Source organism: Rhodanobacter aciditrophus (assembly GCF_050026795.1).
GTDB lineage: Bacteria > Pseudomonadota > Gammaproteobacteria > Xanthomonadales > Rhodanobacteraceae > Rhodanobacter_A.
The window spans coordinates 55,003-109,905 of sequence record NZ_JALBWP010000011.1 but is presented as its reverse complement, the minus strand read 5'-3'; the positions used below and the strand labels follow the sequence as shown (position 1 = coordinate 109,905).

Annotated in this window: 53 protein-coding genes (1 of these 53 only partly in view); 11 read left to right on the top strand and 42 right to left on the bottom strand. The window is 69.4% G+C overall.

Annotation, left to right across the window (positions count from 1 at the left end):
• Nucleotides 1–160 carry the 3' portion of a DUF4377 domain-containing protein gene (locus ACQGNW_RS09240; RefSeq protein WP_426662853.1) on the top strand. The gene continues 713 nt to the left of window position 1, outside the view, so the window shows 160 of its 873 coding nt (coding positions 714–873); its start codon lies beyond the left edge, outside the window; the stop codon is at nucleotides 158–160.
• A gap of 12 nt (nucleotides 161–172) precedes the next feature.
• Here ACQGNW_RS09240 and ACQGNW_RS09235 read toward each other — a convergent pair whose 3' ends face one another.
• The 6 genes from ACQGNW_RS09235 to ACQGNW_RS09210 all read right to left on the bottom strand — a co-directional run bounded on the left by ACQGNW_RS09235 (nucleotide 173) and on the right by ACQGNW_RS09210 (nucleotide 4,699).
• Nucleotides 173–547 (bottom strand): YciI family protein, encoded by a 375-nt coding sequence (locus ACQGNW_RS09235; RefSeq protein WP_426662852.1) that lies wholly within the window; start codon nucleotides 545–547, stop codon nucleotides 173–175.
• A gap of 76 nt (nucleotides 548–623) precedes the next feature.
• Nucleotides 624–1,544 carry a M14 family metallopeptidase gene (locus tag ACQGNW_RS09230; RefSeq protein ID WP_426662851.1) on the bottom strand — a complete coding sequence of 307 codons (921 nt, stop codon included), beginning with the start codon at nucleotides 1,542–1,544 and terminating at the stop codon, nucleotides 624–626.
• A gap of 429 nt (nucleotides 1,545–1,973) precedes the next feature.
• Entirely contained in the window at nucleotides 1,974–2,585 is a 612-nt protein-coding gene (locus ACQGNW_RS09225) for an OmpH/Skp family outer membrane protein (RefSeq protein ID WP_426662850.1), read from the bottom strand.
• Between the two features lie 172 nt (nucleotides 2,586–2,757).
• Nucleotides 2,758–3,204 (bottom strand): hypothetical protein, encoded by a 447-nt coding sequence (locus tag ACQGNW_RS09220; RefSeq protein ID WP_426662849.1) that lies wholly within the window; start codon nucleotides 3,202–3,204, stop codon nucleotides 2,758–2,760.
• Nucleotides 3,205–3,558: 354 nt separating this feature from the next.
• Nucleotides 3,559–4,098: a hypothetical protein gene (locus tag ACQGNW_RS09215; protein WP_426662848.1), complete on the bottom strand. Its 540-nt coding sequence runs from the start codon at nucleotides 4,096–4,098 to the stop codon at nucleotides 3,559–3,561.
• Between the two features lie 61 nt (nucleotides 4,099–4,159).
• Nucleotides 4,160–4,699: a DinB family protein gene (locus ACQGNW_RS09210; protein WP_426662847.1), complete on the bottom strand. Its 540-nt coding sequence runs from the start codon at nucleotides 4,697–4,699 to the stop codon at nucleotides 4,160–4,162.
• Nucleotides 4,700–4,851: 152 nt separating this feature from the next.
• Between ACQGNW_RS09210 and ACQGNW_RS09205 the strand changes: the two genes are divergently transcribed.
• Nucleotides 4,852–5,331, top strand: a complete 480-nt coding sequence (locus ACQGNW_RS09205) for a GFA family protein (protein WP_426662846.1) — start codon at nucleotides 4,852–4,854, stop codon at nucleotides 5,329–5,331.
• Nucleotides 5,332–5,624: 293 nt separating this feature from the next.
• Here ACQGNW_RS09205 and ACQGNW_RS09200 read toward each other — a convergent pair whose 3' ends face one another.
• The 10 genes from ACQGNW_RS09200 to ACQGNW_RS09155 all read right to left on the bottom strand — a co-directional run bounded on the left by ACQGNW_RS09200 (nucleotide 5,625) and on the right by ACQGNW_RS09155 (nucleotide 15,772).
• A complete protein-coding gene (locus ACQGNW_RS09200) occupies nucleotides 5,625–6,749 on the bottom strand; it encodes an alpha/beta fold hydrolase (protein ID WP_426662845.1) in 1,125 nt (374 codons plus the stop codon).
• A 269-nt stretch (nucleotides 6,750–7,018) separates the two neighbouring features.
• A complete protein-coding gene (locus ACQGNW_RS09195; RefSeq protein ID WP_426662844.1) occupies nucleotides 7,019–7,957 on the bottom strand; it encodes a hypothetical protein in 939 nt (312 codons plus the stop codon).
• Nucleotides 7,958–7,972: 15 nt separating this feature from the next.
• A complete protein-coding gene (locus ACQGNW_RS09190) occupies nucleotides 7,973–8,482 on the bottom strand; it encodes a hypothetical protein (RefSeq protein WP_426662843.1) in 510 nt (169 codons plus the stop codon).
• A 214-nt stretch (nucleotides 8,483–8,696) separates the two neighbouring features.
• Nucleotides 8,697–9,254, bottom strand: a complete 558-nt coding sequence (locus ACQGNW_RS09185) for a transglycosylase SLT domain-containing protein (RefSeq protein WP_426662842.1) — start codon at nucleotides 9,252–9,254, stop codon at nucleotides 8,697–8,699.
• A 77-nt stretch (nucleotides 9,255–9,331) separates the two neighbouring features.
• Nucleotides 9,332–9,949, bottom strand: a complete 618-nt coding sequence (locus tag ACQGNW_RS09180) for a hypothetical protein (protein WP_426662841.1) — start codon at nucleotides 9,947–9,949, stop codon at nucleotides 9,332–9,334.
• A 268-nt stretch (nucleotides 9,950–10,217) separates the two neighbouring features.
• Complete coding sequence (locus ACQGNW_RS09175) at nucleotides 10,218–11,114, bottom strand: hypothetical protein (RefSeq protein WP_426662840.1); 897 nt, start codon at nucleotides 11,112–11,114, stop codon at nucleotides 10,218–10,220.
• Between the two features lie 132 nt (nucleotides 11,115–11,246).
• A complete protein-coding gene (locus ACQGNW_RS09170) occupies nucleotides 11,247–11,987 on the bottom strand; it encodes a toll/interleukin-1 receptor domain-containing protein (RefSeq protein ID WP_426662839.1) in 741 nt (246 codons plus the stop codon).
• Between the two features lie 141 nt (nucleotides 11,988–12,128).
• Nucleotides 12,129–12,872: a TSCPD domain-containing protein gene (locus ACQGNW_RS09165; protein ID WP_426662838.1), complete on the bottom strand. Its 744-nt coding sequence runs from the start codon at nucleotides 12,870–12,872 to the stop codon at nucleotides 12,129–12,131.
• Between the two features lie 89 nt (nucleotides 12,873–12,961).
• On the bottom strand, nucleotides 12,962–13,564 hold the full coding sequence (locus ACQGNW_RS09160) for a histidine biosynthesis protein HisIE (RefSeq protein ID WP_426662837.1): 603 nt from the start codon (nucleotides 13,562–13,564) through the stop codon (nucleotides 12,962–12,964).
• A 45-nt stretch (nucleotides 13,565–13,609) separates the two neighbouring features.
• Nucleotides 13,610–15,772 carry an adenosylcobalamin-dependent ribonucleoside-diphosphate reductase gene (locus ACQGNW_RS09155; RefSeq protein WP_426662836.1) on the bottom strand — a complete coding sequence of 721 codons (2,163 nt, stop codon included), beginning with the start codon at nucleotides 15,770–15,772 and terminating at the stop codon, nucleotides 13,610–13,612.
• A gap of 352 nt (nucleotides 15,773–16,124) precedes the next feature.
• Between ACQGNW_RS09155 and ACQGNW_RS09150 the strand changes: the two genes are divergently transcribed.
• The 5 genes from ACQGNW_RS09150 (at nucleotide 16,125) to ACQGNW_RS09130 (ending at nucleotide 23,767) form a co-directional block, all read left to right on the top strand.
• Entirely contained in the window at nucleotides 16,125–17,507 is a 1,383-nt protein-coding gene (locus ACQGNW_RS09150) for a DegQ family serine endoprotease (RefSeq protein ID WP_426662835.1), read from the top strand.
• Nucleotides 17,508–17,831: 324 nt separating this feature from the next.
• The gene (locus ACQGNW_RS09145) at nucleotides 17,832–19,091 is read left to right on the top strand and encodes a substrate-binding domain-containing protein (RefSeq protein WP_426662834.1); all 1,260 of its coding nucleotides are present in this window, start codon (nucleotides 17,832–17,834) and stop codon (nucleotides 19,089–19,091) included.
• Nucleotides 19,092–19,095: 4 nt separating this feature from the next.
• Entirely contained in the window at nucleotides 19,096–19,785 is a 690-nt protein-coding gene (locus ACQGNW_RS09140) for an HAD family hydrolase (protein ID WP_426662833.1), read from the top strand.
• Between the two features lie 138 nt (nucleotides 19,786–19,923).
• On the top strand, nucleotides 19,924–21,306 hold the full coding sequence (locus tag ACQGNW_RS09135) for a leucyl aminopeptidase family protein (protein WP_426662832.1): 1,383 nt from the start codon (nucleotides 19,924–19,926) through the stop codon (nucleotides 21,304–21,306).
• A gap of 724 nt (nucleotides 21,307–22,030) precedes the next feature.
• Nucleotides 22,031–23,767, top strand: a complete 1,737-nt coding sequence (locus tag ACQGNW_RS09130; RefSeq protein ID WP_426662831.1) for a M1 family metallopeptidase — start codon at nucleotides 22,031–22,033, stop codon at nucleotides 23,765–23,767.
• Nucleotides 23,768–23,921: 154 nt separating this feature from the next.
• Here ACQGNW_RS09130 and ACQGNW_RS09125 read toward each other — a convergent pair whose 3' ends face one another.
• From ACQGNW_RS09125 to ACQGNW_RS09065, 13 genes are all read right to left on the bottom strand, one after another.
• Nucleotides 23,922–24,530 carry a DUF4126 domain-containing protein gene (locus ACQGNW_RS09125; protein ID WP_426662830.1) on the bottom strand — a complete coding sequence of 203 codons (609 nt, stop codon included), beginning with the start codon at nucleotides 24,528–24,530 and terminating at the stop codon, nucleotides 23,922–23,924.
• Nucleotides 24,531–24,682: 152 nt separating this feature from the next.
• The gene (locus tag ACQGNW_RS09120) at nucleotides 24,683–26,935 is read right to left on the bottom strand and encodes a carboxy terminal-processing peptidase (RefSeq protein WP_426662829.1); all 2,253 of its coding nucleotides are present in this window, start codon (nucleotides 26,933–26,935) and stop codon (nucleotides 24,683–24,685) included.
• Between the two features lie 16 nt (nucleotides 26,936–26,951).
• Nucleotides 26,952–27,962 carry a lipoyl synthase gene (lipA, locus tag ACQGNW_RS09115; protein ID WP_426662828.1) on the bottom strand — a complete coding sequence of 337 codons (1,011 nt, stop codon included), beginning with the start codon at nucleotides 27,960–27,962 and terminating at the stop codon, nucleotides 26,952–26,954.
• A gap of 9 nt (nucleotides 27,963–27,971) precedes the next feature.
• Nucleotides 27,972–28,640 (bottom strand): lipoyl(octanoyl) transferase LipB, encoded by a 669-nt coding sequence (gene lipB, locus ACQGNW_RS09110; protein ID WP_426662827.1) that lies wholly within the window; start codon nucleotides 28,638–28,640, stop codon nucleotides 27,972–27,974.
• A gap of 81 nt (nucleotides 28,641–28,721) precedes the next feature.
• A complete protein-coding gene (locus tag ACQGNW_RS09105; protein ID WP_426662826.1) occupies nucleotides 28,722–29,012 on the bottom strand; it encodes a DUF493 family protein in 291 nt (96 codons plus the stop codon).
• Nucleotides 29,012–30,271 carry a D-alanyl-D-alanine carboxypeptidase family protein gene (locus ACQGNW_RS09100; RefSeq protein ID WP_426662825.1) on the bottom strand — a complete coding sequence of 420 codons (1,260 nt, stop codon included), beginning with the start codon at nucleotides 30,269–30,271 and terminating at the stop codon, nucleotides 29,012–29,014. Before ACQGNW_RS09100 ends, ACQGNW_RS09105 begins: the two co-directional genes overlap by 1 nt.
• A 67-nt stretch (nucleotides 30,272–30,338) precedes the next feature.
• A complete protein-coding gene (locus tag ACQGNW_RS09095; RefSeq protein ID WP_426662824.1) occupies nucleotides 30,339–31,253 on the bottom strand; it encodes a septal ring lytic transglycosylase RlpA family protein in 915 nt (304 codons plus the stop codon).
• On the bottom strand, nucleotides 31,250–32,278 hold the full coding sequence (gene mltB, locus ACQGNW_RS09090; protein ID WP_426662823.1) for a lytic murein transglycosylase B: 1,029 nt from the start codon (nucleotides 32,276–32,278) through the stop codon (nucleotides 31,250–31,252). Before mltB ends, ACQGNW_RS09095 begins: the two co-directional genes overlap by 4 nt.
• A gap of 105 nt (nucleotides 32,279–32,383) precedes the next feature.
• Nucleotides 32,384–33,499: a rod shape-determining protein RodA gene (gene rodA, locus ACQGNW_RS09085; protein WP_426662822.1), complete on the bottom strand. Its 1,116-nt coding sequence runs from the start codon at nucleotides 33,497–33,499 to the stop codon at nucleotides 32,384–32,386.
• Nucleotides 33,496–35,487 (bottom strand): penicillin-binding protein 2, encoded by a 1,992-nt coding sequence (gene mrdA / locus ACQGNW_RS09080; protein WP_426662821.1) that lies wholly within the window; start codon nucleotides 35,485–35,487, stop codon nucleotides 33,496–33,498. Before mrdA ends, rodA begins: the two co-directional genes overlap by 4 nt.
• A gap of 16 nt (nucleotides 35,488–35,503) precedes the next feature.
• Nucleotides 35,504–35,989 carry a rod shape-determining protein MreD gene (mreD, locus tag ACQGNW_RS09075; RefSeq protein ID WP_426662820.1) on the bottom strand — a complete coding sequence of 162 codons (486 nt, stop codon included), beginning with the start codon at nucleotides 35,987–35,989 and terminating at the stop codon, nucleotides 35,504–35,506.
• The gene (gene mreC, locus ACQGNW_RS09070; RefSeq protein WP_426662819.1) at nucleotides 35,986–36,999 is read right to left on the bottom strand and encodes a rod shape-determining protein MreC; all 1,014 of its coding nucleotides are present in this window, start codon (nucleotides 36,997–36,999) and stop codon (nucleotides 35,986–35,988) included. Before mreC ends, mreD begins: the two co-directional genes overlap by 4 nt.
• Before the next feature lie 12 nt (nucleotides 37,000–37,011).
• On the bottom strand, nucleotides 37,012–38,058 hold the full coding sequence (locus tag ACQGNW_RS09065) for a rod shape-determining protein (protein ID WP_426662818.1): 1,047 nt from the start codon (nucleotides 38,056–38,058) through the stop codon (nucleotides 37,012–37,014).
• A 273-nt stretch (nucleotides 38,059–38,331) separates the two neighbouring features.
• Here ACQGNW_RS09065 and ACQGNW_RS09060 point away from each other — a divergent pair, with 273 nt between their 5' ends.
• On the top strand, nucleotides 38,332–39,267 hold the full coding sequence (locus ACQGNW_RS09060) for a carbohydrate kinase family protein (protein WP_426662817.1): 936 nt from the start codon (nucleotides 38,332–38,334) through the stop codon (nucleotides 39,265–39,267).
• A 129-nt stretch (nucleotides 39,268–39,396) separates the two neighbouring features.
• Here the strand turns inward: ACQGNW_RS09060 and glpK are convergent, their stop codons facing one another.
• Both glpK and ACQGNW_RS09050 read right to left on the bottom strand, forming a co-directional pair.
• Nucleotides 39,397–40,899 carry a glycerol kinase GlpK gene (gene glpK / locus ACQGNW_RS09055; RefSeq protein ID WP_426662816.1) on the bottom strand — a complete coding sequence of 501 codons (1,503 nt, stop codon included), beginning with the start codon at nucleotides 40,897–40,899 and terminating at the stop codon, nucleotides 39,397–39,399.
• A 90-nt stretch (nucleotides 40,900–40,989) separates the two neighbouring features.
• On the bottom strand, nucleotides 40,990–41,340 hold the full coding sequence (locus tag ACQGNW_RS09050; RefSeq protein WP_426662815.1) for a hypothetical protein: 351 nt from the start codon (nucleotides 41,338–41,340) through the stop codon (nucleotides 40,990–40,992).
• A gap of 177 nt (nucleotides 41,341–41,517) precedes the next feature.
• On the opposite strand from ACQGNW_RS09050, the gene ACQGNW_RS09045 reads away from it, so the two are divergent.
• A complete protein-coding gene (locus ACQGNW_RS09045) occupies nucleotides 41,518–41,880 on the top strand; it encodes a hypothetical protein (protein ID WP_426662814.1) in 363 nt (120 codons plus the stop codon).
• 137 nt (nucleotides 41,881–42,017) lie between these two features.
• On the opposite strand, the gene ACQGNW_RS09040 is transcribed toward ACQGNW_RS09045, so the two are convergent.
• The 11 genes from ACQGNW_RS09040 to ACQGNW_RS08990 form a co-directional block, all read right to left on the bottom strand.
• Entirely contained in the window at nucleotides 42,018–42,317 is a 300-nt protein-coding gene (locus ACQGNW_RS09040; RefSeq protein ID WP_426662813.1) for an STAS domain-containing protein, read from the bottom strand.
• Between the two features lie 10 nt (nucleotides 42,318–42,327).
• A complete protein-coding gene (locus ACQGNW_RS09035; protein WP_426662812.1) occupies nucleotides 42,328–43,506 on the bottom strand; it encodes a methyl-accepting chemotaxis protein in 1,179 nt (392 codons plus the stop codon).
• Between the two features lie 18 nt (nucleotides 43,507–43,524).
• The gene (locus ACQGNW_RS09030; protein ID WP_426662811.1) at nucleotides 43,525–44,616 is read right to left on the bottom strand and encodes a protein-glutamate methylesterase/protein-glutamine glutaminase; all 1,092 of its coding nucleotides are present in this window, start codon (nucleotides 44,614–44,616) and stop codon (nucleotides 43,525–43,527) included.
• A 69-nt stretch (nucleotides 44,617–44,685) separates the two neighbouring features.
• Entirely contained in the window at nucleotides 44,686–45,336 is a 651-nt protein-coding gene (gene cheD / locus ACQGNW_RS09025) for a chemoreceptor glutamine deamidase CheD (RefSeq protein WP_426662810.1), read from the bottom strand.
• Nucleotides 45,336–46,220, bottom strand: coding sequence for a CheR family methyltransferase (locus tag ACQGNW_RS09020; protein ID WP_426662809.1), 885 nt, complete (start codon nucleotides 46,218–46,220; stop codon nucleotides 45,336–45,338). Before ACQGNW_RS09020 ends, cheD begins: the two co-directional genes overlap by 1 nt.
• 2 nt (nucleotides 46,221–46,222) lie before the next feature.
• On the bottom strand, nucleotides 46,223–47,944 hold the full coding sequence (locus ACQGNW_RS09015; protein ID WP_426662808.1) for a methyl-accepting chemotaxis protein: 1,722 nt from the start codon (nucleotides 47,942–47,944) through the stop codon (nucleotides 46,223–46,225).
• Nucleotides 47,945–47,957: 13 nt separating this feature from the next.
• On the bottom strand, nucleotides 47,958–48,464 hold the full coding sequence (locus tag ACQGNW_RS09010) for a chemotaxis protein CheW (protein WP_426662807.1): 507 nt from the start codon (nucleotides 48,462–48,464) through the stop codon (nucleotides 47,958–47,960).
• A gap of 102 nt (nucleotides 48,465–48,566) precedes the next feature.
• Complete coding sequence (locus ACQGNW_RS09005) at nucleotides 48,567–50,264, bottom strand: methyl-accepting chemotaxis protein (RefSeq protein WP_426662806.1); 1,698 nt, start codon at nucleotides 50,262–50,264, stop codon at nucleotides 48,567–48,569.
• Between the two features lie 41 nt (nucleotides 50,265–50,305).
• Complete coding sequence (locus tag ACQGNW_RS09000; protein WP_426662805.1) at nucleotides 50,306–52,312, bottom strand: chemotaxis protein CheA; 2,007 nt, start codon at nucleotides 52,310–52,312, stop codon at nucleotides 50,306–50,308.
• Between the two features lie 10 nt (nucleotides 52,313–52,322).
• On the bottom strand, nucleotides 52,323–52,685 hold the full coding sequence (locus ACQGNW_RS08995) for a response regulator (protein WP_426662804.1): 363 nt from the start codon (nucleotides 52,683–52,685) through the stop codon (nucleotides 52,323–52,325).
• A 13-nt stretch (nucleotides 52,686–52,698) separates the two neighbouring features.
• Nucleotides 52,699–53,031 (bottom strand): STAS domain-containing protein, encoded by a 333-nt coding sequence (locus ACQGNW_RS08990; protein ID WP_426662803.1) that lies wholly within the window; start codon nucleotides 53,029–53,031, stop codon nucleotides 52,699–52,701.
• Nucleotides 53,032–53,207: 176 nt separating this feature from the next.
• Here ACQGNW_RS08990 and fliK point away from each other — a divergent pair, with 176 nt between their 5' ends.
• Nucleotides 53,208–54,347: a flagellar hook-length control protein FliK gene (gene fliK / locus ACQGNW_RS08985; RefSeq protein ID WP_426662802.1), complete on the top strand. Its 1,140-nt coding sequence runs from the start codon at nucleotides 53,208–53,210 to the stop codon at nucleotides 54,345–54,347.
• Nucleotides 54,344–54,607, top strand: coding sequence for a flagellar biosynthesis protein (locus ACQGNW_RS08980; RefSeq protein ID WP_426662801.1), 264 nt, complete (start codon nucleotides 54,344–54,346; stop codon nucleotides 54,605–54,607). Before fliK ends, ACQGNW_RS08980 begins: the two co-directional genes overlap by 4 nt.
• Nucleotides 54,608–54,903 lie beyond the last annotated feature (296 nt).

Below are 54,903 nucleotides of genomic sequence, written 5' to 3'. Positions count from 1 at the left end.
GCACCTGTTGCTGCAACCGATCGAGGGCTACACGCACCAGCCGGGCGTGCGCAACGTGCTGCGGGTGAAGCGCTACGCGCTGAAGCACCAGCCCCCCGACACCCCGACCAGCGCTTACGTGCTGGACATGGTGGTCGAATCGGAACTCGTCCGGCGCTGAGGCCGCGTGCGATCAGGCGCCCACGCGCTTGCGCACCGCCTCGAAGTCGCGCACCGGCCGCACCTCGATGCAGCCGGTCTGCGCCCACGGCAGCGCGGCGGCCATGCGGATCGCCTCTTCCTCGCTGTCCGCCTCGACCAGGTTGAAGCCGGCCAGGTATTCCTTGGTCTCCGCGAACGGGCCGTCCAGCACGAAGGTCTTGCCCGCGCGGATGCGCACCGATTTCGCGGTGGCCGGCGCCTCCAGCTGCTGCGCGTCGAGCAGCTTGCCCTGCTCGCGCTGCTCGTCCGCATGCGTGATGCAGGCATGCATGCGCGTGTCGAACTCGCCCGGCGGCAGGGCCTCGAGCAGGCTGTCGTCGCTGTAGACCATCAGCAGGTATTTCATCGTTGGCTCGCGTTGCCGTGGTGGGGAACCGTGATGCTCGCACAGATGCCGCGCGATGACCGCATGCGCCGCCGGGTCAGCCGTGCGCCAGCGCGTAGTCGATCGCCGCGCACACCGCCGCCGCCTGCGCGTCGTTGCACTGCGCGGGCGTGGCGCGCGGGCTGTCGGGGTAGACCTCGGTGGTGGTGCGGTAATGCGCATCGGTGATGCCGGCGCACAGGCCGAGCTTGCGGCAGTCGTACTCGATCACGCCGTGCGCCACCACCGGCGAGCCGATGATGGTGCCGTCGGGATCGGCCGGCGCGATGTGGGTGACCCTGGCCACCGCCGCGATTACCGCCTGCTGGAAGTCCGGCTCCGGCTGCGCGCTGTCCGCGCACAGGTAGAAACCGTCCGGGATGGTGCCCGGCTCGAACGGCTTGCCGTCGCGCGCCGCCAACGCGGGGCGGAACTCGCTCTCGTCGCTGTCGGTGGTTTCGTGCAGGTCGATGTGCATGCGCGCCGTGTCGCGCAGCGGCGCCAGCAGGCCCCACAGCGCCGCCGATTCCTGCGCGGCGCTGTGCTCGCGGAAGTTGCGGTTGGGATCCAGCGCCTCGGGGTTCCAGCGGTGGATGCGCTCGTAGCCCCAGGGACTGATGCAGGGCACGCACAGCAGGTTGATGCGTCCCGCGTAGCGCACCGCGTCGCGTTCGAGGAACTGCAGCGCGCCGTGCACGCCGCTGGTCTCGTAGCCGTGCACGCCGCCGGTCACCAGCATCACGGGCAGCGTCTCGTCCCAGCCGCGGCTGCGCACGACGTAGAGCGGGTAGCGCTCGGGCGCGTAGTCCAGCTGGCCGTATTCGGCGACCTCGAAATGCGCGCGCAGCGGCTCGATGCGGCTCAGCACCTCGTCCGCGTAGCTGCGCTTGCGGTCCTGCCGTGCGCGCCACGCGGCCACCTCGGTCGCGCCCCAGGGGGTGCCGGGGGTGCCGATGGGATAGGGGGCGCGGTTGGTCATGCGGGGGCTCTATGTGACGTGTGGGGCGAGCACTGTAGCACTCGCGCCATGCGGGCCCTGGCGGTTGCGCCGCTGTACTCCCTCTCCCCTTTGGGGAGAGGGTTGGGGTGAGGGGTCACGCTCGCTGGATGCTTGCTACGAAGCACCGATGCGCTCTCCAACGCTACCGCAACCTGGCTCGCCTGCGGCGGGCTTTCGGACGCCTGCCGGCGCCCGAGCCACCTTTCGTTGCCGACCCAGCGACATGGCCTGGCTCAGCCCGCCGCCCCTGCAAGCACCGGCCGCTCGAGGGGTCTGGAACAGGCGTGGCTCCTCCCGATGCACATGCGGCCCTGCCGCGCCGTGTTCGGTGGCCGGGGCATAAAACAAAAATGGCTGCCGCGCATGATGCGCGGCAGCCATTTCGTGTTTGGGGGATACCTCTGACGCTTACTTGGCGGGTGCCGCCGGCGCAGGCTCGAGGTTGAAGTTGAGGGCGGTGACCTTGGCGTCGAGGCCGCGCACCACGTCGCTGGTGAGGTCGTTGGTGGCGTTGCCGCCGAGCACCGCATCGCGGTTCAGCAGCAGGCCGCAGTGGTGGCTGTTGTAGCTGCTGGCGACCAGCGGCTGGGCCTGCTCGCCGATCTGCTGCATCACCTTGCCGCGGGTCAGCTGGATGCGCTCGTCGAGCTGGTTCACCTGCGCCTGGAAGCCCTGCATGCGCTGCTGCAGCGCCTGGCCCTGCTGCTGGCGCTGCGCCTCGGGGAGCGTCGCGGCCTTCTGCCGGAAGGCCTGGATCTCGGCTTCCAGCGGCTTGCGCTGGCTGTCCAGCAGCGACTGCTGCTGCGTCGCCAGCTGCTTCAGGCGCTCGCTCGCCGCCTGCCCCACCTTGGACTGCGCGAACACCGCCTCGCGCGACAGCATGCACACGCCTGGCACCGGATTGCCTTCGAGCTCGTTGGTGGCGGGCGTGGTGGCGGCGTGCGCCGGCGTCGCGGGGGCAAGGGTCAGGCCTGCGGCGGCGGCCAGGGTGGCGACAAGCAGGGAGCGAGGCATGTTCATGGAAGTATCCGGTGGCTGGTCTTGGGGTGCTGCGCGGGCCAGCACGGCCCGCGACGGAACGCCAGCATACTCGCCGGTGGCTGTCTGCCAGATGGCCGGGAGCGCGGCGCCGCCGTCCGGCCGGCTCCCCTCGCCGTGCGGCAGGCGAAACCGGCGCGGTTCCGGGCAGGCTTCAGCGGCCCTGGCCGCGCAGGGCGTCCTGATGCTGCATCATCTGGTCCATCATCAGCTGCATCATGTTCCCGCGGCCTGCGCCGGCACCCATCATGCCGTTGCCCATCACGCCGTTGCCGCCCATCGCGCCCCGGCCCATCATGCCGCCCGCAGGGCAGCCGCCACCGTTGGCCATCATCAGCTGCATGGTGGCCTGCATCGTCGCCAGGTGTTCGTCCAGCAACCGGGCGCGCAGCTTGGGATCGGTGGTGGCGTGTACCTTCGCCATCTGCTCGCGCATTGTCTGCATGTTGCGCACCATCGCGGCCGTGGCGCCGGAGGACGCCGCCGCCGGTGCCTGATTTCCGGCACTGGCCGGCGTTTGCGCCGCGGCCGGCAGCGCCGCCGCCAGCGTCGCCATCGAAGCGAGCATGCCAAGGCGGACCATCGGATTCGAAACTCGCATGGGACTCTCTCCTCAGCCGTGCCGGGTCACGGCGTGTGCAGGCCGGCGTGGAGGCCGCGGATCGCCGGATGCCGTGGCACCGTACCCAGGCTCGCACCGATGGCGGCGGAAGCGATCGCGGCTGCCGCCCGCATCGACGGCGCCATGCACGGCCAACGGCTGCTGCCGGCGTGCGCTCCTGCCAGCGAAGGGCAGGCTCCACGAGGTGTACCTGCAGGCTAGGCAGGCGCGCGACACGCCGTATTGATATGGATCAACGGCGAAAGCCGCGCCCGCGGCGGCCCGCCGTCCACCGGCCGGCGCACCGCGGGCCGGCCGGAAAAACGCCAGCGGGTTTCGTTTCGGAGCCGGGCGTCAGCGCGTTGCGGTGGTGCCGGGCGCCGCGTCGGGACGATGCGGGCAGGTCGCCTTCGTCCAGCCGTCCAGGTCGGCCAGCGCGGCATTCATCACGCCGTCGTTCTTCAGCGCTTCGCCGCCGTGCTGGCGAACCTGCGCGGCCATCGTCTCGTAGTCATGGCGAAGCCGCGCCTGGTGGAACTGTTGCGCGGCCTGCTTGAGCGTATCGGCCTCCTGCCCGAGCAGGTCCGGGGTGGCGTACTTCATGTAGGCCGTCGGCAGCGACATCATGCCGAAGCCGGCGGCCATGCAGTCCGCCCGCACGTCCGGAGGCAGCTTCATCAACTGCTCCAGCCGCTGCCTGGCCTGGCCCATGGCCGCGGCGGACTGGGCGGCGTTGCCGTCGGCGGCACGGGCCGCGGGCAGCAGCATGCCGGCCACGGAGAGCGCGGCGGCAAGGCGAACGGTGCGGCGGAAGCGGTACGGGGCAACGGGCATAAGGGTCTCGCGCAGGTGGGTGGGGTGGGTGCCGTCTTCCATGGAACGGCGGCGCGACATGCTAATGAAACTCCATGACCGCTTCCGGCAACAACGTGGAGAAAAGCGCACGCCGGGCCGCTCAGCCCGCGCACTCCGGGATCAGCGCGGACAGGTCGGTGACGCCGACGTCGATGCCGCGCTGGCTGAACAGGGTGGTGACCTGCCCGCGGTGGTGGGTCTGGTGGTTGAACACGTGGCGCAGCACCAGCCCGGCCCGCTTGCAGTGCGACTCGCCGGCGGTGTTGGCGTAGCGGAGCGGCCGCGCGTACAGCGCGTCGGTGGCCTCGCGGGTGAACGCCACGAACACGGCGTCCAGCGCCTCGCGCTGCGCGCGCAGCGGGCCGAAGTCGGGAGACACGATGCCGCGCACCAGCGGCGGCAGCAGCGCGGCACGCACGGCGTCCAGCGACGCCACGCCCGGCATGGCCGCGGCGAAGCGCTTCAGCCAGTGCATGTCGGCGGCATGGATGTGCGCCAGCGTGGCGAGGATGGAGCCGAAGAACGCGCCCCGGTCCGCGCGCAGCTCCGCCTCGTCCAGCGCCGCCGCGGCGGCGTAGAGCCGCGCGTTCATCCACTGGTTGTACTGCGCCATCAGTTCGAAATCGGCCTTGAGGGACATGGGTTTCGTGATCGCGGGGCGGGGCGGCGAGGGTATCAGGCGCCGGGGCCACCGGGACGGCCGGCGTGCATTCGTTCCCGCTGCTGGCCGGCAAACGGGCCTGATCCGGTTACCCTGAAGCCGGCCCCTCCGCTCGCAGCGGCGGGCCGATCATGAGCGGGTTGCGCCGTGGCCATTCCGGTCAGGACGCAATCCCGAAAAGGCGGATCAGCGGAGGTTCGATGCTCAAGACATACACCGGAAGCTGCCATTGCGGCGCCGTCCGCTTCGAAGCGGATCTCGACATCAGCAGCGGCACCGGCAAGTGCAACTGCACGATCTGCACCAGGATGCGCCTGTGGTCGATCAATGCCCTTCCAGAGGCCTTCCGCCTGCTGGCAGGCAAAGACGACCTCACGGACTACCGGGGACGCGGGAACGCGGTGGCGCATCACACGTTCTGCAAACACTGCGGCATCCGGGCGTTCGAATGGGTCGACATGCCGAACATGAGCGGCAGCAGGTACTACAACATCAACGTCATGTGCCTCGACGGCGTCGATATCGACGAGTTGATGCGGGCGCCGGTGGCGTATTACGACGGCCTCAACGACAACTGGGGCGAAAGGCCCGCCGAAACGCGGCACCTGTAGAAAGGGTGCGCCCTGGACGGAGGCCGCATCCCGCCCCCGTCCTGGCCGTTGCGTTTGCGCAGCACCTCCGCCCGGATTCTTTGCGATGTCGAGACAGTGGTCCTGCCCTCGTCTTCGCGCGGCCCTGTCACATCCAGTCCGGTGCTCGAACGCTCGCGCCCGCATTCCGCGGCACCAAGCGACCGCGAAGCCTGGCCGCAGTCGGGCTGGCCGCCCACCGCCTGGCGGCTCGGTCCGCCGAGTGAAGCGCCCGTTGCCTTTTGCCGATGGCTCCGGCGCTGGGCCGCGCGCCTCTATTCCCGGGTCAGCGGCAGCACTTCGCGCTGCAGCGTGACCAGCGTCTTGCCCGGCTCCTCCTCGAACACCATGTGCGCGGAGTCCTCGAACCAGATCAGCTTCTTGACCGGGGCCTGCAGCTGCCGCAGCCAGCGGTCGGCGAGCTGCGCGTTGACGTTGAGGTCGTGGCGACCCTCGAACAGGATCACCGGGCAGTCGATGCGCTTGATGGTGGCGAGGTTCACCCGGGTGATCTCGGGCCACAGCGCGCCCAGGCTGTAGTCGAGCCCCTTGCCGCGGCCGGCCCAGTCGGCGGCCGTGTAGTCGGGGCTGAGCAGGCCGGCGCGGTCCAGCGCCGCTTCGCTGTTGCGCCAGACGGCGCCGCCATACCTGGCCAGCCACTTGCGTTCGGTGCCCAGGTGGGCAAGGTCGGCCATCGGATCGCTCGGGTCGGGGAACGGCGCGATCGCCTTCAGTTCCCTGATCGCCTCGACGTCGTGCGCGGCCGTCGCGGCGGCCAGCGTGGCCCGGTAACCCATGGCCTCGCTCTCGTGTGCGTCGGTGGCCTGGCCGAAGCCCACGTAGGCGTAGAACCAGTCGGGGTGGCGCTGGGCCAGCATCAGGCCGAGGATCGAGCCCCAGGAATGGCCGACGAGCACGATCTTCCTACGGCCGTAGGTCTTGCGCACGTAGGCGGCCACTTCCTCGGCGTCCTTGAGCATGCGCTCGATGCTGAGCGAGGACGCCGGCAGATCCGGATTGCGCCCGAAGGTTTTGCCCGCGCCGCGCTGGTCCCACTGCACGACGGTGAAGTATTCCTGCCACTCGGCGGTGTAGAGGTAGCTGTTCGGGATCGTGGTGAAGCCTGGCCCGCCGTGCAGGAACAACAGGATCGGCGCATCGCGGTGGCGCCCGCGCACGCTGATCCACTGCTCGATGCCGCCGATGCGGACGAAGCGGTCGTCCCTCACCGCATCGCTGCCCTGGAACTGGCGCGCCTCGCGCAGCACGGCCTGAGGATCGACCGCTTCCCCGGCATGCACGCGCGACGAAGCCAGCGGCGAGGCGACCAGCAACACGGCCAGCGCCATTGCGGCGCGGCCGATCCGACGGTGGTGCTTGCACAACGCGGTGTTGCCCATGTCTGCGTTCCTCGGTGGCTATCGTGACCCGGCATCGCCTGCGGCCGATGCAGCGAGCAGCGCGCACGGCCAATGCAGTGCCCCGCCCGGACAGCCAAGATCTTGCGGGCGCAGGCCGGGAGCGTCGATAGGCAGGTGGTCACGCCGCCGGGCATGTCCGCGGACAACCGCGAACGAGGACGGCAAGCGGAGCAAACCCGCCTGTCCTTGATCGGACCACCCTTCGGGTCGGCGCTCTAAAAGAGCGCCCGGGTCCGCGCTTTCGCCCCTTATCGGTGAAAGTGAACCCGCTGCGCGTACCACCAACGTCCCCAGATGCCCGCGACAACGAGCGATCCGAGTCCGAAGAGCAAGCCAGGCATGCGTGCGTTGCCCGGGTCTCCGCGGGTCAGGAGATCGATCAGCGAGTAGCCCTGACCCAGCAACAGCACCGTGAATCCGGCCCACCACGCGAACAGATGGCGACGGTAGATGCCGAAGGCGCACGCCGGCAGCAGTGCACCGCTGACGGCTGCTGCGATGCGCGCGGCACCGGGCAAACGCGCCTCTGACAGGCCGCCGGCGTGCATGCCACCGGCCCCCTGCAGCGCTCCGACGAAGGAGATCACGCCGAACAGGCAGAAGATGCCGGTGGCGATGGGGATGAACAGCGGACGGGCGCCGAGCGGGCCCGAAGCCGGCGATGCGGGGCTTGCCTCCACCGATGCCGACGCATGCAGTGCGGTGCGGATCACTTCCGAGAGCCACACGGGGTCGTTGCGGGAGAACCAGGCAAACAGACGCGTCATGCCGAGTCCCAGCGCAAACATGCCGGCACCAGCCAGCGACATGAGTGCTGCCGGAGGCTTGTGGATGGCTGCCACCAGGGACAGCGCCACGAACAGTGCGCAGAAGCCGAACCAGTACGCCATGAACAGGCGTGCAAACCAGCTCAACCGAAACCGCCCCGTCAACACCACCTTGCCCTGTGCCTGCTCGAACCGCCCCACGAACACCGGCTTGAACGAGTTCCCCACCATCGGAATCACCCGTTGCAGGGAAACGCGCGCTTCGCTCACCCGCCCGGCCGCTGCCTGCTCAGACACGTTGAAGAGCGACCACTTCTTCGTGGCGGCCTTCAGGCGCTCCACGGACTCCGCCAAGCCATACGAACTCACGAACTCGACAGGCTCCGAGCCCACCCAAAGATCCTTGATCCATCGGTACATGACACGCCCCCTGCCTCAGTCTTTCCTGGCGCTGAACCCCACTGGCACCTGCAGCGAGCCCGTGTCGTAGAAATCGACGTACAGGATGGATGGCTGCGCCTGGCCCGCGTAGGTGACGCGAAACGCGTCGAGCAGGCCGATGCCTTCAATCATGGCGTTGGGCGTCTTGAACGGACAGCACGAGCCGATCCTCTCGTACTCGACCGGCTCTCCCTTCGGGCCTCTCAAGCCGTTGAGGTATTCGGCTTCGTTGCGCTCGTCGAGGCCGCCGACCTTGATGGGATTGCCCTGGGCCAGCCCGTAGGTGGGATCGGTGGCCGTGCCCGACAACCGCATGAACGGTTCGGCCGAGTCGCTGCGCCCCCAGGGCGTTCCCCTGCCACCCGACGTCGTGTTGGCCAGGATTTCCGGCATGGGGGAGCGTGCTTCCGTTGCTGCAGTCGTCCTGGCCGGGATTTCCGGCGCAGGGGGTGACGGCTTCGTTGCCGCGCAGCCGTACAGGGACAACAGCGCGATCACGACCATGAACCTGCTTCCCAACCTCATCGACAGTCCTCCCCATGGACGTGGAAATGGTCGGCTGCGCGTCTTCCCGAAGGCCGGAAAAGTCTACCCCCGTTTCGCGCCCGCGGGCTTCGTTCGCACGACAGCGGTCGGGGTCTGATTCGCGTCCTCGGTGGACTCGGGTGAAGCTGACCCTGTTGGCTGCGAACCAGGGCCGCCGGTGCTTCCGCCTCCCCTATCGGCACTGCCGCAACTGGGCGCCGTATTCGCGGGACAGGCGGTCGACGTAGTCGGCGGTCTCGAGCAGGTGGCGGTCGCGCCGCCAGTGGCCGCTGCGGTAGCCGCCGATGCCTTCGTGATAGGCGATGTAGAGGTGCCGCGGGTCCCACTTGGAGATGCCCAGCTCGCGATGGATGCGGTCGGTGTACCAGCCGAGGAAGTCGAGCGCGTTGGCCATATGCTTGCGGCTCTTGAACCAGTGGCCGTTCGCCTCGAGGTACTCGCGCCACACCGGGTCCTGCGCCTGCGCGTAGCCATAGGCGCTGGAGCGCCGCGGCAGCGGGATGAACAGGAAGTGCGGCCGCGCCGGGCGGGCCTTCTCGCGATAGCCGGATTCCCGCTGCACGAACGCCATCAGCACGTTCGCCGGCGTGCCCCAGCGCTCCTGCGCCGCGCGCGCATCGCGGTACCAGCTCGGGTACTGGTCGAAGATCGCGCAGAGGTTGTGGGTGTTGCGCGGCGGCGCGGTGGCGCAGCCACCCAGCGCCAGCAAACCTGCGGCAAGAAGGGCCACGCCCAGATGTCGTGCTGTTCGATGCACCGGAATTCTCCCCGACATCACTTTCCTGACGAACCCGCCCGCAGCGGTCGCTACTCACTGAACGCCGGGCCGGGCAAGGCGTCGCAGGAATCCACCTCCCTGGGCCGGAAGTCGCCGCTGGTGGTGATCCAGTGGTCGCCGAGCACCGAGCGGTAGCAAACCCCTGTCGAAACATGCTGCCTGGCGCGGTCGAGGGCGTTCCACAGGTCGAGCAGCGGCCCCTGGTCGGGCTTCTGCATCGCCACGAAGTAGGCGGAATCCCTGGCGGCAATCGCGCGTCCGTTCATGCCACCGGTGATCAGGTGGGCCTGCAAGGCCTGGAGATCGGCGGCATTCCTGGCACAGCAGTGACGCAACAGGTCGGCGGTGCTCTTCATGGGCGCCTGCTGGTAGCTCACCGTGAACTTCTCGACCAGGGCCGGGCCGACACCGGCATTGTCCAGCCCCAGCATGACCATGGCATCGCCGTTCTTGCCCACGTTGTTGGATTCGTGCTGCAGGTAGGGCCACGAATTGGCCATCACCAGCTGCTTCATCGCGTGGTGGTTCTGGATGGCGATGATCATCGACACCACGGAGAGCACCAGCGCGCTCAAGGCCAGCATCATGTCGACCAGACTGTGTCCCGACTTGTGCGCGTGTGCGTGTACCTCAGGTTCCAGTTCCATAACCAACCTTTGTGTTCCCGTGAAAGCGCTGCCGGAGCTTCGAATGCAGCCGGCGCAAGCGCGCGATCATCGCGACCCAAGGAGGGTGGGCGCAAGGGCTGGATGATCCATGCGCCAGGCAGGTGCCGTTGGCTGAGCCGGCTGGTGAAGCAGCTCGCGGCATCTCGACCTTGATAATGGCGGCAGCGGGGGCCGGGTGGCGGCAGAGTCGTATCGCGGGATGCGTTGGCTCGGGCCTGAGAAGTGAACCTGCCCCGTTGTCTTGCGATCACTGCACCGGTTGTAGCGGCTTTTCGGCGTCGCCTTCGAAGCCAACCGCGGGCCGCCGCCGTCCGGAGGCGAGCGCCGCGTCCTTCCATACCCGCTTGTAAATGCCCCGGAGCGCAGGCTTGAGATGCGCCAGGGTCTGCTCCTGCGGCGCGCCCATGGCCTGGGAAACGATGGCCTGCATGTGCAGCACTTCGGGCTCGGACACATAGCCTTGCTGGCGCCAGCGCCAGCCGCTGACGCGACCGTCGGAGAAATGCCCGAACTGGAAACGCGTGTTGGCGAGGAACACGCCGAAGCCGAGAAACACCGCCGCCAGGTCGGTGGCGATTTCCCACACTTCCCAACCACCCGGCGGCGGCTCGGGGAAACCCGCCGTGCGGTAATGCGCCAACTCGTGGGCAAACGTGGCCACCAGCGCGACCGGGTCGGCCAGCTGGTTCGGGTGGTAGGTAATCAGCGCCCCTTCGTCGCCCAAAGCACGAAAGGTACCTGCTGGCGACTGCGGTGCGTCCTTGATGAACGCCTGCGGCGACACCATCGGGTTCGGGTCGCCCTCCTGCATCTGCAAGGTGCACGGCCAATCGGCCATGCCCGCATGCATCTTCACTTGTTCGAAGACCGCTGCGGCAAAGGCCGTGTCGTGCTGGCCGCGCTGGGGAAAGCACTCGCGCGTCGGCAAGATCAGCCTGCGCGAACGCAGCGCCTCGACTCCACCCGTGTGCCGCAACAGCCAGTCGAAGCAGTCGAACTGCCAGGCCGTCAATTCGGCATCGAGCAACGCTTCCTTGCGAAACCATCCGAACATATTTTCCCCTTGCATCAAACGATGGGTATTGGCCTGAAGCCGTGGAAGCCTCAATAGCAGATGCGCATCAAACCTCATTAATTCAATCATGAATAAGTGAACCCGACCCCGTACTTTGCTCACTTAAGTGAACCTGCCCCCGTTACTAGTGACCCCGTTACTGCTTCGGTTATTTTGATCCGATGACTCTGTACTGGTTCAAACCAGACAATTACGACCCCGTTATCGATTGAGTTTGTGCTGCAAAGCGTAACGCCTCCCCTTATCTGTTAGATAAACGTCACCATCGCTATCTAACTCGACCAGACCTTCTCTTGTCGCATCAGCGATCAAAACATCAAGCATTAATCTCGATATGCCGGAATAACTCACTAGATCGGAGTATGAGGTAAATGAACGCGCATGACTTTCATAATCAGACACAATCATTCCCATCAGGCCAAGCAATGCATCCCCAGTCCGCTCTGGCGGATTCATACTGGCAGGAGTAAATGGATTATTGCCGATCGGCGGCTTAACAAACAGCGGCGCACCGTGTAACGTCCGCACCAGTTCGTCGAAAGAAAACTCGAACTGATCCTCGCTCGAAAAATCTATAAATAACTTTGTTCTCAAGAACACGGGAACATCGCGAGTACCGTTCTGACGGATAATAGGAACGACCTTATTTGAATCAATGGATTTCATCAGGTCTGCAGTTACTATCATTTTTTCATAACCAACTCCGCCAGATCCCATGTTTGCTTTTGCAACATACTTATCAGTACATATCATTAAAATACGATCAGCACTAGATAAGTGACGCTCCATAAAGTGAGGCAGATCATCTCCTGGCTGCAGCTCCCATTGATCCAAGACCGCATCCACTCCATTGCTTCTCAAACGAGTAGCGAACTCCAGAACCCACCGCTTGTGTTCCTGCGAATCATGCGAATACGAAACAAATACTTTAGGAATAGCCATACCAGCTCCTGATTAGATGACACGACGTTTCGAATGGAGTCGCTGGGCAAACGCGATATGGTTAACGCATGTCTTGAGCAATAAAAAAGGGCAGCGATTAGACTGCCCTTCGTCGTCAAATACCCCTCTCGAACACAGGCATCACCCGCACTTCGAATACCCGCAATTCAAACAAGTCTGGCACCCGTCCATCAGCACCAGCGCCTGCGTGTTGCACTTGTGGCACAGCGTGGCGCCGGGCGGGAAGCTGCCGTTGGATTCGGTGCTTTCGGCCGCGGCCGCACTCACGTCAGAGTTTTTTTTTGCGCCGGCCGCCTCGTAGGCGGCGCGCTTCTCGGCGATCAGGGCGCGCTGGCTGTCGCTCATCTCCGGATCGTGGATCAGGCCGATGTTCTTCATGTGCTGCTCGATCACCGCGCCGATCTCGGCGACGATCGAGGGCATGTAGACGCCGCCGGCCTTGAAGTAGCCGCCGCGCGGGTCGAACACGGCCTTCAGCTCTTCCACGATGAAGGTGACGTCGCCGCCCTTGCGGAACACGGCGGAGAGGATGCGGGTGAGCGCCACGATCCACTGGAAGTGGTCCATGTTCTTCGAGTTGATGAAGATCTCGAAGGGGCGGCGCTGCTCGTACTTGGTGCCGGCGTTGAGCACGATGTCGTTGATGGTGACGTACAGCGCGTGCTCGAACAGCGGCGACTTGATCTTGAAGGTGGAGCCGATGAGCTGCTCGGGGCGCTCCAGGCTCTCGTGCATCTGGATGACTTCGGCCTGGCGCGGCTCGGCGGCCTTGGCCTTGGCTTCGGATACGGCGGCGGGCGCGGCCTTGTCCTCGGGCTTGACGACGTTGTAGCCCTTGATCTTTTTTTCGATCTTGATCGTCATGGTGGGTGGTCTTCCTGGGTGGATGGCGGCGCGCGACGCGGAGAAAGCACGGCCGGCCCGGCGTGACGCCGGGCCGGCCGTGGCGGGACTTACTTCTTGCGGGCGGCCTTCTTGGCGGCGGGTTTCTTCGCCGACTTCATGCTCGCCTTCTTGCTGGCAGTGGACCTCTTGACCGCCTTGGCGGCCTTCTTCACGGCAGCCTTCTTGGCTGTCTTCTTGGGAGCGGCTTTCTTCGCCGTCTTCTTGCTGCTGACCTTCTTTGCGGCCTTGGCGACCTTCCTCGCCTTGCCGGCAACCTTCTTTGCGGCCTTCTTCACCGCCTTCTTCGCGGGAGCGGCCTTCTTCGCAACCTTCCTGGCGACCTTCTTCGCCGTCTTCTTGGCGGCCGCCTTCTTCACAGCCTTCTTCACAGCCTTCTTCGCCGTCTTCTTCGCGGCGGCCTTCTTCACGGCCTTCTTCGCCGTCTTCTTCGCGGCAGCCTTCTTGGCCGGAGCCTTCTTCGCAGCCGCCTTCTTGGCGGCAGGCTTCTTGGCCGCGGCCTTCTTCGGCGCGGCCTTCTTCGCAGCCTTCTTCGGCGCGGCCGCCGGCATGGCCGGCGCAGGCGCGGCGGCCATCGGGACGGCGGTCACCGGCGCCGCGGGAGCGTCCGGCGTGACGGTGTCTTTCACTTCGAACTCGGTATCGATGGACATGCAGGTGTTCCCCTCGGGCGATGATCGTGGCGTCGTGGATACGGGTCAGAACTTGCCGTAATACCCTTCCTTCAAGGCATCGAACAGGTTGGCTGCGGTGTGCAGCTCGCCGTCGTATTCCACTTCTTCATTGCCTCGAAGTTCGATAACGCTACCGTCTTCCAGTTCGAAGTGGTAGAGGGTGTTCGCAAGGTCGGCCTCCTTCACCAGCACGCCCTGGAAGGCGGCGGGGTTGAAGCGGAAGGTGGTGCAGCCCTTCAGCCCCTGCTTGTAGGCGTAGAAGTAGATGTCCTTGAAGTCTTCGTAGGGGTAGTCGGTAGGCACGTTCGCGGTCTTGGAGATCGACGAATCGACCCACTTCTGCGCGCCGGCCTGGATGTCCACGTGCTGCTTCGGGCCGATGTCGTCGGCGGCCACGAAGTAGTCGGGCAGCTTGGCCTGCGGATCGTCGGAGAACGGCATCGCGTTCGCGTTGATCAGCGCGCGGTAGGCGAGCAGCTCGTAGCTGTACACCTCGACCTTCTCCTTGGTCTTGCGGCCCTCGCGGATCACGTTGCGCGAGTAGTGGTGGGCGAAGCTGGGCTCGATGCCGTTGGAGGCGTTGTTGGCCAGCGACAGCGAGATGGTGCCGGTGGGCGCGATCGAGGTGTGGTGGGTGAAGCGCGCGCCGGTCTCGGCGAGCTGCGCCACCAGGTTGGGCGCCACCTCGGCGATGCGCTGCATGTAGCGGCTGTACTTCGCGTGCAGCACGCGGCCGGGGATGCTGTCGCCCACCTTCCAGCCGTCGCGCGCCATCTCCGGGCGGCGGCGCAGCATGTCGCCGGTGACGGCGTAGTCCCGGGCGAGCACCGGCGCGGGACCCTTCTCCTTGGCGAGGTCAAGCGCGACTTCCCAGCCGGCCACGGCCATTTCGCGCGAGACGTCCTCGGTGAACGACACCGCGTCGGCCGAGCCGTAGCGCATCTTCAGCATGGTGAGCGTGGAGCCGAGGCCGAGGAAGCCCATGCCGTGGCGGCGCTTGCCCATGATCTCGTCGCGCTGCTGCTTGAGCGGCAGGCCGTTGATCTCCACCACGTTGTCGAGCATGCGGGTGAAGATCCGCACCACCTCGCGGTACTCGTCCCAGTCGAAGCGTGCCTTCGGACCGAACGGATCGCGCACGAAGGTGGTGAGGTTGACCGAGCCGAGCAGGCAGGAGCCGTACGGCGGCAGCGGCTGCTCGCCGCAGGGGTTGGTGGCGCGGATGTGCTCGCACCACCAGTTGTTGTTCATCTCGTTGACCTTGTCGATCAGGATGAAGCCGGGCTCCGCGTAGTCGTACGTGGAGACCATGATCATGTCCCACAGGTGCCGGGCGCGGATGTGGCCGTAGACCTTGCAGGCGACCAGGCCGTCCTCGCGGGCGACGTAGTTCTCGTGGGTGGGCCACTCGCGCCACACCACCTTGGCCGGGTCGTCGAGGTCGACCTCGTCGCGCTCCTTGACGTGCACCGGGAACACCAGCGGCCAGTCCTGGTCGTGCTCCACCGCCTGCATGAAGCCGTCGGTGACGAGCAGGCTGAGGTTGAACTGGCGCAGGCGGCCATCCTCGCGCTTGGCGCGGATGAATTCCTTCACGTCGGGATGGCTGACGTCGAACGTGCCCATCTGCGCGCCGCGGCGGCCGCCGGCGGACGAGACGGTGAAACACATCTTGTCGTAGATGTCCATGAAGGACAGCGGGCCGGAGGTGTACGCGCCGGCACCGGAGACGTAGGCGCCGCGCGGACGCAGCGTGGAGAACTCGTAGCCGATGCCGCAGCCGGCCTTCAGCGTGAGGCCCGCCTCGTGCACCTTCTCCAGGATGTCGTCCATCGAGTCGTGGATGGTGCCCGACACGGTGCAGTTGATCGTGCTGGTCGCCGGCTTGTGCTCCAGCGCGCCGGCGTTGGAGGTGATGCGGCCGGCCGGGATCGCACCGCGACGCAACGCCCACAGGAAGCGCTCGTTCCAGTGCTCGCGCAGCTCGGGCGTGGCCTCCACCTCGGAGAGCGCACGCGCCACGCGCTGCCAGGTGCCGTCGATGTCGGCATCGACCGGCTCACCGGCCTTGGTACGCAGGCGGTATTTCTTGTCCCAGATGTCCTGCGAGGCGGGCTGCAGCGGGATCGCCGCGGCGGCGTCGCGTTGCAGTTCCGAACCCGTGACTGGCGCACGCGCTGTGCTCATCGGCTTCCTGACCTCCCAGTGCGGCCTTGCGGCCTTGTCGTTATTGACTGCTGTCGTTGATGTCGAGCCACGCCATCGGCAGTGGTGCGGCGGCGAGCGGGATACCGCGGCGACGCCATGCTGACCGACTGCCGGACCCGCTCCCCTGAAAGGCAAACCACCCCACCAGTGCTTGTCCGATTGCTCGCGGACGGACACAAGATGTTGTGGTTGCGAACAGGTGGCAACTTACCCCCGAGGGAGTCCGATGTAAAGTGGCGAGAGCGCGGCGGGATCGTGCCGGCCGCAGGGAACCGCAGCGCCCGACTCGCAGTCGAAGGCGCGCCGTTCTTGCACCGACTGGAGGAGTCCGATGGCATCCCGTCACCCGCGTTTTTCACACTGGCTCACCGGCGCGCTGGCGCTGCTGCTCGGCGTCGCCCTGCCCGGCACGGGCCGCGCCGCGATGCCGCCCGCGGTGGACGGCCAGGCGATGCCCTCGCTGGCGCCGATGCTCGAGCACGTGACGCCGGCAGTGGTGAACATCTCCAGCAAGACCCGGGTGCAGGTGCGCAACCCGTACTTCGACGACCCGATGTTCCGCCAGTTCTTCGGCCTGCCCGCGGAGCCGCGCGAGCGGGTGGAGCAGAGCCTGGGCTCGGGCGTGGTGGTGGACGCGGCCAAGGGCTACATCCTCACCAACAACCACGTGGTGGGCGGCGCCGACGACATCACGGTGACCCTGCAGGGCGGCCGCACCTACAAGGCGAAGCTGGTGGGCACCGACCCCGACACCGACGTGGCGGTGATCCAGATCCATGCACCGGACCTGCAGGCGCTGCCGCTGGCCGATTCCTCGAAGCTGCGCGTGGGGGACTACGTGGTGGCGGTGGGCGAACCGTTCGGGCTCAGCGAGACGGTGACCTCGGGCATCGTTTCCGCGCTGGGCCGCTCGGGCCTGGGCGACTCGCGCTACCAGAACTTCATCCAGACCGATGCCTCGATCAACCCCGGCAACTCCGGCGGCGCGCTGGTGAACCTGCGCGGCCAGCTGGTGGGCATCAACACGATGATCTTCTCGCCTTCGGGCGGCAACGTGGGCATCGGCTTCGCGATCCCCAGCAACCTCGCCGCCGGGGTGATGCGGCAACTGATCGCGCACGGCAAGGTGCAGCGCGGCACGCTGGGCCTGCAGTCGCAGGACATCACCCCGCGCATCGCGCGCCTGCTCGGCCTGGCGCAGGACCACGGCGTGGTGGTGACCGGCGTGGACGCCGGCTCGCCCGCCGAGCAGGCCGGCCTGCGCCCCGGCGACGTGGTCACCTCGATCGACGGCAAGCCGCTGCGCAGCGTGGACGAGCTGCGCAACAGCGAAGGCCTGCTGCCGGTGGGCAGCACGGTGAAGCTGGGCGTGCTGCACGACGGCAAGGCGCGCGAGATCGGCGCGGTGCTGCGTCCGGAGAAGCTGGCCAGCCTCGCCGGCGCCAGCCTCGATCCGCGCTTGGCCGGCGTGACGTTCAACGAGCTCAGCCAGAGCGAGCGCAGCCAGGGCATGTACGGCGTGGCGGTGGGCGCAGTGCAGCCGAACAGCCGCGCCGCTGCAGCCGGACTGAGCGAGGGCGACGTCGTGATCGGCGTGGGCAACATGCGCGTCACCGGCCTGCGCATGCTGCGCGAACTCGCCGGCGTTCGGCCGCGCCAGCTGGTGCTGGTGGTGGCCGACGCCGACGGCACGCATTACGTGCTGATCCAGTGACCGCGGGCCGGGAAAGCGGCCTGCTGCCGCTTTCCCGGCCCGGCCCGCCCGCCGCGTACGCGGCAGGCGCGCGCGTGACTCATCCCTGACTTACCTTCGGCGCTCCGTTCGCCAGCTGCCTGCCGCGCGCCGTCGCGCCGTGCGGCATGACGGAACGCACCCGTAGGGCGTGCCTGCGTCGCACAAGCGCATGAGCGCGCTTGATGTTTTCTGTTCATCCCGATGGAATATCCTGCGAGCATCCACCTCGTGCGCCGGCCGGGATCACGCGCCGCCACCCTCGCCACCTTCGCCACCTATTCCTTGTCGGGGTTCTCCGTCATCATGTCCGTTCGTGCTGTCCGCCTGTTGCCCGCCGTCCTGCTCGGCGCCTGCCTCGTCGCCCCTGCCGTCGCCAGGACCACCCACCATCCCGTCCATCGGGCCACCAGCAGCAAGAGCAGCAAGGGACCGGCACTGATCTGGCGCGGTGACATCACCACCGCCCGCGCGGTGATGGACGACATGGCGAAGGAATGGCAGCGCACCGGCCACGGCCGCATCGAGCTGCAGCCGTTCAACACCGCCTCGGGCATCGACGCGGTGGCCGCCGGCACGGCCGACATCGCCGGCAGCGCGCGCCCCAGTGACGGCAGCCCCGAGGACAGCCGGCTCACCTTCACCCCGGTGGCCTGGGATGCGCTGGTGATGATCACCAACCCGGCGAACCCGGTGCGCAACCTCAGCCTGCGCCAGCTGCACGAGATCTACTTCGGCAAGATCACCAACTGGAGCCAGGTGGGTGGCCGGAACGCACCGATCGACCTGTATGCGGTGATCAGCCCCAACGACGGCGTGGAATACAGCCTGCGCACGCTGCTGTACGGCCGCGGCGACCAGCAGATCTCCGCGCCGCGCCTGTACCTCAACACCAAGGCGCTGGAGGAAGGCATCGCGCTGAACCCGAACGGCCTGGGCCTGTCCACGCTGGCCGACGTGCAGGGCAACCCGAAGCTGCGCACGATCCCGGTCAACGGCGTGGCGCCCACCGTGGCGAACATCGCCGACGGCAGCTACCCGCTCTACACGCCGCTGTACCTGGTGACCAACCCGAACAGCCCGAAGGCGGCGCAGACCCAGGCCTTCCTCGACTACCTGCAGACCGACCAGGCGAAGACCGTGTTGCGCAACCACTCGGTGCTGCCGTACCAGGACGGCATCGCGCTGGTGGCGATGGAGCAGGCGCGCCGCGACAAGGTCTACGCCGAGGCGAACGCCACCTCGGCCAAGCCGCCGCTCGCCGCGCCGGGCGCCACCTACGCCGCGGCGGTCGCGATCGCGCCCACCTCCGAGCGCACGCTGGCCGCGCGCCAGGCGCTGGAGAAGCGCAATGCCGAGGCCGCCAGGTCGGCCGCCGCGGCGGCCGCGCCACCGGCAATGGCAAGCACCGGCGGCGCGCCCAGGACCTATACCGTGGCCAAGGGCGACACGCTGTCCGGCATCGCCCAGAAGAAGGGCGTGAACGTGGCCGAGCTGCGCCGCTGGAACCACCTGAAGAACGACAACATCAAGCTGGGCCAGGTGCTGCAGGTCGGCAGCGACTGACGTCGTGTCGCCGATCCGCGCCGTCACGCTCGACCTGGACGACACCCTGTGGCCGGTGCAGCCGGCCCTGGAGCAGGCCGACCGCGCGGTGGACGACTACCTGCGCGAGCACTGGCCCGAAGTGGCCCGCGCCTGGCCGATCCCGGCCATGCGCGGGCTGCGCGCACGGGTCGCCGCGGAGCGGCCCGACCTCGCCCACGACCTCACCACCCAGCGCCGGCTCACCCAGCAGCAGGCCTTCGCCGTCTGCGGCGTCGCCGACGCGCCGCTGGACACGCTGTGGGAGATCTACTTCGCCGCGCGCAACGCGGTGGAACCCTGGCCCGACAGCCTGCCCGCGCTCGAGCGCCTGGCCGCGCGCTGGCCGCTGGCCAGCCTCACCAACGGCAACGCCGACCTCGCGCGCACCGGCGTGCAGGCGCATTTCGCCCACCACGTCTGCTCGCGCGACGTGGGTGCGGCCAAGCCCGATCCGCGCATCTTCCTTGCCGCCGTCTCGCAACTCGGCGTGGCGCCGGGCGAGGCGCTGCACGCGGGCGACGATCCCGAACTCGACGTGCTCGGTGCGCGCCGCGCCGGCCTGCGCGTGGCGTGGATCAACCGCCACGGCGATGCGTGGCCCGACGCCCTGGGGGCGCCTCCCGAACTCGTCTTCGACGATCTCGGCGCGCTCGCCGACTGGCTCGACGACTAGGTGTCCGCACGCTAGCGCCGTCCGCGCCGCACGGACATTTCCATCGCCCGCCGCCACCCCGCGGCGTGACCCCGCGGCGGCATCGGCGCATCATTCACGTTTGCGCGCGCCGCGCCACCCGTCCGCCGAAGGAAAGCCATGCCCGCCCTGATCGACCGTTCGTCCGCTCCCCGCCACCTCGTCACCATCGAGGCCGTCGATGCCCGCCAGCTGCCCGCCGCGCGGAAACGCCTGGACGCCGCGCAGCGCCGCTGGCTGGACGCGAACGCCTTCGACGCGAAACCCGGCAGCGCGATCCTGCTCGCCGACGCGCAGGGCAAGCCGGCGCGCGTGCTGGTGGGCGTGGACGCCGCCGATCCGCTGGCTGCGCTGGCGGCGCTGCCGACGACGCTGCCCGAAGGCGTCTACCAGCTCGCTGCCGACGGCGTGGCGCTCGACCCCGCGCAGGCCGCGCTGAGCTGGGCGCTGGGCGCCTACCAGTTCACCCGCTACCGCAAGGCGAAGCGCACGCCGGCCACGCTGGCGGTGGATGCCACCACGCTGGCCGCGGTGCAGCCGCTGGCCGAGGCCACCGCGCTGGTGCGCGACCTGGTCAACACACCGACCGAGGACATGGGGCCGGAGCAGCTCGGCGACGCGATCCGCCGGCTCGGCAAGGCGCACAAGGCGAAGGTGCGCGACTGGGTCGGCGACGAACTGCTGAAGGCGAACTTCCCCACCATCCACGCGGTGGGCCGCGCCAGCCACCGCGCGCCGCGATTGGTCGAGCTCAGCTGGGGCAAGGCCGGGCATCCGAAGCTGGTGATCGTGGGCAAGGGTGTGTGCTTCGATACCGGCGGCCTCGACCTCAAGCCCAGCGACGGCATGCGCTGGATGAAGAAGGACATGGGCGGCGCCGCGCACGCGATCGCGCTGGCCGGCCTGGTGATGCAGGCGCAGCTGCCGGTGCGGCTCACCCTGCTGGTTCCCGCGGTGGAGAACGCAGTCAGCGGCAACGCGCTGCGCCCCGGCGAGGTGGTGGTCACCCGCGCCGGCCACAGCGTGGAGATCGACAACACCGACGCCGAGGGCCGCCTGGTGCTGTGCGACGCGCTGGCCTACGGCGCCGAGCAGCAGCCGGAACTGATGATCGATTTCGCCACGCTCACCGGCGCCGCGCGCGTGGCGCTGGGCCCCGACCTGCCCGCGTTGTTCGGCAACGACGACGCGCTCGCCGAGGGCGCGCTGGCCGCTGGCAAGGCGGTGGCCGATCCGCTGTGGCGGCTGCCGCTGTGGCGCCCCTATCGCAAGATGCTGGATTCGTATCTGGCCGACTTCGCCAACGCCGGCGCCTCGCGCCACGCCGGCGCGATCACCGCCGCGCTGTACCTGGAGCGCTTCGTGCCCGACGGCCTGCCCTGGCTGCACCTGGACACCTACGCGTGGAACGACGCCGACCGTCCGGGCCGGCCGCGCGGGGGCGAGGCGATGGGATTGCGCGCACTGTTCGCGCTGCTGCAGCAGCGCTACGGCAAGGCTTGAGCACTTCAGCGCCTTATCCGTTGGCGGGCGGGCGACCAACGGGGCCGGACGCCTGCCGCAAGCGATAGAGCGGTTTCGAGCGCCTGTCGCAAGGAACAGAGCGGTTTCGTCCACCTGCCGGTGGCCGAGTGACTTTCTCTTTGTCTGGCCAAAGAGAAAGGCACCAAAGAGAAAGGCCACCCCGGGGCCCCGGACAGCAGCGCGCTCCCAGCGCGCAGAAGCCACCGCAACGGCCAGAGCGAAGCGAAAGCGAGAGCCGGGCAAGGCCAAAGCGGCGTGAAGCGCCGCGAGGCTTTGCCTCCCTCAGTTTCCAGATACGTCGCGGCGTGGCCGCGTCGTCTATCGCGTAGGTGGGAATAGTTCCCCCCTCGACACATCGGGCTTGTATTCCCAGCGGGTTGAACCAGGCCATTTCTCTTGGTTCCTTCTCTTGACTCCGGGCATCCTGCCCTCCGCCCTTCGGGCCGGCTTCATCGTTTGCCACCGCTTCTGCGGTGGCGTGGCCAGCAAAGAGAAGGGACTCGGGCGCCGGCAGGCGTCCGAAACCGCCTTGCTACTTGCGATAGGCGCGCGAAACCGCCTTGCCCCCAGCAAAGAATTCAAGTCGGCCGATGGCAGGCGCCCACCGAAACGTGCGCAAACCCCCACGCATGACTTCCGGCGATGTCCCATCGCCCCGCAAAATGGCATGGTGCGAAGCTGGACTCCCCCAAAGGAATAACCCATGCGCCCCACCCTGCTCGCGCTCGGCCTCGCCCTTGGCCTGGGCGGCACGACCCTCGCCCGTGCGGGCGTACCGGCCACCCAGCCGCCGCTCACCGCACTGACCAAGGATTCCGGCACGCCGGAGCCGGCCGGGCAGCGGCAGGTGCACTTCGACCACGCCGAGCTGCACATCGCGGTGCACCCGGACACGCAGAGCATCGATGGCAAGGCCACGCTCACGTTCAGCACGCTGGCGCCCACCGATGCCCTGCTGCTGGATCTCGACCGCAACCTGCCGGTCAGCGCGATCAGCATCGACGGCAAGGCGCTGCCCACCAGCGCGTGGAGCAACCCCGATGGCCGCCTGCGCATCCAGCTGCCGCACGCCGTGGCCAAGGGCGGCAAGGTCAGCGCCACCATCGCCTACGGCGGCAAGCCGCACGTGGCGAAGAAGGCGCCGTGGGATGGCGGCTTCGTGTGGAGCCACACCAGCGATGGCCAGCCCTGGGTGGGGAGCGCGGTGGAAGGCGAAGGCTGCGACCTGTTCTGGCCCTGCATCGACCAGCCCGACGGCAAGCCCGACCTTGTGGATCTCTACGTCACCGTGCCCAAGCCGCTGGTGGCGCCGGGCAACGGCGTGCTGGTGGGCGTGACCGCGCAGGGCGACACCCGCACCTGGCACTGGCGCGCCAAGCACCCCACCACCTACGCCGTATCGATCAACGTGGGGCCGTACCGGGAACTGAAGGGCGAATACCACAGCCGCTACGGCAACACGATCCCGCTGTACTACTGGTACCTGCCCGGCGAGGAGGCGCAGGCGAAGGCGCTGTTTGCCGAGTTCCCGCACCTGCTGGATTTCTTCGAGGCGAAGATCGGCCCCTATCCCTGGGGCGACGAAAAGATGGGCGTGGTGGAAACCCCGTACAAGGGCATGGAGCACCAGACCATCAACGCCTACGGCAACCACTACGCGAAGGACGGCAGCGGCTTCGACTGGCTGCTGCAGCACGAGTTCGCGCACGAGTGGTTCGGCAACCAGATGACCAACGCGAACTGGGACGACATGTGGCTGCACGAGGGCTTCGCCACCCTGATGCAACCGCTGTACGCGCGCTACCTGGACGGCGACGCGGCGTACTATGCGTGGCTCAACCGTCTGCGCATGATGGTCGCGAACCGCCACCCGGTGGTGTCCGGCACGCCGCGCACCGAGGAGGCGGTCTATGACGACAGCCGCGGCGGCCCCGGCCAGGACATCTACAACAAGGGCGCGCTGATGCTGCAGACGCTGCATCACCTGATCGGCGACAAAGCCTTCTACGACAGCATCCGCGAGCTGGTCTACGGCCGCCCCGATCCGAAGCCCGGCAATTTCCAGCTGCAATACCGCACCACCGCCGACTTCATGCGCATCGTGGACCGGGTGACCGGCAAGGACTACGACTGGTTCTTCAAGGTCTACCTGTACCAGGCCGCGCTGCCGAAGCTCGACGTGCAGCGCCACGGCGACACCCTGGACCTCGCCTGGCAGGTGCCGGGCAACCTGCCGTTCCCGATGCCGGTGGAAGTGCGGGTGGGCGACGCCGTGCACACCGTGCCGATGGCCGACGGCCGCGGCAGCCTCGCGGCGGCGGCCGGCGCGCTGGTGACGATCGACCCGCACTCGGTGCTGCTGCGCGACGAGCCGCGCGTCACCGGGTTCCGGCAGTGGATGAAGCAGCAGCGCGAGAAGCGCGGGGCCGCGAAGCCGTAGCCGGCGTCCGCGTTCGCGCACCCTGTGCGCGAACGCTTTCCGGCCCCGGTCAAACGCCGGAGCCGTCGCGCACCGCGCGCGCCGCTGCGGCATCGCCGCAAGCGTTTCCGCGTCGCGCCGGCCGTGGCCGGGAGGACGGCCATCGCAAAAGCCCTCAGCCGGCGCCGGACAGCCCGCCCCCGATCCGGCGCAGGCGCTGCAGGAGTGCGCGCAGGCCGCGCGCCAGCTTCGGCAGCAGCCAGCAAAGGAGCAGCACGAACAGCGCCAGCAGCACCAGCAGCGCCAGTGGGTGCCGCCACATCAGCCAGAGCCCGCCCAGCCAGGCGAGATCCTCGCCCGCGCTGGCGGCCCAGTTGCTGAGCGGCTCGGGCGATGTGTTGATCAGGGCGCGGCCGCCGCTCTTGGCCAGGTGCGTGCCGGCGGTGAGCGCGCCACCGAGCAGCGCTGCGGCCAGCTGCGTGGCCGCGGTCGAGTCGCGGAACACGCCCCACGCCAGCAGCATGCCCACCGGAATGCGGATGAAGGTGTGCAGCGCATCCCACACGCTGTCGAAGGCGGGCACCTTGTCCGCCAGGAACTCGCCCAGCGCCAGCACGCCGGACACCACCAGCACCCAGGTGTCGGTGAGCATCGCCAGCCCGGGCGGCAGGTGCACCCAGCCCAGCCGCCCCAGCAGCCCGGCCACGAACACCGTGGCGTACAGGCGGAAGCCGCTGGCCCAGGCCAGGCCGCCGGCCAACGCGACGTTCGACAGCGGATCCATGGCGACGCTCCCGGCAGGCGGCGAAACCGCGAACGGCGCCACGCTCGCGCGCGTACCATCGCAGCGTCAAGCCCCTGGCCCGAGGCGGGCTCCGGACCGGCAGAAACGACAAGGGGCGCCGCGGCGCCCCTTGCGTTGGCCGGCGATGGCCCTCAATGCGTCGCGGTGACGGTGGAGGCCGCGGCGGCGGGCTTCTCCGTGCCCGCCAGCACGGTGGCGAGGTAGTCGCTGCCGGGCGGCAGGATGTCGGCGGCCAGCTTCGGATCCGTCTTCAGCATGCCGACCTCGTCGGCCACGATGTGCGCGGCCTCGCGCAGCTGCGCATCGGGCGCCTTCTTCGCGTCCTGCTGCTGCTTGAGTTCGCTCTTCAGGCTGCGCTCGCCGGGGTCGAGGCCGTCGTCGAGCGCGCTGTCCTCGTCCTTGAGGTAGGCATCGCTGCCGTCGATCACCTTCTGGCGCGCGCGGAAGCTGGCCTGGGTGGCGTCCAGCTGCTTGCGCTCGGCTTCGCGCTTGGCGAAGTTCAGCGACACCGTGGTCTTGGCGCGCATCGCCTTGTACTGCGCCAGCTCGTCCAGCATCAGCTTCCACGCCGGCGACTTCGCCACGCGCGCGGCATGCAGGCTTTCCAGCTGCGGCAGGTAGCCCTTGAGGTTGCCTTCCGGCTTGTAGTCGGCCGGCGCGATGTGCGTCCACGGCAGCGCGTTGTCGTAGGTGGACTCGCCGAAGTCCTTGGAATCGCCATTCCGCGGGAACTCGACGTCGGGGGTCACGCCCTTGATCTGGGTGGAGCCGCCGTTGATGCGGAAGAACTCCTGCACCGTCATCTTCAGCTCGCCGTACTGCGGCTTGCCGTCGGTGTTCTGGCTGAAGCGGTCGAGGTCGATCAGGGTCTGCACGGTGCCCTTGCCGAAGGTGGGCGTGCCGATGATCAGGCCGCGGCCGTAGTCCTGGATCGCGGCGGAGAAGATCTCCGAGGCCGAGGCGGTGCCGCGGTTCACCAGCACCGCCAGCGGGCCGTTCCACACCGGGTCAGCGTTGTCCGCGCCCTGCACGTCGACCTGGCCGCGCGCGTCGCGCACCTGCACCACCGGGCCCTTGCCGGTGAACAGGCCGGTCATCGAGTCGGCCTCGGCCAGCGAGCCGCCGCCATTGTTGCGCAGGTCCACGATCACGCCCTGCACGCCGGCCGCCTTCAGCTCGCCGAGCAGCTTGGCCACGTCGCGGGTGGCGCTGCGGTAATTCTTGTCGCCTTCGCTGCGTGCGCCGAAGTCGGAGTAGAAGCTCGGCAGGTCGATCACGCCGATCTTGCGCACGACGTCGCCGTCCTTGATGTCGATGATCTTCTTCTTGGCCGCGCTTTCCTCGATGTTGACCTTCTTGCGCACCAGGCTGATCAGCTCGTGCTTGCCGTCCGGACCGGCGTCGGCGGGCAGGATCTCCAGCCGCACGGTGGTGTCCTTCTTGCCGCGGATCAGGTTGACCACGTCGTCGAGACGCCAGCCGATCACGTCGACGATCGGGCCGCTGTCACCCTGCCCCACGCCCACGATGCGGTCGCCGGGCTTGAGCTTGCCGGACTTCTCCGCCGGGCCGCCGGGCACCAGCGAGAAGATCATGGTGTAGTCGTCGCGCGCCTGCAGCTGCGCGCCGATGCCTTCCAGCGAGAGCTTCATCTGGATCGCGAAGTTCTCGGCCTGGCGCGGGCTGAGGTAGTCGGTATGCGGATCGGTGGTCTCGGCGTACGCGGTCATGAAGGTCTGGAACGCGTCCTCGCCGTCCAGCTGCTCCAGGCGCTCGATGTAGTTGCTGTAGCGCTTGGTCAGCGTCTTGCGGATGTCGTCGTCCTTCTTGCCGGCGAGCTTGAGCCGCAGCCAGTCGTTCATGGTGCGCTTGCGCCACAGCGCGTCCAGCGCCGCGTCGTCCTTCGCCCAGGTGGCGTTCTTGCGGTCGTAGTCGTAGCTGTCGTCGCCGTCGAAGGTGAAGCCGCCCTTGAGCAGGCCGCGCGCGTAGGTCATGCGCTGCACGGCGCGCTCGAGGAACTTGTTGTAGATGGCGAACGGCGCGGCGAGATCCTGGTTCCAGATCGCGTCGTCGAGCTTGGTCTGGTACTGGTCGAACCGGTCGATGTCCTGCTGGGTGAAGAACACCTTGTCGCCGTCGAGCAGCTTCAGGTAGTCCTTGTAGATCTTCGTCGACATCGCGTCGTCGAGCGGCTGCGCGTCGTAGTGGAAACGGGTGAGGAAGCGCGCCGACAGCTGCGCGGCCTGTGCCTGGGTGGCGGTGGGCTTGAGCGGCCACACGGCGGCCTTGCGCTGCCCGCCGGCACCGAGGTCGGCGGCCGATTGCGCGTACGTGCAGGTGACGGTCAGAGCCAGCAGCAGGGCCAGCGCGGGACGGAAGGTCATGGGGATCTCGGAGGAATCAGGCTTGGGCAGTGACGCCGGCTGCATGGGCCTGCAGGTCGGCGTGGTAGGACGAACGCACCAGCGGGCCGGAGGCGACGTGATGGAAACCCATCGCCTCGCCTTCCCTGCGCAGGTCTTCGAATTCTTCGGGGGTCCAGTAGCGCACCACCGGGTGATGGTGCGGCGTGGGCTGCAGGTACTGGCCGATGGTGATCATCTCGACGTCGTGCGCGCGCAGGTCGCGCATCGTCTCCAGCACCTGCTCGCGGGTCTCGCCCAGGCCCAGCATGATGCCGGACTTGGTCGGCACGTCGGGATGCTGCGCCTTGAAGCGCTTCAGCAGGTCCAGCGACCACTGGTAGTCGGCGCCCGGACGCACCTCGCGGTAGAGGTGCGGGACGGTTTCCAGGTTGTGGTTGAACACGTCCGGCGGGAAATCCTTCAGCACCTCCAGCGCGCGCTCCATGCGGCCCTTGCCGCGGAAGTCGGGCGTGAGGATCTCGATGCGGATGTCCGGGCTGGCGTGGCGCGTCGCGCGGATGCAGCTGGCGAAGTGCTCGGCGCCACCGTCGCGCAGGTCGTCGCGGTCGACCGAGGTGATCACCACGTACTTCAGGCGCATGTCGCGGATCGTGCCGGCCAGGCGCGCCGGCTCCAGCGGATCGGGCGGCTGCGGACGGCCATGCGCCACGTCGCAGAACGAGCAGCGCCGCGTGCACACCTCGCCGAGGATCATGAAGGTGGCGGTGCCCTTGCTGAAGCACTCGTGGATGTTCGGGCAGCTGGCTTCCTCGCAGACCGTCACCAGCGCGTTCTCGCGCAGGCGCGCCTTCAGCTGCTGCACGGCGTTGCCCTGCGGCAGGCGCACGCGGATCCAGCTCGGCTTGCGCAGCGTCGGCACCGCGGTGTCGAAACCGGCGCGGTTCAGCGCGATCTTGTCGTTGCCCAGCTGCTTGTCGACCGCGGGCGCACCGCTGACCACGCTGATCGGGATGGACTTGTTCGGGGAAGCGGAGACGTCACTCATCTACTCGGCTCAGACCGCAACGCGCGCGGGCAGTTCGGGGATCATGGGGGCGGCTGGCTCGGCGCGGAAACCGAACTGGCGGCAGAACTCCTGCACCAGTACCTCTTCCACGTCCGCCAGCCGTGACGGGCCGCCCAAGTCTAGCACCTGGGTCACCGCCAAACCCTTGTAGCCGCAAGGATTGATGCGGTGGAAGGGCTCTAGGTTCATGTTCACGTTGAAGGCCAGGCCGTGGAAGCTGCAGCCGCGGCGCACGCGCAGGCCCAGCGCGGCCACCTTGGCCTCGGCCACGTAGACACCCGGTGCGCCTTCACGGCGCCCGGCGACGATGTTCCAGTGCGCCAGCGTATCGATGATGGCCTGCTCGATCCGGTTGACCAGCTCGCGCACGCCCACCCCGGCGCGGCGCAGGTCGATCAGCGGGTAACCCACGATCTGGCCGGGGCCGTGGTAGGTGACCTGGCCGCCGCGGTCCACCGGGACCACCGGGATCTCGCCCGGCGCCAGCACGTGTTCCATCTTGCCGGCCTGGCCCAGGGTGAACACCGGGTCGTGCTCCAGCAGCCAGAACTCGTCCACGGTGTCGGCGGTGCGGTTGTCGGTGAACGCGCCCATCGCCTTCCACGTCGCCGCGTAGGGCTGGCGGCCGAGGCGGCGGATCTTGAGCGGCAGGGACATGGCGAAACCTGGCGAATCGGGGGAATGGGGTGGAGATGCGGCCGGACGGCGGCTAACCAAGGCCGGCCGCGCCGCGCCCGGTCACAGCGTGTAGCGGATGTCCGGGTCGGCGCGCAGCACGGCGTGCGCGCTGTCGTACTGCTCGCGGCTGTCGCAGCGGAAGCTCACCGTGACCGAGACATAGTTGCCGCCGCCGGAATGGCGGTGGCGCACCGTCTCGTGCAGCACGTGCAGGCCCGTGCGTTCCAGCAGCTGCGGCACGCGGACGGGCAGGTCGGCGCTGGCCTTGCCCACCGCGGTGATCTCGAACTCGCCGGGAAAGCGGAAGCCCTTGCCTTCCCGCTTCGCCTGGCTGAAGTCGATCTCGTGCATCATTTCGCGCCCGGCGCCGCGGCTGCGTCGGCCTTCTTGCTGCCGTGGAACCACAGCAGGATCGAATCCCACAGGCGCGAGAAGAAGCCGCCCTGCGGCGCATCCTCCAGCGCGATCAGCGGCACGCTCTGGATCGGCTGGCCGTCCAGCGTGACGCGCAGCGTGCCCACCTGCTGGCCCTTCTTGAACGGGGCGATCAGGGTGGCGGGGATGTCCATGGTGGCCTTGAGCTTGTCGTACTGGCCGGTCTTCACCGTCACCAGCACGTTCCCGGCCACGCCGATCGGCAGCTGGTTGGCCTCGCCCTTCCACAGCCGCGGCGTGGCCAGCGGCTTGCTGGCGTCGTACAGCTTGTGGGTCTCGTAGAAGCGGAAGCCGTAGTTGAGCAGGGCCATCGCCGCGTCGGCGCGCCCCTTGTCGGTGCTGGAGCCCATCACCACCGCGATCATGCGCTCGTCGCCGCGCTTGGCCGAGGCGTCGAGGCAGAAGCCGGCGGCGGAGGTGTGGCCGGTCTTGATGCCGTCCACCGCCGGGTCGCGCCACAGCAGCGCGTTGCGGTTCTGCTGCTTGATGCCGTTCCACTCGAACTCCTTGATCTTGGAGATCGCGTAGTCGTCGGGGAAGTCGTGGATCAGCGCGCGCGAGAGGATCGCGATGTCACGCGCGGTGGAATAGTGGTCGTCCACCGGGTAGCCGGAGGCGTTGGAGTAATGGGTGTTGGCCATGCCCAACTGCTTGGCGTAGGCATTCATCAGGTTCGCGAACGCGTCCTCGGAGCCGGCCGCATGCTCGGCCAGCGCGATCGCAGCGTCGTTGCCGGACTGCACGATCATGCCCTTCAGCAGATCCTCCAGCTTCACCTGGCTGCCCAGCTTCAGGAAGCTGGTGGAGCCGTCGGTGCCGCCGCCGCCGGCGCGCCACGCGTGCTCGCTGATGGTCACCATGTCGTCGGGGTGGATGCGGCCGGCGGCGATCTCGGCAGAGACCACGTAGTCGGTCATCACCTTGGTCAGCGAGGCCGGGGCGCGGCGCTCGTCGGGGTTCTTCGAGGCGAGGATCTGGCCGGTGGCGTAGTCCATCAGCACCCAGCTCTGCGCGTCCACGTCCGGCGGCGGCGGCACCGGCATCACCGGCACCACCGGGCGCGGCACTGTCGGCATCGGGTGTGGCGGCGCGGACGGCGGGGTCTGGGCAACGGCGGCGCCGGCCACCAGCGCGGCGGCGACGAACGGGGTCAGGATGCGACGGAAAAAGCTCATCGTGGTCTGTGGTCCGAAGTGGATTGCAACACGGCGCCGGCGGACGCCGTCAATGGATAAACATCGCTCAGTCTACCGCGACCTGCGGCCGCGGCAGCCCCATGCCCTCGATGCGGGCGGTCACCTGGTCGGCACGATCCACGCCGTCCAGCGGCCCCACCCGCACGCGGCGTATGGTGCGACCGTCGATCTGAACCGACTCCACCTGCACCGGCGCGAAATTGGCCTGGCGCAGGCGCGCGGCCACCCGCTCGGCATTCGCCGGATCGGAGAACGCGCCCACCTGCAGGTAGATGCCCGGCGATCCGGTCCCGTCTGGGACCGTGCGCGGCGGCGCCGGTTCCCCGCCGGGAGCCGACGGGTCGATGCCCTGCACCTCGACCAGCCCGGTGCCCCTGGGCCAGATGCCGATGCGCACCGCGGCGGCGTAGGAGAGGTCGATGATGCGGTTCTCGTGGAACGGCCCGCGGTCGTTGACGCGCACGATCACGCTCTTGCCGTTCGCGAGGTTGGTCACCCGCGCGTAGCTGGGCAAGGGCAGCACCTTGCTCGCGGCGGTGAACTTGTACATGTCGTAGTTCTCGAGGCTGGAAGTCTTGTAGCCGTCGAACTTGTTGCCGTAGAACGAGGCGATGCCCCGCTCGTCGTAGCCGCGCGCGGTGGGCAGCACGCGGTAGCTCTGCCCCAGCACGGTGTAGGGCGACTTGTTGCCGTACAGCGAGCGCGGCTCCGCCTTCGGCACCGGCTCCGGCAAGGTGTAGATGTACGACGGCGGCGCGCCGGCGGGCGAACTGTCGTTGCTGTCGCTGTAGCGCTTGTCCTGCGGCAGGCTGGTGTCGTCGCCATGGTGGAACCAGTCGCGATGCGCGGGGTGCGGTGCCGCGGCGCTGGCCGGCGACGCGGGCCGCACGGCGTGCCGGCTGCCGCAAGCGGCCAGCACCCATGCCGCCGCCAGCAACGGCAGGCAGCGCCGGAACCTCATGGGGCGTTGCCTGCGCCGTCCGCGCCGCGCACGCCGTCCATGATCGCCTGCGCGAGCTGATCCACCGCCATCGCGTACATCGGGCTGCGGTTGTAGCGGGTGATCACGTAGAAGTTGTTGAAGGTGAACCAGTGCTCCGGTCCGCTCGCACCGTCCAGCGTCAGCAGGCTGGTCGGCTCGCCCGGATTGAGGTGCCGGAACGGCGCGTAGCCCCAGGCCTCCAGCTGTTCCAGCGGCCACTGCGGCTGCGCCTGCCAGGCCAGCAGCTTGGCCGCGCCGTCCGGCTGCGCGCGCGCCGCCACCGGACCGCCGTCGATCCAGCCGTGCTTCGCGAAGTAGTTCGCCACGCTGGCGAGGATGTCGGGCAGCGAGTCCACGAGGTCGATGCGGCCGTCGCCGTCGGCGTCCACCGCGTAGTCGCGGATGCTGTCGGGCATGAACTGGCCCCAGCCCTGGGCGCCGGCGTAGGAGCCGGTGAGCGTGTCGAGCGGGCCGGCGAGGTGGTTGTCCGGCAGCTCCAGCAGGGTCTTCAGCTGCTGGCGGAAATAGGGCGCGCGCGGCGGGTAGTGGAAGCCCAGCGTCACCAGCGCGTCGAGCACCCGGTACTTGCCGGTGATGCGCCCGTAGAACGTCTCCACGCCGATGATCGCCACGATGTACTGCGGCGCCACCCCGTATTGCCTGCCGATGCTTTCCAGCAGCGCGCGGTGCGCGCGGTAGAACGCCACGCCGTCGTCGATGCGCTGGCCGGTGAGGAAGATCGGCCGGTACGCGCTCCACGGCTTCGCCTCGGCCGGGCGGCTGATCGCGTCAAGGATGCCCTGCTGCACCTTCGCCTGGTCCAGCAGCGCGTTCAACGCAGCCGGATCCTTGCCGGTGTCGCGCGCCACCTCGCCGACCAGGGCCGCCTGGCCGGGATGGGTGTCAGCCAGCGCCGGTGCCACGGGCAGGAGCAGCGACGCGACGAGCGGCAGCAGGTTGAACAGGTGCAGCCTGCGGCGGCGCGGCGCGAGGTTCACTGGCATGTCTTGATCGGCATCCGTAACGATTGCGCCGAAGCGTAACACGCGCTTCGGCGCAAACCGTGGCACATCCGAGGCGCGCAGCCGGCGGGGATTCGGCGCCCCGGTTCAGTCGTGCCGCTTGCGGTGGGAGTGGATCGACATCAGCATGCCGAAGCCCACCAGCAGGGTCACCGCCGAGGTGCCGCCGTAGCTCACCATCGGCATCGGCACGCCCACCACCGGCAGCATGCCGGCCACCATGCCGCCGTTGACGAACACGTAGACGAACAGGCTCATGCCGATCGCGCCGGCGAGCAGGCGCGAGTAGGTCTCGCGCGCCTCCATCGCGATCCACAGGCAGCGGCCGATGATGAACGCGTACAGCACCAGCAGCAGGCACACGCCGACCAGGCCGAACTCCTCGGAGAACACCGCGAAGATGAAGTCGGTGGTGTGCTCGGGCAGGAAATCCAGCCGCGACTGCGAGCTGTGCATCCAGCCCTTGCCGAACACGCCGCCGGAGCCCACCGCGATCTGCGACTGGATGATGTGCCAGCCGTTGCCGAGCGGATCGGACTCGGGGTTGAGCAGGGTCAACACGCGGTCGCGCTGGTACTGATGCAGGAAATGCCAGGCCACCGGCACCATCGCGCCCGCGCCGGCCAGCAGCACGCCGATGCGCCACCACGCCATGCCGGAGAGGAACAGCGCGAACGCGCCGGCCGCGGCCACCAGCAGCGCCGTGCCCAGGTCCGGCTGCTTGGCGATCAGCACGGCGGGGATCGCGATCAGCGCGCCCACCACGGCGATGTCCTTCCAGCCCGGCGGCAGCTGGCGCGGGTGCAGGTACCACGCCGCCATCATCGGCATGGTGAGCTTCACCAGCTCGGAAGGCTGGAAGCGCATCACGCCGAGGTTCAGCCAGCGGTCCGCGCCGCGTCCCTCGCCCAGCACCGCCACCACCACCAGCAGGAAGGTGCTGCCGGCGTACAGCCACGGCGTCCAGTTGCGCAGCGTGGCCGGCGGGATGCGCGAGATCAGCAGCAGCAGCGCGAAGCCCAGCACGAAGCGCGCGGCCTGCCCGCCCACCAGGGCGAAGCTGCCGTCGGCGGCGCTGTACAGCGTGGCCAGGCCCGCGATCGCCAGCAGCAGCAGGCCCGCCGCCAGCGGCAGGTCGATCCGCGGCCGGGTCAGCACGCGGCGCAGCAGGCGCCGCACCCGCACTTGCAGCAGCTCGATCATGGCGGCGTCTCCGGTGTCGACGCCCCGGCCGGCGTGTCCGGCCCGTCCGGCCCGGCCGAAGCGGCCGGGGCCGGCGCGATCGGCGGCGCTCCGGCGGGAGGCAGGCCTTCCGGCGGCAGCGGCGTGTCCGGCGGCGCGTCCGGCTGGGTGGCCAGCCAGGCGTCGAGGATCTTGCGCGCGATCGGGCCCGCGGAGGAGGCGCCCCAGGCACCCTGCTCCAGCACCACCGCCACCGCGATGCGCGGGTCCTCGGCCGGCGCGAACATTTCGAACCAGGCGCGGTGGCGGCTGGCGAGGTAGGCGAGGCTCTTGTTGTCGTTGTAGGCGTCGGTACGGCGCGAATAGCGCTCGGCGGTGCCGCTCTTGCCGGCAATGGTGTAGGGAAAGCCCTTGCCGAGCCCGTAACCGGTGCCGCGCGGGTCGTTCACCACCATCTGCATGCCCTGGTCAACCGCCTGCCAGCTGGCCTGGCTGGTGACCAGCGAGGGTCCGCTGGGCGGATTGGGCACCGGCACCTTCGGCGCGTCCAGGCCGGCCTGGGTGGCCATTACCAGCCGCGGCGCGTACGGCATGCCGTGGCCAGCCAGGGTGGCCAGCGCGTGTGCCAGCTGCAGCGGGGTCACCGCCCAGTAGCCCTGGCCGATGCCGGCGATCACCGTCTCGCCGGGATACCACGGCTGCCTGTAGCGCCTGGCCTTCCATTCGCGCGACGGCAGGATGCCGCTGGCCTCGCCGTCCAGGTCGATGCCGGTGGGCCGGCCGAAGCCGAACCCGCCCATCCACGCGCTGAAGCGGTCGATGCCCATATCCAGCGCCAGCTTGTAGAAGTAGGTGTTCACCGACCACATGATGGCCTTGCGCAGGTCCACCGTGCCGAAGCCGCCGCGGCGGTCGTCGCGGTAGCCGCGCGACTGGCCGGGGATGTAGAACGTGCCGGTGGAAAGCACGGTGTCCTGCGGCGTGCGCAGGCCCAGCTCCAGGCCGCCCAGGCCCACGAAGGGCTTCACCGTGGAGCCGGGCGGATAGACGCCGCGCAGCGCGCGGTTCAGCAGCGGCTTGTCCGGCGCGCTGGTCAGCGCGTCGTAGTCGGCGTGGCTGATGCCGTCGACGAACAGGTTGGGGTCGAAGGTCGGCACGCTGACCATCGCCAGCACCTGGCCGTTGCGCGGGTCGATCGCCACCGCGGCGCCGGGACGGCCGTCGAACGCCTGCTCAGCGGCCTTCTGGATGCGCGCGTCGATGCTGAGGTAGATGTTCCGGCCGGGCGTGGCCGGGTGCGTCTGCAGCACGCGCTGGGTGCGGCCGTCCGCGTTCACCTCGACCAGCTCGTAGCCCGGCGTGCCGTGCAGCACGTCCTCGTAGGAGCGCTCGACGCCGATCCGGCCCACGTGGGTGGTGCCCTTGTAGCGCGCCGGGTCGAGCCGGGCGAGATCGTCCGCGTCGATGCGCGAGACATAGCCGATCACGTGCGCGAACAGCCCGCCGAACGGATAGCGGCGGTTGAGATAAGGCACCACGTCCACGCCGGGGAAGCGCCAGCGGTTCACCGCGAAGCGGTCGATCTCGTCCTCGGTGAGGCGCATCTTCAGCGGCACGCTCTCGAAGCGGCGGCTCTGCTTCAGCTGCTTGTGGAACGCGTCGAGATCGTCCTGGCTGAGCGGGATGACGCGCTCCAGGCGCTGCAGCATCGCGTCCATGTCCTTGACCTGCTCGGGCACCACCTCGAGCCGGAACGCGGGCACGTTGTTGGCCAGCAGCACGCCGTTGCGGTCGTAGATCAGGCCGCGCGCCGGGGGGATCGGAATCGGCTTGACGCGGTTGTTTTCCGAACGCGTGGCGAACTCGTCGTAACGCGCCACCTGCAGGAACACGTAACGGCCGACCAGTCCGGCCAGGCCCAGCAGGATCAGCACGAAGCCCGCCAGCGCGCGCCGGCGGAACAGCTCGCCCTCGCTCCGTGCATCCTTGATCGCGCGCCGCGGTTTCATGTCACCGGTTCGTGTTTCATTGGATCCGCAGCCGCGCGCGCAGGTCGTCCAGCAGCAGGAACAGGAACGGCCACAGCGCGGCGCCCACGAGCGGGGCGATCCACCAGCTCGCCGGCGGCACCGGCGCACCGGACAGCACCCGCACCACCAACAGCAGGATGCGGTCGTTCAGCAGCAGCGCCAGCACCGCCAGCGCCTGCTGCCACATCGGGAAGAAGCGCAGCCGCGAGCGGAAACGCAGCGCGATGAACACCAGCGCGGTGAGGCGCAGCGCCTGCTCGCCCAGCAGCACGCCGTCGAACAGGTCCGCGCCCAGGCCGAGCAGGAAGGCCAGGCCCAGGCCGACGCGGTCCTCCGACTCCAGCGCCCAGTACAGCAGCACGAGCGCGGGCCAGTACGGCTTGAACGGCTCCAGCGGCGCCGGCAGCGGCACCAGCATCAGCAGCAGCGCGGACATCAGCGTGCCGGCGAACCACCACTGGGACAGGCGCTGGCGGTTCATGGCGTGCTCGCCGCCGTAGCGGGCGGCGCGGCGCTGGCGCGTGGCTGCACCGGCGTGCGGGTGCCCACCGGTGCGGCGGCCGCTGGCGCAGCGGCGGTCGCGCCCGGCGCGGGCGCCAGCGACGCCGGCGGCCCGGCCGCTGCCGCCGGTGCGGGCGGTCCGTCGGGCTCGGCCTGGTCGTGCAGCAGCAGCACGTCCTCGCTGCGCTCCAGGTCGGCCGCGGGCTGCACCTGCGCCACGCGGAACATGCCGGTAGCGGCCGGCGCCACCGCGACCACCTTGCCCACCGGGAAGCCCGGCGGGAAGCGCCCGCCGAGCCCCGAGGTGAGCAGCCGGTCGCCCGGCCGCACGTCGGCGGCCAGCGGGATGTTCGGCAGCACCATGCCGTCGCCGTCGCGCGCGCCGTAGGCCACGGTGCGCAGGCCGGACCGTTCCACCACCACGGGAATCGCGTGCGCCGGGTCGGTCACCAGCATCACCACCGAGGTAGTCGGCAGCACCTCGACCACCTGCCCCATGACGCCGTGCGCATCGATCACCGGCTGGCCCGGCTTCACGCCGTCGCGGCTGCCGAGGTTCAGCACCAGCCGCTGCTGCCAGGCGCCGAGGTCCACGCCCACCACGCGCGCCAGCTGCACGTTGAGGTCGAGGCTGCGCTGGGTGTCCAGCAGCTCCTTCAGCCGCTGGTTCTGCTCGGCCACGCCGGCCATGCGGTTCAGCCGCGCGTTGGCCAGCAGCAGGTCCTCGCGCAGGCGCTGGTTCTGTTCGGTGAGCAGCTTGCGGTCGGCGAACGCCACGCTGAGCGTGCGTATGCCGGCGCCGGGCAGGTTCGCCAGCCGGTACACCGGCTCCACCACCACCGACGCGGCATAGCGCACGCGCCACAGCCAGCCGTTGCGATGGTCGAGCACCATCAGCACCATCGCCAGCGCGAGATAGACGATCAGCCGCAGCGTGCCCGCGGCGTTGCCGGCGAACAGCGGCGAGGACTCATCGCGCGAACGCGCCACGATGAGTCGGCCTTACTCGGGCGCGAAGAAGTCGCTGCCGTGCTGGTCGATCAGCTCCAGCGCCTTGCCGCCGCCGCGCGCCACGCAGGTCAGCGGGTCGTCCGCCACCTGCACGTGCAGGCCGGTCTCCTCGGAAATCAGCCGGTCCAGGTCGCGCAGCAACGCGCCGCCGCCGGTGAGCACGATGCCGCGCTCGGCCACGTCGGAGCACAGCTCCGGCGGGGTCTGCTCCAGCGCCGACTTCACCGCGGCCACGATGCCGGCCAGCGGCTCGTGCAGCGCCTCGAGGATCTCGTTCGAGTTGATCGTGAACATGCGCGGCACGCCCTCGGCGAGGTTGCGGCCGGAGATCTCGATCTCCTTGACGTCCGCCTGCGGGAACGCGCAGCCGATCTCCAGCTTGATCCGCTCGGCGGTGGATTCGCCGATCAGGGTGCCGTGGTTGCGGCGCACGTAGTTGATGATCGCCTCGTCGAAGCGGTCGCCGCCCACGCGCACCGACTGCGAGTAGACGATGCCGTTCAGCGAGATCACCGCCACTTCGGAGGTGCCGCCGCCGATGTCCAGCACCATCGCGCCGCGCGCTTCGTGCACCGGGATGCCGGCGCCGATCGCCGCGGCCATCGGTTCCTCGATCAGGAACACGTCGCGGGCGCCGGCGCCCTCGGCCGACTCCTTGATGGCGCGGCGCTCGACCTGGGTCGAGCCGCACGGCACGCAGACCAGCACGCGCGGGCTGGGACGCAGCATGCGCGACTTGTGCACCTGCTTGATGAAGTGCTGCAGCATCGCCTCGGTCATGGTGAAGTCGGCGATCACGCCGTCCTTCATCGGCCGCACCGTGGCGATGTTGCCCGGGGTGCGGCCCAGCATGCGCTTGGCGTCGCTGCCCACCGCCGCGATCGCGCGCGGGCCGCCCGGACCGCGGTCCTGGCGCACCGCCACCACCGAGGGCTCGTTCAGCACGATGCCCTGGCCGCGCACGTAGATCAGCGTGTTGGCGGTGCCGAGGTCGATCGAGACATCGTTGGAAAAGATCCCGCGAAACTTCTTGAACATGGGGTCCGCCGCGCGCCGGCCTGAGTAAAAAATAAGCTGGCCAGTCTAGTCAGCGCGCCCCCCGCGCGCAACCGGGAAGACGTTAAGAAAGCCTTGCGCAGACGCCATTTACCGCACATTCCGGCGTTCCCGACCCGGCCGGCCGCACGGCCCGCGGATTCGCCATGAACGCGCGTTCACGATACGATGCAAACCTTTGGCCGGGCCCGCGGGTCCGGGTTTGTCGGTCGCGCCGCGCGCGCCATCCTCAGCATTCGGGGCAACCACGCAACCATGTCTGCCGTCATCTGCGGATCGCTGGCCTACGACACCATCATGGTGTTCCAGGACCAGTTCAAGAACCACATCCTGCCCGACCAGATGCACATCCTGAACGTGTCCTTCCTGGTGCCCAGGATGCGCCGCGAGTTCGGCGGCTGCGCCGGCAACATCGCCTACAACCTCAAGCTGCTGGGCGGCGACCCGCTGCCGGTGGCCGCGGTGGGCCAGGACTTCGCGCCCTACCGCGCGCACCTGGAGAAGTGCGGCATCCGGCTCGACCGCGTGCGCGTGTTCGACGACCAGTTCACCCCGCAGTGCTTCATCACCACCGACCTGGACAACAACCAGATCACCGCCTTCCATCCCGGCGCGATGTCCAGCGCGCACGACAACCACGTGCGCGAGATCCCCGACATCGAATTCGGCATCGTGGCCCCCGACGGCCGCGAGGCGATGCTGCAGCACGTGGACGAATTCGCCGCGCGCGGCGTGCCGTTCGTGTTCGACCCGGGCCAGGCGATGCCGCTGTTCAGCGGCGACGAGTTCCGCTCGATGATCGAGAAGTCCACCTACGTGATCGTCAACGACTACGAGTCGCAGCTGCTGCAGACGCGCACCGGCTGGAGCGCCGCGGAGATCGCCGCCCGCGTGGAGGCCTATGTCGTCACGCTGGGGCCGCGCGGCTCGCTGATCCACGCCGGCGGCGCCACGCACGAGATCCCGCCCGCGCGCGAGCGCCGCATCGTCGATCCCACCGGCTGCGGCGACGCATACCGCGCCGGCCTGATCTTCGGCATCATGCGCGACAAGGACTGGCCCACGGTCGGCCGCATGGCCTCGCTGATGGGGGCGCTGAAGGTCGAGCACCCCGGCACGCAGAACCAGCGTTTCACCTACGCCGAGTTCGCCGCCGCGTTCCAGGAGCAGTTCGGCTACGCGCTGGACTGAACCAGATGTCGAGAAAGTGCTTTCCTGCACTTTCTCGACTCGCCGAGTCCGGCGCATGTCCGGACTCGGCTCCGTCGATCAAGCACTGAAGTGCTTGATCGCGTGCGACACATCCCAGTGTCGCAGGCGTCAGGCACTGGGCGTGAACGCGCATGCTGCCTGCACCGCCGCCTGCCAGCCGCGATACAGGCGCTCGCGCTCCGGCGCGGGCATGCGCGACTCGAAGCGGCGCTCCACCTGCCACAGCTGGGCGAGCTGTTCGCGGCTTTCCCAGAAGCCCAGCGCCAGCCCGGCCAGGTAGGCCGCGCCCAGTGCCGTGGTCTCCTGCACCTGCGGGCGCAGCAACGGCACGTCCAGCAGGTCGCTCTGGAACTGCGCGATGAAGTCGTTGGCGATCGCGCCGCCGTCGCAGCGCAGTTCCTTCAGCGGGATGCCCGCGTCCGCCTCCATCGCCGCCAGCACGTCGCGCGACTGGTAGGCCATCGCCTCCAGCGCCGCGCGCACCAGATGCTCGCGGCGCGTGCCGCGGGTGAGGCCGAACATCGCGCCACGCACCTCGCTGCGCCAGTACGGCGCACCCAGCCCCACGAAGGCCGGCACCAGGTAGACGCCGTCGCTGGAGGGCGCGCTTTCGGCCAGCGCCTGCGAGTCGGCGGCGCTGTCCAGCATGCGCAGGCCGTCGCGCAGCCACTGCACCACCGCGCCGGCCACGAAGATGCTGCCCTCCAGCGCGTACTCGACGCGGCCGCCGATGTCCCAGGCGATCGTGGTCAGCAGGCCGTGCCGCGACGGCACGGCCTGCCCGCCGGTGTGCATCAGCATGAAGCAGCCGGTGCCGTAGGTGTTCTTCGCCATGCCCGGCTCGAAGCAGGCCTGGCCGAACAGCGCCGCCTGCTGGTCGCCGGCGAGGCCACCGATCGGCACCGCGGCGCCGAGGAAGCGCGCGGGGTCGGTGTCGCCGACATGTTCGCTGCACGCGCAGACCCGCGGCAGCATCGCGCGCGGCACGCCGAACAGGCGCAGCAGCCCGTCGTCCCAGTCGCGGCGGTGGATGTCGTACAGCAGCGTGCGTGCGGCGTTGCTGGCGTCGGTGACGTGCAGGCGGCCGCCGGTGAGGTTCCACACCAGCCAGCTCTCGATCGTGCCGAACAGCAGCTCGCCGCGCTCGGCCCGCGCCTGCGCGCCGTCGACATGGTCGAGGATCCAGCGGATCTTGCTGGCGGAGAAATAGGCGTCGATCAGCAGGCCGGTCTTCGCGCGCACGGCCGGCCCGCCGCCTTCCGCCTCCAGCCGTTCGCAGATGGCCATGCTCTGCCGCGACTGCCACACGATCGCGTTGTGCACCGGCTGGCCGCTGCGGCGGTCCCACACCACGGTGGTTTCGCGCTGGTTCGTGATGCCGATGCCGGCCAGCTCGCGCGACTCGACCTGGCTGCGCGTCAACAGCTCGGTCACCGTTACCAGCACGCTGGCAAGGACCTCGCGGGGATCGTGTTCCACCCAGCCGGGCTGCGGGTAGATCTGCGTGAACTCGCGCTGCGCGATGCCCGCCACGCGGCCGGCCGCGTCGACCAGCATCGCCCGCGTGCTGGTGGTGCCCTGGTCCAGCGCCAGGATGTATCGCTTCGCCACGGGACACCTCGTGCACGGGGAGCCGCACGAAGATTAGCAGCCGCGTGGCCGTCGCTCGCGGCCGCGCGGGGCCGCGAGCGGTCCGGGCGCTTACCAGGTGCGCACGTCGACCACGCTGGCGGTGAAGCTGCTCATGTCCGGCTGGATGCGGAACATGCGGCCCAGGTCGAAGTTCACCGTGTCGCCGGGGGCGATGTTGGAGGTGCCTGCCGGCCACGCCTGCTTGCTCTGCACCACGTTGCCGGAGGAGTCCTTGATCTGGATGCGGATCTGCGCGGCCGAGGCGGCGGCGCAGTGGTTGACCAGCTCGCCGCGCAGGCTGAGGCGGGCGCCGGCCGCGGCGGGCTTGAAGTCCTTGATCGCGAAATCGGTGGGCGCACAGGCGGCATGGGCGGCCAGCGGGGCCAGCAACAGGGCAGCGACGGCAACGAGGGCTTTCATGAGGTCTCCGGAAACGAGGGGGAGGGAGCCGCCATGCGAACGCAAGCGGATGCGCCTGATATCGGCTGCGTCGCCCGGGACTTTAGGCGGGCACTCCATCGCCGGCTCAAGTTCTACGCCGCGCGGCCGACACCCTGGGTAAGCGCGCAGCCGCGCCCAAGTGGAGAACCGTAGCCCATGAAGAACCTGCTAGTTTCCGCTGCCCTGTTGCTGGCCCCGCTGGCCGCCCACGCCGCCTGCACCCCGCATGACTTCGCGATCGAGGACTTCAAGCCGGCGGTCAACAATGCCGGCATGTCGACGCGCATCGCCTTGCGCGGCGAACTGGTCAACCACTGCGCCGCCGCCTCGGCCGCGCAGATCCGTGTCGACATCAAGGACTCGTCCGGCAAGGTGATGCAGAGCAAGCAGGCGTGGCCGGCGGGCACCTCCAACATCGCCCCCGGCGACAAGGTCGACTTCGACCTGGGCCGCATGTTCCGCTTCCAGCCCGGCATGGAAGCGTTCACCGCCACGGTGGTCGACGTGCGCACCTGGTAGAAGGCCACGCCGACGCAAACGCGAAAGGCTCCCCACGGGGAGCCTTTCGCGTTTGCGTACCCGACACAGATGCACGGCGGCCATCCCCGCAAGCGGCCGGCGCGCGCGGATGCCCGCGGTCGAGCCGGAAACGGCCGTCAGTGCAGCACGAACAGCTTGTCGAAGCCGGCCACGCGCAGGGTGCTGCGCAGCTCGCCGGAGGCGTTCACGATGCGGATGTCCGCGCGGTCGGCGCCGGCGTGCTCGCGCAGCAGCAGCAGCATGCCCAGTGCCGAGCTGTCCATGCCGGCGACCTCGCCCAGGTCGATGACGTAGCTGCGCGCGGGCTTGCCGTCGCCCAGGCAGGCGTCGTGGAAATCGCGGTGGATGCTGAAGTCGAAGCGCTCGCCCAGCTGCAGGGTGAGGCAATCCAGTTCGGTGTCATGGTGGACGATCATGGGGCAATCCTCAGAAGAGTTCGATCTCGCCGGCATCCATCGAGTTCTGCAGCGCCGGGCCGCGCGAGCGCAGGCGCGCCTTCTCGCGCTGGATCGCCAGGCGGCTGCGCACGCGCTGGGCGCGCTCCTCCAGCGCCTCGGACTCCAGCGTGGCGCAGGCCAGCTCCTCGATGTCGCGGGTGCACTCGGTGGTGACCTCCTGCAGTTCGGTGAGCCGGGTGCGGGTCTGCGTGATCAGCTGGCGCAGGATGTCCTCGAACTGCAGCGAGCGCACCGTGGTGGAGACGTCGCTGCCGAGGCCGCGGCTGATCTCGACCACCTGGTCGGCCACCTTGCTGGTGCGCGCGTCGCTCTCGGTGACGTGGGCCGTCATCGCGTCGATGCCGCCCTTGGCCGACAGCGCCACGTTGAGGTCCTGCGAGGCCATCGCGCCGATCAGGCCGCGCAACTGCTCCATCGCCGTGCGGGCGCGTTCCACGTGGCCGCCGATGCGTTCGTTGAGCTGGTTGGAGTTGCTGGCCAGGTTGCGGATCTCGCCGGCCACCACCGCGAAGCCGCGGCCGGACTCGCCCGCGCGCGCCGCCTCGATCGCGGCATTCAGCGCCAGCAGGTTGGTTTCCTCCGCGATGGTGTTGACGTTGCGCAGCAGGCCGAACACCGCGTCCATCTCCTTCGCCATGCCGTCGATGCGGTAGACGATGCGCAGGCTCTCGCGCGACATCTGCACGATCATGCCGACGAAATGCTCCAGCAGGTCGCCGGTGCGTGCCGCAAAGTCCTGCACCGACACGCCGCCGTCCTGCACGTCGATGATCTGCTTCAGCAGCGACTGCTGCAGCGCGGTCTTGCTGGACAGGCCGTCGAAGCCGCCACCCAGTTCGGACACCGCATCGCGCAGCAGGTCCAGGCCCTGGTGCAGCTCGCGGGTGGCGTGGCCGAGCTCGTCGACCAGCGCGCTGCGCACGTCCTCCAGCGCCGCCCGCACCGGCTCGGTGCTGGCGGGCACGGCGGCGACGGGTTCGGCCGGCGGCGCGACGCGCGCGGCAACGGCCCAGGCCGCGGTCACGGCAAGCACCAGCAGCGGCGCCAGCCAGGCCGGATGCCACAGCAGCGTCAGCAACAGCGCGGCGGCGCTGGCGGCCCAGCCGGCCAGCGGACGTCGGAACAGGGAGGCGGGAGTGAATGACATGATCCGTATTCCGGGCTCTCAGGCGCAGACCGCGCCGGTATGGGTGTGGCGGGCCAGCGCGAGCAGGCGCGCCGCGATGTGGTCGACCGGCAGCATCTCCGGCGCGGCGCCGAGCTTCCAGGCGGCGCCCGGCATGCCCCACACCACCGAACTGGGCTCGTCCTGCACCAGCGTGGCGGCGCCGGACTGGCGCAGTTCCAGCAGGCCGCGCGCGCCGTCGTCGCCCATGCCGGTGAGCAGCGCGGCGATGGTGGCGGCGCCGGCGCTGGCCGCCAGCGAGCGGAACAGCACGTCGACGCTGGGGCGATGCCGGTTCACCGGCGGGCCGTCGTGCAGGCGGCACACGTACTTCGCGCCGTCCCACATCGCCAGCAGGTGGTGGCTGCCGGGCGCGATATAGGCATGCCCCTGCTGGATCGGCTGGCCGTCGCGCGCCTCGCACACGCGCATCGCGGAGCAGCGGTCCATGCGCGCGGCGAACGGGCCGCTGAAGGCGGCGGGGATGTGCTGGGTCACCAGGATCGGCGGCGCGTCCGGCGGCATCGCCTCCAGCACCACGCGCACCGCCTCGGTGCCGCCGGTGGAGGCGCCGATCGCGATGATCGGGCTGCCGCCGCGGCTGCCGGCGGCCTGCGAGCGCGGCAGCACCGCGTCGGCCGAGAGTCGCGGCGCCACGTCCAGCTTGCGCACCGTGGTGCGCGCGCGCGGTTTCGCCCGCGCCGCCTGCTTGACCTTGGCGCAGATCTCACGCGCGCTGTCGCCGAAGCTGGATGCCAGGTCGCTGCTGGGCTTGGCGAGGAAATCCACCGCGCCGAGCTCCAGCGCGCGCAGCGTCACCTCTGCGCCCTGCGTGGTCAGCGACGACACCATCACCACCGGCATCGGCCTGAGCCGCATCAGGTTCTCCAGGAAGGTCAGCCCGTCCATGCGCGGCATCTCGACGTCCAGCGTGAGTACGTCGGGATCGAGCTGCTTGATCTTCTCGCGGGCGATCAGCGGATCGGGCGCCGTGCCCACGACCTCGATGTCCGGATCGCAGGCAAGCATGGCCGACATCAGCTTGCGCACCAGGGCGGAATCGTCGACTACCAGTACGCGCACTCTTTCCATTGCTCACCTTGGCCATGCGGCCCGTCGCCGACGACGTTGGCCCGGTCGATGCCGCGCCGGTGCCCGGCGTCAGAACAGCTCGACCTCACCCTTTATCGGATCGTTTGCCAAACGCTTGAGGTAGCCGCGCTCGCCGGCCACCAGCGCCACGTCGTCGCTGCGGCGCAGCTGGCGCACCCGGACCCGGCCGCTTTGCGGGAAGAACTGCACCTGGCGCGGGTACACGTCGCCCAGGTCCTCGGCCACCAGCTGCAGCCGCTCGGCCGCGATGTAGCGGCGCACGAAGTCGATGTTGCGCTGGCCGACGTCGCTCAGCTGGGCCAGCACGCGGCCGCCGCCGAACACCTTCACCCGCAGGTCGGCACGCTGGCCGCCGGCCTTCAGCACCGCGTTGATCAGCTGCTCCATCGCGTCGCTGCCGTAGCGCGCCGCGCGGCCCACGGTGGACGCCCAGCTGTCGCTGCCGCCGCGCGGCTCGGGCAGCATGAAATGGTTCATGCCGCCGATGCCGCGGATCGCGTCGTGGACGCAGGCCGCCACGCAGGAGCCGAGCACGGTGCTGACCAGCTCGTCCTGTGCGCTCACGTAGAACTCGCCCGGCAGCACCTTGACCACCATGCAGTTCTGCGTGGGGTCCCAGAACCGGCGCAGGTGCTCGAAGCCCGGCATGGCCTCCGGCAGCGTGGGCGTGGCGCGGCGTTCGAGCAACCCGTCCAGCATCAGGCGCGCTTCCGGTAGACGGTGCGGCCGATCAGCTCGAAGTCGTCGCTGATGCCGTGCAACGACTCGGAGTGGCCGAGGAACAGGTGACCGCCCGCCGGCAGCAGCGCGGCATAGCGGCGGAACAGCCGCTGCTTGGTCGGCTGGTCGAAATAGATCACCACGTTGCGGCAGAAGATCGCGTCGAACGGCCCGCGCATCGGCCAGTCGTGCAGCAGGTTGAGCGGCTGCACGGTCACCAGTTCGCGCAGGCGCGGATGCACGCAGGCATAGCCCTCGTACTCGCCGGCGCCGCGCAGCATCCAGCGGTGCCGGCGCTCCTCGCTGACGCCACCGAGCCGGTCCAGCGGATACACGCCGTTGCGCGCGGCTTCCAGCGCCTGCGGCGACAGGTCGGTGGCGAGGATCTTCGCGTCGACGCCCGCGGCGCCGTGCCGCTCCAGCGCCTCGGCCAGCACCATCGCCAGCGCGTACGGCTCCTCGCCGCTGGAACAGCCCGCCGACCAGATCCTGAGCCGGTCGCCGTCGCGGCGCTTGCGTTGCAGCCACTGCGGCAGCAGCTCGCGCTCCAGCAGTTCGTAGTGGTGCGGTTCGCGGAAGAACGCGGTGACGTTGGTGCTGATCGCGCTGGCCAGCTCGCCCAGCTCGCCGTCCGGATCGTCGCGCAGCAGCGTGCAGTAGGCGGCGTAGTCGGGCAGGCGCAGCGCGCGCAGCCGCCGCGCCAGCCGCCCCTGCACCAGCTGGCGCTTGTGCTCGCCCAGCGCGATGCCGCAATGCTCGTAGACGAACTCGCGCAGGAAACGGAACTCGGCGTCGCCGAGCATGACCGCGCCGTCGCCCGCCGGGGCTGCATCGCGCCTGCTCGCAGCGGCGGCGACGGCCATGCTCAGAACTCCTTCCAGGCGCCGGCGTCCGCCGCCTCGGCGGCGACGGCGCGCGGCGGCGTCTTGCGCACGGCGGCGAATACCGCCTCGGTGGCCTTGGCCACTTCCTTCGCGCGCGCCGGCGGCACGTCCGCCGCGGCCTCGCCGTCGCCGGCGAGGCGGAAGAAGCCCACCTGGCCCGACAGTTCGGCGGCCTGCTCCTGCATCGCGCGCGCCGCGGCCGAGGCTTCCTCGACCAGCGCCGCGTTCTGCTGCGTCATCTCGTCCATCTGCATCACGGCGTTGTTGACCTGGTCGATGCCGGCCGACTGCTCCTGGCTGGCCGCGGCGATCTCGGCGACGATGTCGGTGACCTTCTTCACGCTCTCGACGATCTCGGCCAGCGCCTTGCCGGACTGGTTCACCAGTTCAGAGCCGCTGCGCACCTTCTCCTCGCTCTCGGCGATCAGGCCCTTGATCTCCTTCGCCGCGCCGGCGCTGCGCTGCGCCAGGTTGCGCACCTCGCTGGCCACCACGGCGAAGCCGCGGCCCTGCTCGCCGGCGCGCGCCGCCTCCACCGCGGCGTTCAGCGCCAGCAGGTTGGTCTGGAACGCGATGTCCTGGATCAGGCCCACGATCTCGCCGATCTTGCGGCTGGAGGCGTCGATCTCGGCCATCGCGCTGATCGCCTTGCCGGCCACCTCGCCGCCGTGCTCGGCCTGCTCGCGGGCGCCGCGCGCCAGCTGGTTGGCATGGCTGGCGTTCTCCGCATTCTGCTTCACGGTGGAGGTCATCTCCTCCATCGACGAGGCGGTCTCCTCCAGGCTCGACGCCTGCTCCTGCGTGCGCTGGCTGAGGTCGTCGTTGCCGCGCGCGATCTGCTGCGCCGCGCTCGACACCGCATCGGAACCCTGGCGCACCTCGCCCACGATCGCGCCGAGGCGCTCGTCCATCACGCGGAAGGCCTCGAGCAGCCGGCCCAGCTCGTCGAGGCGCGTCACCTTGATGTCGTGGCCCAGCCGCCCCTCGGCGATGGCACGCGCCACCGTCACCAGGCGCGCCAGCGTGTTGCTGATCGAGCGCACCAGCAGGGCCGCCACCAGCAGCGCGAAGATCAGGCCGGCGGACAGCGTGACGAGCACCAGCGCCCGCACCACGCCGTAGCGGTGCAGCTGGGCCTGGTAGGCCTGCTTCACCTCGTCGGCCTTCGCGTCGACCAGCTTGTCGAGCGCGTCGATGCGCATCATCAGCGCGGGACGAACCTCCATCTCCAGCACGTCGCGGGTGCCGTCGTCGTTCTGCGCCAGCCCGCTGTAGACGTCCTTGAGGCCGCTCTGGTAGTCGGACGCGGTCGACTGGTAGGCCTTGTACTTGTCCATGACCGCCGCGCTCTTCGGCAACGCCGACAGCCGCTGGTCGTCCTGGGCGATCTGCTTCTCGATCTTCTCGGCCTCGGCGACCTTCTGCTTGACCTGGTCCGGCTTGCCGATCACGTTCGCCGCCTCGCCCAGCACGACGAAGTCCATCAGCGACCTCGAACGCAGCTGGCCCAGCATCTGCACCGGCAGCATGCCGTCCTCGTAGCTCTTGCGCATGCCGTCGTTCTGCCAGGACATCACGCCGAGGCCGACCGCCGCCCCCGCCACCAGCATGACGGCGAGCAGCGCGAAGGTACCGGTCAGGCGGGCCTTGACGGACAGGGTCGGGAGCTTGGCGAAGCGCGCGGTGAATTTCTTGATGTTCATCGTGGTTTCCGGGTCAGGCGGCAATTTCGACTTCGCGGACGTCCGGCAGCGCGGCATCCAGCGTTTCAACGTCCTCCGGACGCATGAGCTTCTCGACGTCCAGCAGCATCACCATGCGTTCCACATGGGTGGCGAGGCCTTTCAGGTAGCGGGTGTCGACGATCGCGCCCATGTCCGGCACAGGCTTGATCGCCGCCGGGTCGATGTCGACCACGTCGGACACCGCATCCACCACGATGCCGAACAGGCGCTCGGCCACGGCCACCACGATCATCACCGTGCCGTCGCCGTAGCCCTCGCGCTCCAGTCCGAAGCGCAGGCGCAGGTCCAGCACCGGCACGATCGCACCGCGCAGGTTCAGCACGCCGAGCATGTGCGCGGGTGCCTGCGGGATGCGCGTCACGCGCGACCAGCCGCGGATCTCGCGCACCGAGAGGATGTCGACGCCGTATTCCTCGCCGGCCAGGCTGAAGGTGAGCTGCTGCACGGTGGGCGCCGTGTCCGCGTGGTTTTCGTGCATGGATCGTCTACCTGGTGATGGGCGCCGCGGGGCGCCCGGCCTCGATGTTGTATCGGCCCTGCACGCATGGACTTGAGCGCGCCGCGGCCGCGCGGCAGGCGATCAGAACTCGCTCCAGCCGCCCGCCGCCACGGCGGCGACCGGACGCCCGGCCCGTGCCGCCGGCCGGCGTGGCGCCGGCGGCGGCGTCGCGACCGGCTGCGCCGGCGCCGCTTCGACCGTGCACTGATCCAGCTGGAAGAATGCCGTCTGCCGGCGCAGCTCCACCGCCTGTTCCTGCATCGCCTGCGCGGCCGCCGCGGCCTCCTCCACCAGCGCCGCGTTCTGCTGGGTGACCTCGTCCATCTGCATCACCGCGCGGCTCACCTGGTCGATGCCCGCCGACTGCTCCTGGCTGGCCGCGGCGATCTCGGCCACGATGCCGGTGACCTTGCGCACGCTGTCCACGATCTCCGCCAGCGCCGCGCCGGTCTGCTCCACCAGCAGGCTGCCGGCCTGCACCCGTCCGACGCTTTCGCCGATCAGCGCCTTGATCTCCTTCGCCGCCGCCGCGCTGCGCTGGGACAGGCTGCGCACCTCGCCGGCCACCACGGCGAAGCCGCGGCCCTGCTCGCCGGCGCGCGCCGCCTCCACCGCCGCGTTCAGCGACAGCAGGTTGGTCTGGAACGCGATCTCGTCGATCATGCCGACGATGTCGGCGATGCGGCGGCTCGAGGTGGTGATCTCGCCCATCGCCGCCACCGCCTGCGCCGCCACCTGGCCGCCGCGCTCGGCCTGCTCGCAGGCGCCGCTGGCCAGCCGGCTCGCCTGGCTGGCGTTCTCCGCGTTCTGCTTCACGGTGGAGGTCATCTCCTCCATCGACGAGGCGGTCTCCTCCAGGCTCGACGCCTGCTCCTGCGTGCGCTGGCTGAGGTCGTCGTTGCCGCGCGCGATCTGCTGCGCCGCGCTGCTCACCACCTGCGAGCCCTGCTGCACCTGGCCCACCACCTCGATCAGCTTCACGTGCAGCCGCTGCATCGCGTGCATCATGCTGCCCGGCACCGGATGCGCGTGCTCGGCGCCCGCCATCGACAGGTTGCCGTCGGCCATCCGGCCGACCATTTCCACGGCGAACGCCGGCTCGCCGCCGATGCTGCGCCGGATGCTGCGCATCGACAGCAGCACCACGCCGGTCACCGCCACGAGCAGCAGGCCGGCCCACAGCAGGTCGAACAGCAGGTCGTGGCGGAAACGGGCGTCGATGTCGTCGAAATAGGCGCCCGCGCCGAAGTGCACGCCCCAGGGCTTGTACAACGCGGTGTAGGTGACCTTGCCGACGATCTTCTTCGTGTTGGGCTTGAGCCAGTCGTAGTAGGTCACGCCATGACCATCCTTCGCGTCGACGTCGCGCATCGCCTGGAAGATGGGCTTGCCGTTCTGGTCGGTCATGTCGCGCACGCTGGTGCCGATCTTGTCGGTCATCACCGGATGCTCGAGCAGGGTGTAGTCGTCGCCGAACGCGAAGACGTAGCCGGCGCCCTGGTCCCACTGCATGTCGCGGATCTGCGCCAGCGCCAGCTTGCGCGCGTCGGCCCGGCTGAACTCGCCCCTGGCGGCGCGCGCATCGTAGGCCTGCGCCAGCGAAACCGCCGACTCGACCTCGCTGCGCAGCAGGCGTTCGAGCCCGTCCATCTGGCTGGCGCGGCTGTGCAGCGCGTTCATCACGGCGAGACCGGCCAACCCGGCCATCACCACCACGACCACCAGCACGACCTTCGCGTTGAGGCTCAGGCGCTGGAACGACCACTTCACCGGCAACATTTCGCAAACCTCGATCTGACAACCACGACTTGCGGCGGGACTCAGGCAGCCTTGCTGCGCCGCCCCAGCCTCACCACGCCACCCACGTCGACGATCAGCGCCACCGAACCATCGCTGACGATGGTGGCGCCGGACACGCCCTGCACCCGCTCGTAATGCTTCTCCAGCGACTTGATCACCGCCTGCTGCTGGCCCACCAGTTCGTCCACCAGCAGGCCCACGCGCTGACCCTCGTCCTCGACCACCACCACGATGCCGCGGCCGATCTCGGTGACCGCGCCGGCGCAGTTGAAGGCGCGGTGCAGGTGGATGATCGGCAGGTATTCGCCGCGGAACTGGAACACCTCGCCACCGCCGGCGATGCGGCGCACCGCATCCGGCGCCAGCCGCAACGACTCGACGATGGAGATCAGCGGCACGATGTAGCGCTCGCTGCCCACCGCGGTGACCAGGCCGTCGATGATCGCCAGCGTCAGCGGCAGCGCGATGGTGAACACGCTGCCCTTGCCGGCCACGCTCTTCACGCCCACGCTGCCGCCGAGGTCGCGCACGTTGCGGCGGACCACGTCCATGCCGACGCCGCGGCCGGAGAGGTCGGTGGCCTGCGCGGCGGTGGAGAAGCCGGGCTGGAAGATCAGTTCGGCGATCTCGTCGTCGCTCAGCTGCTGGCCGGACGACACCAGCCCGCGCTCGACCGCCTTGGCGCGGATGCGTTCGTGGTTGAGCCCGGCACCGTCGTCGCTGATCCGCACGATGATGTTGCCGCCCTCATGGTGGGCGTCCAGGGTGAGCGTGCCGGTGTCCGGCTTGCCCGCGGCGCGGCGCTGCTCGGGCATCTCCAGGCCGTGGTCGATCGCGTTGCGCACCAGGTGCACCATCGGATCGCCGATCTTCTCCAGCACGGTCTTGTCCAGCTCGGTGTGCTCGCCGTGCAGCTCCAGCTTCACCTGCTTGCCGAGCTTGCGTTCGAGGTCGCGCACCAGGCGCGGGAAGCGGTTGAACACGCTGCCGATCGGCAGCATGCGGATGCGCATCACGCTGTCCTGCAGCTCGCGCGTGTTGCGCTCGAGCTGGGCCAGCCCCTCGCGCAGGCGCTCCAGTTGCGAGAGATCGAAGTTCGCGCCGATGTTGCTGAGCATGGACTGGGTGATCACCAGCTCGCCCATCATGTCGATCAGCGCGTCGACCTTGTCGATGCCCACGCGGATCGAACCGCCGTCGGCATGGCCGGCGCCGCCCGCGGCAGCGGACTCGCGCGCCGACGCCGGCGCTTCCGCGGCGGCAGCCGCCGCGGGCGGGGCCGGCGGCGCCACCACGGGTTCGGCGTCGGCCGCGGCCAGCGGCGCGACGGCCAGCTCGCAGTCGCCATCCAGCCACTCGAACACGGCGTCGAGCGCTGCACGCGCCACCTCGCCGTGCAGGCGCAGCTCCCAGCCCAGGTAGCACTGGCCGGGGTCGAGCGCGGCGAAATCCGCAGGCGCGCCGTCGGCCACGAAGGCGCGCACCACTTCCAGGCGGCCGAGCTGCTGCAGTTCGCGGAACAGGCGCAACGGTTCGTTGCCCGTCTGCAGCAGGTGCGGCAGCGCCACGAAGCGGATGCCCCAGCCGGCGACGGCCGCGGCCTTCGCCGGCGTCGCGGCGGGCGCCTTCGCCGCCTCGCCCTCGACCAGCCGCGCCAGCTCGGCGCGCAGCGCCTCGCTGCCGGCATCGGCCGCGGGCCGGCCCTGGCTGGTGCGGTCGAGCATGGCGCGCAGGCAGTCGACCGAGCGCAGCAGCAGGTCGATCAGTCCGGCGTCCACCGCACGGCGCCCGCTGCGCACTTCCTCCAGCAGCGATTCGGCCACGTGGGTGAACGCGGCCACGTCGGCGAAGCCGAACGTCGCCGCACCGCCCTTGATGGAATGCGCCGCGCGGAAGATCGTATGCACCAGCTCGTGGTCGGTCGAACCCGAATCCAGCGCCAGCAGCGCCGCTTCCATTGCGTCGAGGCCTTCCAGGCTTTCCTCGAAGAAGGTCTTGTGGAACTGGGTCAGGTCGACCGTGGCCATGCGCTTTTCCTCAGCCCAGCACGCGCTTGACGGTCGCCAGCAGCTGGTCGGGGTCGAACGGCTTGACCAGCCAGCCGGTGGCGCCGGCGGCCTTGCCTTCCATCTTCTTCTCGGTGTGCGACTCGGTGGTGAGCATCAGGATCGGCACGCCCTGGTATTCGGGCCTGGCGCGCAGCGCGCGCACCATCGCGATGCCGTCCATCACCGGCATGTTGACGTCGGCCAGCACCAGATCGAACGCGCTGCTGCCGGCCGCGTCCAGCGCCAGCTGGCCGTTCTCGGCCTCGGTCACCTCGTGTCCCGCGCCGCGCAGGGTGAACGCCACCATGCCGCGCATCGAAGCCGAATCGTCTACTGCAAGGATCTTTGCCATGCTGCCACCTCGTTCAGGCCGGCCCGGCGGCCGGCAGTTCCAGAATCGTCGCCAGCCCCAGCAGGCCGGCCGCGTCGTTCAATGCCTCGCTTGCGCCCTGCCAGGCCAGTGTGCCGCCGCGGCCGTCCAGCTCGCGGCGCAGCAGCACCAGCAATTGCAGAGCGGCGGTATCCACGCGCTCCACCCCGCGGCCGTCGAGCACGACGGCGCCGCCCGGCAGCGCCGCCGCCAGCTCGGCCTGCAGCGCCGCCTGGGCGGCCATGCGGCAGTCCGGCGGCAGCACCACCGTCGCCGGCGCATCCGCCTGCCGCCCGCCATTCCGCCTTGCCGCCTGCTTGCCGGCCATGCCCTTTGCTCCGCTCGCGCCTGCTGGCGCCGTTGCTGGGCTTATCGGCCGCGCCCGCTTTAGCTTTAGCTGCATCGCGCACCCGCGGAACGCCGCCTCAAGTTTCCGCGCGGACGGCCGATGCCCTCCGCGACGAACCGCATCGCGACGCACGCCATCCACGCGCAGGAGCCGAGTTGATCATCCAGCCGACCAGCCTTGCCGCCCTCACCTGGGCCGGCGCCGCCTCCGGCAGCGCGGCGCAGAGCTGGCGCATCGGCAGCGTGCTGTCGGCCCGTCCGCTGGGCGTGAGCGCGCAGGGGCTGCAGGTGCTGCAGATCGGCAACCTGACCGTGGAGACTGACGTCGCAGGCGGACAACTGCCCGCGCAATTCCAGGTGCGCGTGCTGAGCCTGGGCGCGCAGCCGCAGCTGGAGATGCTCGCGCAGACCGCGGACCCGGTGCTGCAGCGCGCGCTGCGCGAACGCCTGCCGCAGCAGAACGGCTACGCGCCGCTGCTGGCCACGCTGGGCGCGCTGGCCCAGCGGCCGGTGCTGCGCCAGCTGCCGCCGGAGCTGCGCGCCGCGCTGGCCCAGCTCGAACAGGCGATGCACAACCCGGCCGAGATCACCCGCGGCGAGGGCCTGCGCACGGCGATCGAGCGCAGCGGCCTGTTCCTCGAATCCCTGCTGGCCCGACCACACGGCGCTGCGGCACTGCCGCCGGACGACTGGAAGGGCGCGCTGCTGCGCCTCGCCGCCCTGCTCGACCGTCGTGCGCCGGCGTCGCCGGTGCAGAACGGCGGCGACACCCCACCGCCGCTGCTGCAGCGCGGCCTGCAGGCGCAGGCGCGCGCGCCGCTGCCGCTGCCGATTCCCGGCGACGAGGTGGTGCCGCTGCTCGATCGCCTGCAGGGCGACGTGCGCGCCGCGCTGGCGCGGATCGAGGTGGCGCAGCTGGAGTCCGCCACCGGCCCGCTGCCGGCATGGATGATCGAGATCCCGCTGCAGGGTGACGACGGCCGCGACGTGCTGCAGCTGCAGCTGGAATACACCGTCGATACCGGCGACGGCAGCCGCGGCTGGAACCTGGGCTTCGCGCTCGATCTGCCCGCGCTGGGCGCGGTGCACGGCGAACTGCAGCTGCGCGAACCGCGCCTGTCGGTACGCCTGTGGGCGGCGCAGGCCGACACCGTGCACCGGCTGGAACGCCAGTTCACCGCGCTGCGCCAGCGGCTGGCCGCCTGCGGCCTGCTGCTCGACCAGCTGAGCTGCCAGCTCGGCCTGCCCGAGCCGCCGAACCGCTACAGCGCCGTGCTGCTGCAGGCCACCGCGTGAATCCGCCGACTTCCCCCACGCGCCGCGTCAGCCTGCGCCTGTCCGGCCCGGGTGCCAGCGAAGCCAGGGCGCTGCCGCCCGAATCGCTGGAAAGCCTGCGCGCACGCGCGCAGGCGCTGGGCCTGCCGCTGCATGCCGACCCGCAGATCGCCGCCCTGCTGGCCGGCCTGCGCCTGCGCGACGACGTGCCGGTGCTGCTCTACGCCGCGGCCGCGTCCGTGCTCGCCGCGGTCTACGACGCGGCGGACGAACAAGGCTGATTCGCGCGAGCGGCGCGCACATCGCGAAGATCAGCGCCGCCCCTTGCACTAGAACCCGCAGCGCGTGACCAGATGCTCGGCATCCGCGCCTTCGCGCGCGAGTTGTCTCGCCAGCAAGTGGACCTGGAACCGCTCTGGAACCAGGCTGTAGTGCCTAACCCAAAGCACCCGCGCACCTCTTCCAACAGCCGCGGCGGCTTGCCTGCATCGGCATGTGTATCGGCGTTTTCGGGGCGATAAGACATACACACCTCATTTCGCGAGATATGCATGCCAGCATCCGCCTGCGTGGCGAG

Coding starts and splice junctions, on each gene's coding strand:
- ACQGNW_RS09005 (WP_426662806.1), bottom strand. CDS start 50,264: ATGTTGCCGGTGAAGTGGTCGTTCCAGCGCCTGAGCCTCAACGCGAAG.
- ACQGNW_RS09175 (WP_426662840.1), bottom strand. CDS start 11,114: ATGATTGAATTAATGAGGTTTGATGCGCATCTGCTATTGAGGCTTCCA.
- mrdA (WP_426662821.1), bottom strand. CDS start 35,487: ATGAAACCGCGGCGCGCGATCAAGGATGCACGGAGCGAGGGCGAGCTG.
- ACQGNW_RS09125 (WP_426662830.1), bottom strand. CDS start 24,530: ATGGATCCGCTGTCGAACGTCGCGTTGGCCGGCGGCCTGGCCTGGGCC.
- ACQGNW_RS09100 (WP_426662825.1), bottom strand. CDS start 30,271: ATGAGCTTTTTCCGTCGCATCCTGACCCCGTTCGTCGCCGCCGCGCTG.
- ACQGNW_RS09010 (WP_426662807.1), bottom strand. CDS start 48,464: ATGCACGAAAACCACGCGGACACGGCGCCCACCGTGCAGCAGCTCACC.
- ACQGNW_RS08990 (WP_426662803.1), bottom strand. CDS start 53,031: ATGGCCGGCAAGCAGGCGGCAAGGCGGAATGGCGGGCGGCAGGCGGAT.
- ACQGNW_RS09160 (WP_426662837.1), bottom strand. CDS start 13,564: ATGTCCATCGATACCGAGTTCGAAGTGAAAGACACCGTCACGCCGGAC.
- ACQGNW_RS09220 (WP_426662849.1), bottom strand. CDS start 3,204: ATGCGAGTTTCGAATCCGATGGTCCGCCTTGGCATGCTCGCTTCGATG.
- lipB (WP_426662827.1), bottom strand. CDS start 28,640: ATGTCCCTGCCGCTCAAGATCCGCCGCCTCGGCCGCCAGCCCTACGCG.
- rodA (WP_426662822.1), bottom strand. CDS start 33,499: ATGATCGAGCTGCTGCAAGTGCGGGTGCGGCGCCTGCTGCGCCGCGTG.
- ACQGNW_RS09205 (WP_426662846.1), top strand. CDS start 4,852: ATGAGCGGGTTGCGCCGTGGCCATTCCGGTCAGGACGCAATCCCGAAA.
- ACQGNW_RS09035 (WP_426662812.1), bottom strand. CDS start 43,506: ATGTCATTCACTCCCGCCTCCCTGTTCCGACGTCCGCTGGCCGGCTGG.
- lipA (WP_426662828.1), bottom strand. CDS start 27,962: ATGAGTGACGTCTCCGCTTCCCCGAACAAGTCCATCCCGATCAGCGTG.
- ACQGNW_RS09065 (WP_426662818.1), bottom strand. CDS start 38,058: ATGTTCAAGAAGTTTCGCGGGATCTTTTCCAACGATGTCTCGATCGAC.
- ACQGNW_RS09200 (WP_426662845.1), bottom strand. CDS start 6,749: ATGGGCAACACCGCGTTGTGCAAGCACCACCGTCGGATCGGCCGCGCC.
- ACQGNW_RS09000 (WP_426662805.1), bottom strand. CDS start 52,312: ATGGCCACGGTCGACCTGACCCAGTTCCACAAGACCTTCTTCGAGGAA.
- ACQGNW_RS09180 (WP_426662841.1), bottom strand. CDS start 9,949: ATGGAACTGGAACCTGAGGTACACGCACACGCGCACAAGTCGGGACAC.
- ACQGNW_RS09190 (WP_426662843.1), bottom strand. CDS start 8,482: ATGGTCGTGATCGCGCTGTTGTCCCTGTACGGCTGCGCGGCAACGAAG.
- cheD (WP_426662810.1), bottom strand. CDS start 45,336: ATGCTGGACGGGTTGCTCGAACGCCGCGCCACGCCCACGCTGCCGGAG.
- ACQGNW_RS09095 (WP_426662824.1), bottom strand. CDS start 31,253: ATGAGGTTCCGGCGCTGCCTGCCGTTGCTGGCGGCGGCATGGGTGCTG.
- ACQGNW_RS09120 (WP_426662829.1), bottom strand. CDS start 26,935: ATGACCTTCCGTCCCGCGCTGGCCCTGCTGCTGGCTCTGACCGTCACC.
- ACQGNW_RS09215 (WP_426662848.1), bottom strand. CDS start 4,098: ATGTCGCGCCGCCGTTCCATGGAAGACGGCACCCACCCCACCCACCTG.
- mltB (WP_426662823.1), bottom strand. CDS start 32,278: ATGCCAGTGAACCTCGCGCCGCGCCGCCGCAGGCTGCACCTGTTCAAC.
- mreD (WP_426662820.1), bottom strand. CDS start 35,989: ATGAACCGCCAGCGCCTGTCCCAGTGGTGGTTCGCCGGCACGCTGATG.
- ACQGNW_RS09130 (WP_426662831.1), top strand. CDS start 22,031: ATGCGCCCCACCCTGCTCGCGCTCGGCCTCGCCCTTGGCCTGGGCGGC.
- ACQGNW_RS09210 (WP_426662847.1), bottom strand. CDS start 4,699: ATGTCCCTCAAGGCCGATTTCGAACTGATGGCGCAGTACAACCAGTGG.
- ACQGNW_RS09015 (WP_426662808.1), bottom strand. CDS start 47,944: ATGAACATCAAGAAATTCACCGCGCGCTTCGCCAAGCTCCCGACCCTG.
- ACQGNW_RS09230 (WP_426662851.1), bottom strand. CDS start 1,544: ATGACCAACCGCGCCCCCTATCCCATCGGCACCCCCGGCACCCCCTGG.
- ACQGNW_RS09235 (WP_426662852.1), bottom strand. CDS start 547: ATGAAATACCTGCTGATGGTCTACAGCGACGACAGCCTGCTCGAGGCC.
- ACQGNW_RS09170 (WP_426662839.1), bottom strand. CDS start 11,987: ATGGCTATTCCTAAAGTATTTGTTTCGTATTCGCATGATTCGCAGGAA.
- ACQGNW_RS09020 (WP_426662809.1), bottom strand. CDS start 46,220: ATGGCCGTCGCCGCCGCTGCGAGCAGGCGCGATGCAGCCCCGGCGGGC.
- ACQGNW_RS09105 (WP_426662826.1), bottom strand. CDS start 29,012: ATGCACGAGATCGACTTCAGCCAGGCGAAGCGGGAAGGCAAGGGCTTC.
- ACQGNW_RS09040 (WP_426662813.1), bottom strand. CDS start 42,317: ATGATCGTCCACCATGACACCGAACTGGATTGCCTCACCCTGCAGCTG.
- ACQGNW_RS09030 (WP_426662811.1), bottom strand. CDS start 44,616: ATGGAAAGAGTGCGCGTACTGGTAGTCGACGATTCCGCCCTGGTGCGC.
- ACQGNW_RS09165 (WP_426662838.1), bottom strand. CDS start 12,872: ATGACGATCAAGATCGAAAAAAAGATCAAGGGCTACAACGTCGTCAAG.
- ACQGNW_RS09155 (WP_426662836.1), bottom strand. CDS start 15,772: ATGAGCACAGCGCGTGCGCCAGTCACGGGTTCGGAACTGCAACGCGAC.
- ACQGNW_RS09195 (WP_426662844.1), bottom strand. CDS start 7,957: ATGTACCGATGGATCAAGGATCTTTGGGTGGGCTCGGAGCCTGTCGAG.
- ACQGNW_RS09045 (WP_426662814.1), top strand. CDS start 41,518: ATGAAGAACCTGCTAGTTTCCGCTGCCCTGTTGCTGGCCCCGCTGGCC.
- ACQGNW_RS08995 (WP_426662804.1), bottom strand. CDS start 52,685: ATGGCAAAGATCCTTGCAGTAGACGATTCGGCTTCGATGCGCGGCATG.
- ACQGNW_RS09135 (WP_426662832.1), top strand. CDS start 19,924: ATGCCCGCCCTGATCGACCGTTCGTCCGCTCCCCGCCACCTCGTCACC.
- ACQGNW_RS09150 (WP_426662835.1), top strand. CDS start 16,125: ATGGCATCCCGTCACCCGCGTTTTTCACACTGGCTCACCGGCGCGCTG.
- ACQGNW_RS09060 (WP_426662817.1), top strand. CDS start 38,332: ATGTCTGCCGTCATCTGCGGATCGCTGGCCTACGACACCATCATGGTG.
- ACQGNW_RS09145 (WP_426662834.1), top strand. CDS start 17,832: ATGTCCGTTCGTGCTGTCCGCCTGTTGCCCGCCGTCCTGCTCGGCGCC.
- ACQGNW_RS09225 (WP_426662850.1), bottom strand. CDS start 2,585: ATGAACATGCCTCGCTCCCTGCTTGTCGCCACCCTGGCCGCCGCCGCA.
- ACQGNW_RS09050 (WP_426662815.1), bottom strand. CDS start 41,340: ATGAAAGCCCTCGTTGCCGTCGCTGCCCTGTTGCTGGCCCCGCTGGCC.